This window comes from Leptothoe sp. LEGE 181152, assembly GCF_032906605.1.
Lineage (GTDB): Bacteria > Cyanobacteriota > Cyanobacteriia > Phormidesmidales > Phormidesmidaceae > Leptothoe > Leptothoe turfae.
Genome location: NZ_JASATU010000017.1, coordinates 403,700 through 461,370, shown reverse-complemented (window position 1 = coordinate 461,370; position 57,671 = coordinate 403,700). Strand labels below are relative to the sequence as shown.

Genomic DNA, 57,671 nt, shown 5'->3' with positions numbered 1-57,671 from the left:
TAACAGGCGGCTGGTCGGGGTCATTGTAGAGGCGACCGATAATGACTGGAGCGTTAAGGTTGCCGCCGATAAAGGTGACTAGGACCATATCGCCCACGTTGGGGATATTCACTAGACCTAGATGGGGTGTGGTAACCGGCACCTGGCGTAGTTCAAAGTCTTGGCCGTCGGGTTGTTTTTTATTTTTAAGCTTGATCGAACATTGATAGTTTTCTTTGTCGCTGTCAGATTTGTGAGGGAAGATGGCGGTGACAATGCCCAGCTCGGTGGTGTAAATCTTGCGGGCCTCGTGGGCGGCTACCTTTTTCATGACGCCGACAATGGAATCCATCAGGTTTGCTCCCAATCAATGGTGGTATAAAAGCCTTTGCGGCGGCTGAGGTGATGGGCGACGCCGGTAATTTTGAAGGTGCCATTGTGTTGGGTTTGGGGCATCTTTTCAATTTTGATGGCGTCGCCTAGCTTGATGTTGGGGTCGCCTAGGACGCGTACCTGGCCTCGTTGTTTTTGTTGTTTTTGGGCTAGCAGAGCCTGAGCCACTTTGTTAGCAACGGCCTGGGTGCGAGCGGTGGGGTCAGCGATGCGTAGTTTTGTGCTGGTGCCGCCTCCGGCGGTGCCTTTGACGTTTTTTTTGGTGAGCCAGCTATAGGCTTGGTCGCCCTGTCCTTGGCTGGCGGGGCTTTCGCCGTAGACTTCGACGGCGGTGATGTTGGGTGCGGGTTGGGCTTGGTGATAGTTTAGGATGTTGTTGCCGTAGGTAAGGGTGTGGGTGGTGGTGGGGTTGTATTTGGCGAAGACAAGTTTGTCGTCGGTGTTGGCGTAGAGGTCAACGTTGCATTGGTGGGCGAGGTGGGCAAGGTGATCGTAGGTGGATTGTTGGTCGCCGATGGTATAGGTGGGGAAGGTGAGGCCGTTTTCGATTTTGGCGGTTTTTAGGTTGAGGCGACTTTGGGCGATGTGTTTGACGATGTCACCGGCGGTGGGTTTCTCGTAGAGGAGGTTTAGGTGGGTGGTGGTGAGGGTATGGAAGGTGCTGAGGGCTTCGATGGTGATGTGATCGATGCCATAGTTGATGGTGTGGGCGGTGCCGGTGAAGATGGGGGTAGTAGTGGTGCCATAGCCGAGGGCGACGGTGATGGGAGCGTTGGGGGAGAGGGAGAGAGTAGAATGGGAGGCAAGAGTAATGTGGCAATAATGGGAAGGAGCAAAGAGAGAAGCGTGAGAGAACAAGGATATAAGAAGAGGACTATCTTTGGGAATATAGAGAGCAGAGGCGATAGCAATTCTATGTGCTATGGAGTGCATTACTTGTTTCCTCACAAGGAGTGAGCAATGAATTCTGCGATCATTACTTAATGGTTGGATTGCTTTTGAACTTGTCTGACGTCACTTCAAATAATGTAGACCCACATTTTGCAAAAGAACAATCAGATCTAAGCCTGACTTTTTGCCCATTTCTTCAAGAATTTGGACGGCAAATTTCATGTTTGGCATTTCTTTAAGCATAATTTTTTTTTCGTCATCCGAAGCAGATTCACGTTTTTGCTTTATGGAATCACAAAGAACATCTATGAAATTAACAAACAGGAGCTTTTGCCTAAAAGCATCTACCTCAATCAAGTTAAAGTTAATAACATCATTTAAACCCATGAAGCCTGGAGCATCATCCAATTTACTTTTTTGAGAATAGTTATTAAAGAAAATTTTTATTAATGCAAGCATTATGATGTTTGATATTTCTTTCTTTTCATCTAATGCTCCTTGAAGACCAGAAAACTCATCCTCTTTAAGTGGAATAAATTTTCTCGAATTTATTATTGATTTTTTGAAAAAATCTAGAAAAGAAGCTCTTTCATCAGAGGTTATAAAAGTCTTTTTAACACAATTAATTAGAGCGGCGTCAATTATTTGATATGAATCAAGATCTAATTGTAAGTTATGTTCTCCCTCTAATATTTTCTTCTGTATTAAGCTCAAAACTGCTGAATGTCCGTCAAATTTGAAGGTAGTCTTACTAGTAACTCTGATACTAGACATATATTGATATCTTACCCAAAAAGCTATCCAATCAAAGTTGATTGTCGTAACTTTAAATCGATTGATTAGATCTGCATGACATTCATAAAAATGATATAATAATCTCTTATCCTCCTGAATTTCTTTAATAACTTCGAGAAAACCTTCCAATATTTGATTCCGAATAATTGTCCAGTTCGGAAAATCTTTAAGATCGATTTTATTGCTTCTAGTGCTAATTACTTTAAATTGGGAGTATTTTTTTGCTATGCTAAGTTTAAATATAGAATCATAAATTTTTCCATCATCTTCGAATATTTCACGAACTAACGGAGGTATATCCTCTATAAAAATTGAACAAATAAACTTTTTAAAAAACCATCCATGATCAAAATTGCCTAATATTTCACTAAGATCAGGAAAATATATTGGGTCGGCAGAGTTTGTAAGTTCTTTTCCAGTACGAGTAGTAAAGTCTATATATTTTTCAATTGGATTATCCCCTTTACCTTTAGACGTAATAACAGAAATAGCTTTATTTAGACTCTCAGGATTGAAAACAGGTAGAAATGAATCATTGTCTATTACACTGATAGGATAGTTAACTTTGTTATCTTTGCTATAGGTTTTATCTGTGTAAATAGCATTTCCCAGATTGAGTGTTTCTCCAAAGCGATCTCCATTTCCTAGTAAACAATCAGCTGCCATAACGCGGCCTATATTTATCATGAAGTCGCGATTCGCGAGAATTTCTTTATTAGAATAAAACTTATTGACAATAGATCTAAGCTTTTTGTCTGACTTAAGCTTTTCTTTTATTGTATCGTTATTAATGGTTATACTATCTCGTCGTGTTAACCCGTTGTCTTTGGCCCAGCCAATCAAATCAAAAATTACGTTTTCAAAACCTCTTGATTGACCCCACGAGTTTCCGGATGAATGATATTTTAGATTTTTCATGACTATCAGATATTTTGAAGAGTCAAGAGATGTGAGGAACTCATTATATTTTTTGCTCTTTTTATCATTTTTTTGCTTTGAAATATCTGTTCCTCGTGTTTTAATATGTTCAATCAGCTTGTGGGAATTAAGTATATCGGGACTAGATGTCTTGAGATTAGGGAAGTAACTTCCCTTCTTTTTGCTTAAGTTTAATGGTATAATCAAGCTTTTAGGAGTTCTCGCTTTTCCTAAGTCCTTCAATACTCCTTCAGCAAATAGTATCTGTTGTGGAGCATCCGTAACCTTGACAACATATTGTCTTTTACGTTTGAGATTAGTATTTATATAAATCACGCCACCTTTTTGTCCCTCTTTAGAGATATCTATGTCGGTCAGATATTTCCACCATTCTGCTGCCTCGAAGAACTCTCGGTGATGTATCTTTTTTAGGGTTGTAGGAGATAATCTAGGCCTAGATTCAAATTGGATTCCTCCTTGACCTGATCGAGACCTTCCTTGGCCCAGTAGTCGAATTGCTCCTTGGCCCAGTCGAATTGCCCTTCGTCTATTTCTATTCCCTTGTACATTTGCTGTTGTATCGCTATTTCCTTTAGTTGATTTGTTGGCTTTATCTGTACTTTTCATGGTGTCACCTGATGATATTTAATTTGAAATTATTCACTAACAACCCGAAAAAATTATTTCCCATGGTTTATCTTCATTCTCAAATTGTAATGAGCAACCTTCTGATTCTAGGGAAACCTGATGAACTAGAATTCCATCCGAATCGACAATACCCTTACTCGGTTGTAAAACACCGTCATCTAAGATATATCTCTTTTCGGCTTTCTCCTTAACCAATAATTGCAGCGTTGGTGGATCATCATCATAAAAATTGCTTTCTTCATCTAATTCAGCATCTTCTAGCAAAATCTCAAGTGCTTCCGATTCATCCTCAAACTTCAACACAACAGAAAAAGCCTGCTGACAAACCGGATGCACTAAAATCCCATCCTCATCCACCGTTCCCTCACTTGGCATCATCATCCCATCATCCAACCGATACCCCACCCCCGCTTTCTCTTCAACAAGTAAACTCAACATGCCAAAGTCATCGTCATCATCAAAGTCCGGTAGTTCTGTATAAAAATACGTCCAAGCCACCAATGGATAGCCCATCTTATCCGTCCCCGGCTTGCCATCATTCATCGTCAACCGCAGCTGATACGGCCCCTTCTCCGGTGGCAAATACCCATTCGGAAAATCTGGCTGATAATTATCCACCACCAGATCATTCCAGGCAATACTCCCCACCCAAGGAATCTCCACCTCTTCTCCATCTTTAATCTTGCTGCCAGCTACCAAACCACCCCGTCGCAGATAAGTACTGAGCATTCCCTGATCCCATACCGTTTCCCAAATCGCTTCAGGATAACCCGGTGCAAATAGCTCAAACTTAGCTTTATAAAACCGATCCATATTGCGTACTTTCCACGCAATCAATGGATTCTGTACCCGCGAGATAAAGCTAAAGGTTTCTGATACCTCGGCAAAGTATTTCCCCTTTTTTGTATTGTTCCCTTTGCCGTTGTTAAATGTTTCCGATACCTGATCTCCCAAGATCAACGACAACCGAGTCACGCCATGGAAGGGACTGCTGCTCACCGTCGGTGGGGCAATGCCATATCGCTGGGGCAACGGCTTTAGGCTGAGCCGACGTGGGGGTTGCTTGGTCGGTTTGCGCGGCTTGTCTAACCCCATCAACGGCGGAAACGGATAATCTGCCCCTGGTTTATCCAATGGCTGTTGTTTGATTAATTTGGTCGCTTCAACAGGCATTTGATATATTTCTCCCTGACACCCCTGCCGTGTACATACAAGTATTGGAATTTAGTGTTGGCGGTTGCATTACCCCCTCTAACTCCCCCTAAAGCCCTCCGGGCATGGGCTAAAGCCTAAGGTAAGGGGGAGAACTGGAGTTTCCCCCTTGGTAAGGCTACGGTGTACACACAACTGGAAGATGATTGGCATCGAGTATGATAAACAACGGTTCCCCTTCGTAAGGGGAACCAACGGAGGGGTCTTCGGTCGTTAGCGCTAGTTATCCAGCCCCCTCCCTGACGGTTCCCCTTACGAAGGGGAACCCCTAGTAGGCCATATTGAAACCTAGGATTTTTAAGGGTTTTAGCCATTCTCTCTGACTTATGTATACACCGTAGCTTGGTAAGGGGGAATTAAGGGAGGTAAGGCAGGATTCTGAACTCCCTGCCGAGATGTTTGTACACCGTAGCCCTGACAACTCCATATAAATCATGACTAAATTTGAACCTTTGAATGTAGAGATTTTCCATGGAGCGTCTCTACGATATTTTAGAAATTCCTCCTAATATTTTGGGAATTTATTAATGGCTTCTACGCCATCTCCTCAGGATCGCCTGCTCCAAGGGGAAACTCCCAACTAACGGGTTTTGTAGCATCGTCCTCACTAGGCCATAGGGTCAAATTGGCCTGTGTAGCCGTTGGCGATACGGCCTGACTCATATAGCCATTAACATCTGTAGTACCCGTGTAGGTTTCACCACTGACCTCTAGCTCATAGCGCTTATTGGCATAGAGTTCATCATTCTCATCAGTAAATGAATAAGAGAAATAGGCCTTGAGTGTCTTTACTTGAAATACATACTGACGATTACGGGGATCATCTGGCCCAAAGGCTTCAATTTGTACCTGTTTGACCCGTTTTTCAGGAATAAAAATCTTGTCATCTACAAACAATTCACCATCCGGTCGCTGCCGCCGTAGATTGTTATTCTCAGGATGATAAAAAATAGTATCTGTCGAACGAAACCCCGCTGTATGGGCAATGCCCGTTAGCGTATCGCCTAACTTAACAACATAAACCTCACCTGAACTCTCCATAGATAGCCACCTTTTAGGCCGTAAACTTAATTAATTTCTCAGAAAGAGAGATATAACACCAAATCCGAATTCATTAAGCCCAATTAAAAATGAACAATCCTGTAGGGGCACTCCCTTGTGGATGCCCTTCGATACCGGACTTAAAAGTCATCTTTGCTTACAATATATTCTACGTGAAAAAACACTTTTAAAATGTTTCAATTTGTGCAGTCTTTTCGGGTGGCAATTGGTATCTTCTTTTACATTTTTATAATTCTTTTTTACAAAGGCATGGCGGCTAACAAACCATTAAAGCTAACCCCCAGCTTGTCTACACCGGTCTCAATCTCTTCACTCAGGGCATATAGTTTTTCAAACAATGCGTCAAACAAGGTTTCAATGCCTAACTCATCCTTGAGCTGAATAATCTTTTGATATTGCTCATTTAAGGGTTTAGCAATTAGCTCAACTGGATGAAATAGAGTTAGCTTTCCTAGCAAAACTTCGCGAACTAGAGTTGTCAGGCTCAAAATAGGGGCAGTTTGTTTTAGATCTGCCATTGTTAGCTCTTTGGGTAGATTTTCTGCTTGATTCACCTGCCAGCTCACGTCTTCGGGGATAATCACGTCACCCGCTCGGCCCAAGACCAAAGACTGTACTGGCATCTCCAAAGCGGCGACACCAGGTTCAAAGACTTTGTCCTCTAAGGTTTCAAACCAGATATCCCCCATGGGCGTGGTTGCTACAAGAGGGGTACCGCTGGGGATCGCAATGGCATTTGCTGCTGGCGCAGCTAATGTGACAGTGATACTACCTCGGGCTGTTGCTAATAGTTGGGCGGGGGCCAACCGTTCTAAACTGCGACGGACTTTGTTGTATAACTTTTGTAAGGGGGCAATTAAAGCGGTTTCTGGATTCAGCGCCGCCAGGGGCTTGACCACTTCTTCTTTTACTCGCTGTAACGGTTCTGCTAAAAAGTCGAGATTAAACGCTTGCACTTTATCCTTAATGCCAACCATGGCCTGGCCAATGCGGGCTAATCCGTCAGGTATTTGGTTAAAGACCGCCAGGTGCTCCTGTAGCCCCAAAATAGACTGAATCGCGCTGCTGATATGGGCAAGGGGCTGCTCAAGCTGCTGGGTGATGGCGTCAATGGGGCCAGCCACCAGACCGTCTATTGCCTGATTTAGATAGGTTTTGAGGCCAGCTACCCCATTGCTCACCAGGTTGTCGATGGCTGACAGCCCCTGATCGAGACGCTGGGTGAGACGCTGCCAGAGACGTTCTAGGGTATCTAAAATGCTGATGAGTTTTTGGTTAAACTGGTCAATCAAACTGGTGGGAATGGCCAACAGGGTGACGGGGTTGAGGGTTTGTAGCTGGGTTTGTAGCTGGCTATAGCGTGCTTGTAGCTCTGCCGGGATCTGGTTTGCCCCGTTTAGTCGCCGGGTTTGTTGTTGCCAGCCCTGGGCTAGCTGGGTGATCTCAGCCAGATAAGTTTTTTCATAATCAGCCACGGTCTGAATCACTGTTTTAACCTGATCTAACAAGACCGGTTCGCGGATTTGCGCCATGATTGTGGTGGCTGCAGTGCGCAGGGGGCTGAGCATCGGGTCTAGAGCGGAGAGATCCAGGCCATCGACAAGTCCGTGCAAGCTGTTTACAACAGTCTCTAAGAAGGGTGTAATCCCGCCGTCTAAAATTGTTTGTACGGGTTGCCAGAAGGGCTGATCTTGCAGACGGAAGCCACTGATCGTATCGGTGACCTGGCGCACTGAGCCCACCACCTGATCCACCAATGTCTCCAGCCCCAGTTTGTCTAGTTGTTGGGTGACGGTGTGCAATAGGTCATTGATGGGGATGAGTAGCTGACGCGGTGAGAGCGATCGCACAAATCCCATCAGCTGCTGATAGATGTCCACCAGCGGTGCCAGCAAGGTTTTGGGGCTGGCAACAGCATCTACTTTGGCCAGTAAGTCGGCTTGAAACTGACTGATCGGCTGCATCAGCTCCACCAGTTTATCGGGGTCAACCAGGGCCTCTACCTGGGCAACCATGGCTTCAAAGGGCGGGGTTAGCAGCTCACCCACTAGGGTGCCGGGTTCAAATCGATTGATAATATCCACCACCTGATCGAGCTGGGCCTTAACCGGTTCGATCACTCCACCTAAAACCGGCTCTGCTATCTGGGTCCGATAACCTTCTTTGAGAATGTCGGTGGCCTGGGAGGGTGGGTCAATGGCATTGCGCACCAGGTCTAAGGCTGCGGATAGGGCCGTGCGCAACATCTGGTTAAGCTCGGCCACATTGATCGAGGCCAGGGTGGTTTTAACGGTGTCCACCTGGTTAAGGACATCGTCAAAAATCGGCTGCAGGCTAACCTCGTCCAGCTGTTGCACCACCTGGTCAATGCCCTGCTTAGCCTGCTCTAAACCGCTCCGAACCTGGGGGTGTTCTAGCACGGCGGTCATTCGGGCAATCAGGGCCTGGAACTGACTAATGAGGGTCTTAACATCAAAGGCTGCGACTTTATCGATTAGCCCTTTGACTAATCCATACACTTGCCCAATGGCCACATTGACTTGGTTGATCACACCGCTCACTTGGTCGGTGATGTCGTTAAACATGGCCTTGGCTTGATTGATCAAACCGGTGAGGTCAAACCCTTGGATAAAGTCAACAATCTGCTGGATCAGGTTGGTCACCAGGGCACTGGCTTTGACCAAGGCCTGCTCGGCGGTTGCGATCGCACTTTCAATGGTGCCCACCACGGTTTCAATCCCCGCTGTGATTTGGCCAACGCCCTGGCTAACCAGGTTTTCTAGGGTTGCGATCGCCGGTTGCAACTGGTCCAATATGCGGCTGAGATCAAATTGTTGCAGAATGTCCAGGGCACTGGGGGGGAGCAAATTAAGTTGGGTTCCCAGCGCATGGGGATCGAGCTTGGTCAGTACCGTATCCAGCGTCTCCATGGCCTGGTTTGAGAGATTGGCAAGTGTCCCTTCAAACTGATCCACATGATCAAATGCGGTCTGGGTTTTGGCCTCTAAACGAGTGATTTGACGCGTCAGTTGGTTCGCCTGTTGCTCTAAGTGAGTCAGATGCTCGTCGGTTAGTTGATGGTCCAAAGGCAGGGCCACCAGGTCATTCATCCAGGTTTGAAAACCTTCAGTGGCGCTTTCTTCAGTCAATCCAGTTAGTAACTGACTAAGCGTCTCAACCTGCCCCCCATAGGGACCGATCACATCGCTTAGCTGGGTGAGGGCAGTCTCGCTCAGCGATTGAACTGACAACAATTCGCTTAGATAGTTGGCATCAACCGTTTGTTCACTCAGCTGACTCAATGCCGGAAAAACAGTCTCCGTCAGCGCTTCCAGCATGGTTTGAAATTCACCCAACACTGGCGCTGCCCCCATAAATGAGGTGGTCAGAGGAGCCATTAATGTCTCAATTTCCAGCGAGCCATCGGCTAACCCCTGGAGCTCACCTAGCAGCCCACTGAGCAAGTCATCTGGGTTAGACGGCAGAGTTTGGGCTAAATCTGTAAAGCGATCAACAGCCCCCGTCAGGGCGTCTAGTTTCGGAATTGTCACCGTATCCCCGATGGAAAACTGAGGTAAAGAAATGCCCTGGGTCAGTCCGGTAAACTGCTCAACCAAACCGCCACTGTCCGGTTTCTGAAACGTTTGTAGGATGGCCAAAAACCCCTTCTGTTCCGAAGTACTTTGTTCCATAATGGTTCTCTCCTTACTCCTCTAACCATTGCCAATCATCCTGATCTAACTCTGGGAATGAGAGGGTATAAACAGTTCCCGCCAGTCCTTCAACCCTGAGTCTTCCTTGGTCATCTAAAACACCTGTCTGCACCCGTTCATCGTCCTGATATAGCTCATAGCGCAGCCCAGTCAAAGGCCTGTTATCGTCATCAAGCACCGTCAGGGCAAGCCATTTGGTCGCAGAGGGATCTGTGGCCCGATCGTCGTCTACAGGAGATTCCCTGGGCAAGTCTCTTGTCAGCTCCTGGGGCTCAGTCTCATCTAGGGTGGGAGCCAGCTGCCAGTCTCCTTGATCTAACTCTGGGAAGGTAATCTCATAGGCCCCTGGCAATAGTTGGTCAAGACGAATGTTGCCTTGGTCATCTAAGGTACCTGTACGCACGGTCTCGCCCGCCTGGCTAAGTACATAGGACTCATTGGCCATGGGCTGACCTGCATCATCCACCAGGGTAATAATTACCTGGGCAGTGGCCTGTACAGGAGGAGCTACCGAGGACTCAGGGACAGATGAGGGGGCTCCTGATGTTTCATCTGGGCGACTCTCTGCGGGGGGCTGAGTTGGAGTTTGGGGTAGAGGAGGACGATCCTCCGGTGTTGCAGGTTGTTGTGTCTCTGTTTCGCTGGCTTGCAATTCCCAATCTGCGGCATCCAGGTTCGGGAAACTTAGTCCATAGGTGCCGACGGGTAATTGCTCAAGGGTCGCGTCTCCTTGGGGGCTTAAGTGCCCTGTTTGCACAGTGCCATCCGGCCAGGTGAGTTCATAGGTCTCATTAACCATGGGCTGACCCGCATCATCCACCAAACTCAGGGTAATGCTGCCGATGTTAGGTGGTGCTGATGTATCTGGAGAGTCTGTGGGAATGTCCCGGGATATGTCGGTGGGGTCAGTCGCTGGAGGGACTGGCGTTTCTGTAGGGGTCTCTATGGAGGAGGGAGTCCCTGACGTTAGCTGCCAATCGTCTGCATCTAACTCAGGGAAACTAATCTCGTAAGCTCCGACCAACAGATCGTCAAGACGGATATGCCCTTGGGCATCTAAGGTACCTTCTCGCACGGTCTCACCTGACTGACTGAGCACATATCGTGCATTGGCCATGGGCTGACCCGCATCATCCACCAGGACAATGTTCACCAGAGCATGAGAGCCAACGGCATCAGGGCTTTCAGATGAATCTCTATCCACCGGACGTTCGGCAGGCGATTCTGGGGAGCCATCATCAATGGGAGCATCATCAACGGGCAGCCCAGGGTGTGGATCAATCGCTTCACTGGGCAGCAATTCCCAATCAGCCGCATCCAGATTCGGGAAACTTAGCCCATAGGTGCCGATGGATAATTGTTCAAGGGTTGCTTCTCCTTGAGGGCTTAACTGGCCCGTTTGCACAGTGCCATCCGGACTGGTGAGTTCATATGTCTCATCAGCCAGTGGCTGACCCGCATCATCCACCAGGGTGATACTTATGCGAGCATTGGGTTCAGGTGGCTCTATAGGTGGTCTATCGGAGGGACGCTCAGCAGGTTGATCGGTCGATGGCCTATCAGAGGGACTCTCCGATTGTTCACTGGCTTCGCTGGTTAACAGTTCCCAATCTGCTGCATCTAACTCGGGGAAACTCAGGCTATAGGTTTCTGTTAACCGTGCTTCAATCTGGGCGCGTCCCTGGTTGTCTAATTGACCCGATTGGCGGGTGCCATCGGGCAAGAGAAGGTCATAGGCTGTATTTGCGATCGCATTACCAGCTTCATCCACCAATAACAAAACTATCTGAGCAGTCTCTACGGGTGGCAAATCACCCGGTTGGGTCAGGGCCTTAAGCTGTTCTGGGTCAACCCCAGCCGCTGTCAGATCCTCCATTGAGACTCCGGCAGCCAGCAACACATCTGCCCCCACCCCAGCGGTGAGTAGCTCGTCTAGGGCAACACCCGCTTGTAACAGATCGCTAACTGGCACGCCTGCGGTCAGCAGGTCTTCCACCGTAGCGCCCGCATTCAGCAGTGCCTCAACCGATAGCCCAGCAGCCAATAAATCTTCCACCGAGCCGCCCGCTTTGAGCACCTGCTCAGCCGATAGCCCAGCCCCCAACAGGGCGTCAACGGTTACACCTGCCTGTAATAGGGTCTCAGCGGTCACCCCGGCTTGTAACAGCGCCTTGGCTGACACCCCAGCGGCCAGTAAATCGCTAATCGCTACCCCGGCTTCTAATAGCTCGTTGACCGAAATACCGGACTGCAATAGACGTTCAATGGGCACCCCTGACTCAAGCAACGTCTGGAGTGACGGTTTAGGCTGCCAACTTAAAGTGAGCTCAGGCGGTTCAGGTATTTCTTGTGCTGGGGGCTGAACGGGTTCGATTTTGAGGTCCAACAGGCCCCTTAAGCCATCAGCAACAGCTGGCAGCTCTTCTGTGGCGACGGTGATTTGATTGAGGGCTCCTTGCAGCGGCTCAGCGGGGTTGGTCAGGGCAGGCAAGCTGCCCATACTCAGCGCCTCCGGTAGGGTGGCGACATCCAACAAGAGCTGCGCCTGGGACTGGATTGCCTGATCGACCGCAGCTGCGTCAGCAATGGTGGATGGCTTTGGGGGCACATACTCGGCAATGGTGAGCCGATAGCTGAATTGCTCAGGAGCCTGGGCGGCTTGCAACACATCAAATTGCTCCAGGACCACCTGGCTAAAATAGGCCCTACCAACAATGTCAGCCAGAAAGTCAACGGGCTCCCGTTGTTTATACGCTTTTCGAAGGGTCTCCAAATCCTCTTCGGCAGACGTGCCATAAAAGATCCCTTCAATCTGCAATCGAACGGAATTACGCCCCAGATTTTGGGTGATATTCCCTTCTAGGCCCGGCACCTGATGATGAACTAGGGCAGCCCGCTCCAGAGTATCCACTTTGTGGACCCGATCTAACTGGATTTTGGCCAGTTCAATCGGCATAGCTAGTCTCCATAAAATCGATGGTATTCACGGGAGATTTCTGCAGAAATGGCCGCCATGACCTCCTCTAAATCCAGGGGCTCAAGAGGCAAGATATCTGTCGATGGTACTGACGATGCAGAGGACATGGTTGAGAAATCGGTTGGCCAATCTACCGGAGACTCTATCGATTGGGTAGCGTGTATGTCCGTTGGGGAAATGTCTGTCGAGTGTTGTGGTTGAAGAGGACTGGCTGGTGTGCTTGGTCTTGGCTCGGAAGAGTTTATCGCTGGCATCGTGTCCCTTGGCAACTGTGTTGATTGCTGATGCCCTAATGGTTCTGGCCACTGCGAGGACAGAGTCTCACGTTCACGTTCAGAAGTTGAGTCAACAGACGCTGTAGACGTTTGCTGATTAACTTTTGAACCGTTAGACGGAATTTTAAGATGTGGCCTCAAATAAGAATCGTCAGACTGATCAACCTGTGGAGACTCAATAGACGAATGATCTAGCCAATTGGCAAACGCCGATAGATCCTTGATGGGTGCTTGGGTGAACACTGTAGGGACAGGCTGCTCTGAGTTCAGCAGTTGGGCATCAACAGTATTGGCAGTATTGGCCTGAGTCTGAATACTTGGGGGCATGGAATGAGACTCATTAACCGTTGGTAAGGTGTAAATCTGATCTTTTATAACTTGATTATTTACAGTTGAAGAGAGAGTGGCCAAAGGTTGGGACTGAGTCGATTCAAAAGGCTTCTTTGTTGACGGGGAAGTTGATTGGTTTGGCAAATTTTCCAGAATGCTGATTTGAGCATCCTGTTGCTGGTTTGGCACTCGTTGTTCAGCTGCGCCAACGGCACCAACATTCAACGTTTCTGTCGGCCTAAGTTGAGTTGAGTGAGTTGAGTGAGTTGAGGTAATCCGTTTGGAAAACGTTTTATCCAAGCTTGCTTGAGATATATTTTTGTGATCAAACTTCGTGACTGGCAGACTACCAGTTTGCTCACCTTCTTCATTTTTGAGTGGTATGAAGACTTGATTAGCCCGTTCTCTAGCGATTGGGTGGCTGAATTCTGGTTGTGTTTTTGATAGCCCCGAACAAGACGCTAGATTGACGCCATCACTGGACTGAGGCAAAACAGGATATGAATATTGTCGTGACTTATAGTCAGTTGATTTTGAGGGAACAGATATATCACTCATCATAGGCGGACTTCTATCGACAGTCGCCCGACTTTGGATATCGCTATTTGGTTTCAATTCATGTGGCCAAGTAACGGCACTAGAGACATCGGAGTACCGAAAACCAACATCTTGCTGTCCATTAATGGGGTTACTCTGGACGGGAAAAAATGGAGCCGTTAACCACGCTTCAAGCTGAGTCAGCTCTTCACAGATTTGTAATACCTCCTGAATATCTTGTTCCAGATGATGAAAACTACTCAAATCCTCATCCCCTAACCCGTGGGAACACCAGGTATCTAATGACCAGGGCCAAAGCGATTGATACTTCTGTCGTAACGCATTACCCAGCGTCGTTAAATGGTCAGAGGGATCTTTCATGCTCAGCCTCTTCGTCTAAAAGTTGAAGATAAAGGGAAATTTGTCCCATGGTCATCACCTGCAACTGTTGGGGAGTCCAGCCAAAGGCACGGGCTAATCGATAGCTTGATCGCACTAGCGATGATTGTGTTAAGGCAGAGGCATTTTTTTTTCTCCGAGTCCGCTAATGTGACGAATTTGGGCAATCAAAAAATTAACCAATCCCAAATGCATTCCCTTAACCTGTTCTAAAGAGAGTGTTGGTTGAGCCAAAGACTCTTTAATCATCAACAATGGAATCAGCCCCGCATCATTACGAGCGGCTTTCATAATCAGCTGAAACGTACCAACTGTCAGCGGTCGTAACTGAACCGTGAGTGATGAATCATTGACCTCAACCTTTTGGGATTGTCCCTGGGGATGCAAGATACTCTTGGGAATAACGACATCAAAAGTCAGTGCCGCCCCTGCCAGTAATTCATCAGGTGTTATTTCAACCAAGGCCACCCTAACCTCCTACCTCTTCAGCACTAATGCGCAACGCCTTAAACGTTGCGGACTCCATCACAAAATCATCCTCAGGTAAGCTAAAACTCCAACTCTCAAACTTGACTCCAAATACCGTTAAGGTATTGGTATTATCTGGAATCGCCGGATTACTGAGATTAATCACAATATTGAAAGAAGGTTGCGCAATGGTGCCCGTTGGCGGTGGACTGGTTGCCCCATCACCCAGCAACAGACGAATCAAAGCACCATTAATATGAGCCCGTTCGACCACACCAGACACATTAATATTCCCTGGACGCAATTCTGTTGCAAATCGCTTACCTAGCTCATGGTATGGACGTAACTCATTTTCAACCCGCACCTGTACATTTTGTAGACGACCAACCACATTAGAAAACTCATAATTCTCAATCAGGCTTTCCGCGAGTTGACCTTCTACAGACTCAACATCATCGACGGCTAAAACCAGCGATGCATCAGAGCCTCGAAAAACATTTGCATTTGGCATAATGAAACATCTCCTTTAATTAGCTGAGATACATCGTTACTTTGACAAAATCGATACTAAACGTAGGCATTAATGTCATCGTCACCATGGTTTCTCCGGCAATTTCCTGAGCACGGGTCGCAGAGACGTCTAGCTGATAACTAACTAAGGCCTCGTTATCCACCATACGTGTCAAAAACCCATCCAGCGTTGCCTTCATTGCACTGCGCACACGGATATTGTTCAGCTTACCAATGTAGGGATCACAGCTAGAACGCACACCATAGATGGCATAGTCCACAATGCGTCGAGTAGTAATTTGTTTCCAAGCTCCTTTATTGGTAGTCACCCCCTTAACAATCCGAAATCCATTGCGCTTTTCTACAGCAAGGATTTGATTCTGCACCAATTTTTCAAGCTGACTGCTGTTGAAATTTGCCGTTAAACCTTTAAGCACTAAGAGTTTGTTAGTAGGGCTAGTTTGTACCGGCAAAGAAGAAATCAAGCCTGCAACAGCAGCGGCTAGATAACTACCAGATACTTGATCAGATGATTTATCAGACGATTTAAGAAAAACACCAGGTGCCACCACAATTAATCGATCATCTTCAGGGACATTTTCTGGCATTCCCTTTACCCGATCAATTTTGCCAGCATCGATTACTCCAATCCTCTCACGCTTGATTCCAGCAGTTGTTTTGAGATGTCCCGTTAGCTCATTCAACATATCTTTCTGAGTAACATCCTGTCCTGCAAGCACTACAATATTAACTATTTCTTGTTCTAAAGCCTGTAAGCCATCCTTATAATTTATGTTTTGGCCACCTTCAAATTTACCCTCTGTTCCATCAACTGTGGGGGGTAGATCCTTTTTCGAGCCCTCATCTAAATCAACTGCATTGATTCGACTGTCATCCTTGGCATTCACTTGTTTTACAAGATCTTGAAAACTGGTGACAGTGTGAGTTTCTATTATCTTGTTTCCTTCAAAAAGCTTGACTGTAACTTTTTTAGAGGCTTTATCTATGGGTTGCGATTTGCTGGCGTCACCGTTTTCTGAGTCCTTCGGCGCATCACTAACCTTGATCTTTAAATTGTTTGCGTCTTCTGACTTTCGTGCTTGTAATGTTAATACGGGTTTTGTTTTTCCATCGTCCTGAGCTACCTTAAAGGTGTATTGACTCTTCTGCCCTGTCTGAACTGCATAGACAGTTCGACCACCATTTTTATAGATGAGTTCCAGCGCCGTCATCAGCGTAGCATTACTGGGATCGCCCTCACCAAATTCTTCCTTGGCTTCAGCCAGGCTACTAATCAAAACTGGCTGATTGACAGGCCCTTTTGAGGCTGTTCCCACAATACCAATATTGCCTGTAGAGATTCTCCCAGCACTAATCAGCCCCTCAGCACGTACTTCAATGTAAGTCCCTGGCAAAATCATTTCTGACATAGTTTCCTCTCCTGGAGGCGCGATCTTCAAAATCTGAATCTACGCAGTTCAAAAATTCAGCAATCTTGACCATTCTGAATTACTCAAACAGTAACTTAATAGAACAAGAAGAGTGATCTAAATATCACCAATCTATCTAGCGTTGTTAAGCGATAGAATCTTTTGGAGCTACTAATTTGAGCTATTACCGTGATATACAACCTTTTTGTAACTCTTGATTTCTTCAAGAGCCACCGGAAATCTAGATTCACATAAAATGATTGAAAGCCTAATGCCTTCGTCGAAAGTTGTACATACTGCTCCTATTAGTGATGATTAGTAATGAATTAACTAGGCAGCTAAAAAAAATAATCTCTCATGTAAGCTAATCTTGTGATTTTCATGCGCATAATCACTTACATCTAACTATAAATTTATACTTTAAGTGATGGATTCAAGGACGAAACCGCATCCAAAAATTCAAAGTAGTATATATTTCTTTATTCTGTGTATTACTTCGTATTCTCCTGGCCTACCAACAGCGAGATCTCTCCTATCGGTACCGCCATTATGTTAATCTCTGGAAATTCAGGTTGGGTAAGTTCACCTGGAGGAATTACAACCCATTGCCAATGAGGATGAAGGGTGCCCAGTGATAGGGATGTTGGAATCTATTAGTAGCCAGGGGGTTACCATCACGAGATTCAACTGAGATCGTGGCGCGGGTGGCTGCAAGGCGAGTTTCGGTATCTTCGTCGTAGAGGAGACTTAGTTGGGCCTGGCGCAGTGCCTCAGCTTTAGTAAGTTCGCCAGAGGCAAGAAACTCGTAGAAGCGTTGCATCAACAGGCTAGTGCTGGTATCGTTAACGGCCCAAAGTGAGGCAATTACGGTTTCTGCACGGTTAGCTGCCAGAAAGTAGGAACTGATCCCGGCGATTTCGGTACCGTCACCGGCGGTCCCTCCCAGGGCGGTTTTACAGGCAGAGAGCACAACTAAATGCAAATCCCTTAGGCTTTCTTGCATCACTTCGATGTCTTGGATCTTCATGCGATCGCCATTCCCCAAAACAATAAACGAATCTTCGGGTCGACTGGGGGCAAACTCTGCGTGGGTGGCAATGTGTAGAATTTGCCGGAATTCAACATTGGCTTGCAGGGCCTTTAGGGTAAAGTCATCATCAAGAAAGACCTGGCCTGGATAAATACCCCTCGGGTCAGCATCATCACTGCGAATGATGGCGTCCAGTTCCTGCGCAACCGCCGGGAGCGGATTAAATCCTGAGACAGCTTGAGTTAGCCCCAACCCCAAAGCGACTGATTCATCAATCCCTGCCAGGGTAGCTTCAGTATCTGTAATCGCAGGGGCAATGACCGTGGAGATCGTGTAGCGTTCGAGCAAATACTGTTCTCCATCGTACAAGGCGGCCATGGGAATGTAGCGAGTCACGCGGTCATTGACAAAGATGAGTTGACGAATGTTGTTGGCCTGTAGTTCGGTTTCGAGCGGTTCAATCAGCCAACGGTAAAGTTGCTGACTGCTTGCTTGCACCTCTGCAGGGAAGCTCAAATCGGTAAGCTGAGCCCCAAATTGCTGGACGACTGTGGATAATTCCCCTCGGGAAACTGTTACGGGGACGCTACCGACTGAACCGCCTGCGGCAGCCCAAAGGAGCCACAGTTTATCGTCAGTCACAAAGGGGTAAATCAAGACCGCATCAGGATTGGCCTGTAGCAGCTTGTAGGCATCGTCACTGAGGCTGTTGGGGGATTGAAAGAGGTCGTCTTCTTGGTCATTACTTGCGATCGCAGCTTCAAATTGAGACACTTGTTTTTCATAGCTGTCCGTCAGCACTCGTTGCTGCTCACGCAAGTTTTCTAGATCACCACAACGGATTTGCCGACAGGCATAGATTTCTTGCCCCAGGGCAATCAGGCTACCGTGGGCATCCACAACAGGCTGTTCAATTTTGGTGTATTGCAGATCGGTACCTGTCCAGGTGGCACGAGTGGTTCGGGTGAATTCACGTATTTCTTCCAGCTTCAAGAGATCGAGCACTTGTTGTGCTTCAGGAATACGACCTTGTTCTAACAGTAAATTGGCAAGGACTCGATAGTCATCTGCTACTGTTGAAAGAAATGATTGTTGAATTTCAAAGTCCAGTCCACCAATATCCTCTCGGATACTTTCCGTAATATTAGCAGCTTTCTTATAGAAGATAATAGCTAGTTCAGGCTTATTTTGTAACGCTAAAACAACACCAAACCCTCGAAGTATTCTCCACTTTGCATAGCGAAAGTCAGTGGATTGGATAATTGATAATCCCTGCTGTAATAGCTCAATACTTTGCTCATATTGTCCTATGTGTCCATAGGAATAGCCCAAGTTGGCAATTGCAAAAGCCTCAGAAACTAAATCACCAGTTGATTGGATAGTTAATATTGCCTGTTGAAAGAAAACAACTGCCTGCTCATATTCTCCACGAGCCTGTTTGTTCCAACCCAGGTTTACTAAAGCCGTGAACTCTCCAAATGGATCATTAGATTGTCTAGCAGTCTCTAATGATTCTTGAAAGAAGATAAAAGCCTCTTCAAAATTCTCCAGTCCGTTATAGGAAAGTCCAATACAATTTAGGCTAGAAGCTTGAATATAGTAACTCCACAGAGCATTTTGATATTCTTTAGCAATATCTAACGCCCGTGTACAAATATTGATTCCTTTTTCATACTGTCCAAGACCATGTGCATACACCGAGCCTATTTTCACTAAAATAGAGGAATTGATATGAGGATCATTAATACTTTGATTTAAATTTAAAGATAGCTCCCACATATTTAGTGCTTCCTCATATTTTGACATCTGAGATAAAGCACTACCGGCTACAATTAATGAACTAGCTGAAAAAAAATCAGATTGTAATGCATTAGGTAACGTTTGAGCTAAAGAAAAAGCTTGTTGCGATATCTCCAAAGATTCATTATATCGATTTTGATTGAGATGAATTTCACTGATATACAGTAATGTTTCTACCCTGTAAAGAGCTGAATCTTCTTCTTTGTAAAGTGTTAAGGCCCGTTCAAACTCCAAAAGTGCATTTGTTAGATCACCTGCTGAATAAATCAGCTTAGCCCTTTGAAATATATCAACAGCAATCGATCTGACCTGATAGCTAGTTGAGGCAGAGTCATCTGTTAGCTGACCTTCGAGTTCCAACTCATCTTTCATATCAGTTTGTGCGATAATAACCTCCTTGTTTTGCTCTGCAAGCTTTAGCTTTGAAGGAGTAAATTCTTGTGATTCTTGAGAGATTCCCCGTAGTTGGAGAGCGGGTAACATCAACACAGTAGTCACAACAAAATTAAGCAGATGTAGTGAATGAGGCATAGAGGGTCAGCTCCAGTCCTAGAGTTGATATCAGTATATAAGCCTAAACAGAAAAGCTTATTCACCTTTATAGAATCTTTCGGCAAGAGGGAGAAGAGAGTGGAAAGACATAGGCAAAAACGCTGGAGCTATGATATGTCTCGTCATAGCTCTGTTGAGATCGGACATTGCTAGCTCCATTGCCATAAATCAGTGAGTTATTTACTTCGTTCTATAGACCTGCACAAGCTAAATCAGTACGGATAATATATTTTGTGCCCCGTAATACTTTAGCGCCTTCATGGCGCAGTGCCTGCTTAAAAATAACTGCCTTACCAAGTTTAGGAACAATAGGCATTTTAGACTCACTAAAATATGTCTCACCCCCCTGTATGTCATCATTCAGGTAGGCAATCAAGGTTAAGTTCGATAGAAACCCAAACTTAAGCTTCTTGTGGGCATCAGAATGGGGGGCAATATATTCTCCTTCATCGTATCGGTAACATTCCAGCAGATCACCCAAATCAGCCAGCTGCAACTGGCATGCCCCATCATCAGATAAATAATTAATTAGCCTCATGGCTAAAGCACCTAAAATTGTAGTTTCTTCTAAACGCACCTCTTGATTATATCGCCCTGAACTTCTCTTCTGTGCAGGCTTAAAGCCCAGCATTTCTGCTTTTAGAATTATCACCATACATTCTTCTGGAGATAAGAAATTAGGAATTTCCCAAACACCATCTATGATGGGCTTCATGCTAATCTGTTTCACTATTATTCTAAGCAATGGACAGAACAAGAAAGTTTCAAGCAATTAATATTGACACAATCAGAATTTAGCCACGAATAGTCTCATAACTTTAGAGCATCTTAGATTACTATCTTTCTAGGCAAAAGACTGTTAGGTAGCTTTAGATGTCCACGGATCGTTAAAATAACATCGGCAAACTTTTTGCCTAATGTACAGCCATCATGAATGATACTTTCTGTAGGTGCAATATATGCTTCACCAGGAGCAACTCTCACTTTAACAATTGGGTACCTAGGATATTGCTTGAAGAATTGCTGTCTAACCCATTCAGATTTACTAGCTGCACTCATTTTTTTAGAGACAGGACATTGACTGTCAATTCTCTGCACTATCTCCAGTAACGTCAGATCCACAAAGAGGAAATATCTATCCTCAAGCCCTAGGTTAATACAAATGCGATTGGTGCCAGTATGCCTTTTTCCCAGCGGCAGCTTATCCCAGCTATCCAAATGTAAACCGATATATTTTCCGATTTCTCGATTGTAGGTCACCGTCCTCAGGCCAGGAGCATTCACTGTCAACGGGTGCACTTTATAGTTTCGAACAGACAAGATAAAAGGACTCAATTGGGAGTTTAAATTCTCAATCGCTTGCCTATATCCTTCCTGAGACCATAAAAAGTGACAGTCTTGCTTGGTTACAGCAAAAGATACCCCCATATCTTCAAAGGGACTCAACATAGAATCTGTTACCTTAAAGATGCCAACATATTGGCCGTAAGCAGGTAATTCCTCACTGTCCTTTAAAGACATCACATCTTCTTCTAAACTTGTAGGTTCTCGCCAAGTGTTAGATGGAATAAATGCATTCTCGACATAACTTTGATGGTAGGAAGTCTCATGGGTCGGCATCATACCATCACTGAGAAGAAATCGTGGTTTATGGCAGCAAGGTTCTGGATTACAGTCAATAATTTTGACAGTTTTGCTAAGATGTCCCATGTTCTTTTTAACATTGCTGAGATACTAAAATCCTTGGTACGTTAGGCAGCCCCGCGTATCCCCATCTGTTTCTCAATGTCCGTGAGTAAAATATCAGTCAATATTTTCTGCGTGTAGCGACAATACATTGTCTCTGTGGAATTAAAGGAGCCATTCTCAAAATATTTATTCGCAGGTGCTCCCCCTCCACATAACGAAAAATACTCACACTGCTGCCGACAACGATGGATTCCCGCTTGAATGTCATGGTTAATTTGTTGAAATTTTGGGTTGTCAGCAATTGTGTTCAAAGACTCTGACCTAATATTTCCCAAAATAAATTTTCCGTAGTCAACACTATCAAGCGATAAAAGCTCTGGGGAGAACGTCATAAAATTCCCAGCATAATCAAAGCTAAGTATTGACAGGGGGGTTGCTTGGGTTGCTTGTTTAGTAGGATTACATATCGCTCTCCTAAGGCGATCAAACTCTCTAACCTTCAGCCTGTTGCCTGGCTGAGATGTCAGCGAGTAAAATCTTTTCATAAAGCTGAAATATTTATCATCAGCGTCTTGTGTATTCAAAGAAGAAGCTTGGTGATTACCCTCAATCTCTTCGACATTAAAACCGACACGGTAGATACCGTTGCTTAGAAAGAAATGGTAGAGTTCATCCGGGTAGCTTAAAGATTGTTCAGTCAAGACTGATATCACCGAAAAATCAATATGATTCTTTTTCAGCTGCTCGATACCTCTCATCGTGGCAGCGTGAGTTCCTAATCCTTTCCGAGTGACGCGATGAACATCATGGATAAAAGCAGGGCCATCTAAGCTGACGCCAACTTTTATTTTGTGTTTTTTAATGAAGCTACACCATGCATGATTAATCAAGGTCGCATTCGTTTGTAAAGAATGAGAGTATCTACAGGCTCTATGGTTGTACTGATCTGATAGCTCCTGGATCTTACCAATTGCTGCTTCATAAAAGCTGATTGGCATAGTGAGGGGTTCACCCGCATGCCAAACAATTGTGAATTGATCGGATAAAAAAGAACTGGAAAAGACCTCTCGGAAAATGGGCTCCAGCAAGTCAAGCGAAAATTTGTGCTTTTGTTGCCTGTTAGGCAAATAACAATAACTACAGTCTAAGTTGCAAAAAGTAGTTGGTTGAATGACTACTAGCTTAATGGGGCCAAACTGCTGCCTGCCTTTTGCAGGATTTTGAGGATTTTGAGGGAAACAAGCATGCATGGTGGATAAAACCTTGTTGATATCAAAAGTTGGGAGCCTAAATATTGCATCGCCAATGGCTCCTCAGTTAATTTTCTAAGTTGTTTTAAATGATTACTCCAGTTACCAGTTATCCCAGTTGCTCCAGTTTCCCCAGTTATCCCAGTTGCTCCAGTTTCCCCAATTATCCCAGTTGCTCCAGTTTCCCCAATTATCCCAGTTATACCAGTTCTGAGCGACCTCTTCTTGTTCAGGAGTGGAATCCACGTTCGTCTGCTCAGTTTGCTCCAATATGCCACTTGATTCTGAAGATCGACTTTGAGGGTCCTCTAGCAAAGATATTCTCACTCTGTGAAGACGTTCTTCTACATTGCCAAGTGTTTCCGATGACCCTGCAAAGGCCTCTGTCGAGAGAACTGTCAATGTTCCCACAATAATGCTGGCACCTAGCAGAATAGCTGAGAGTTTGAGTTTTGGATGCATCGTTTTTTCCTTATTTTTGATGATTGTTTGACTATTTTTAGAGACTTTGTTCGTATTATTTGTGGCTTAACGAGTTGTCTCAGCTATCGCTAGTAATGTTGCCCCAAGTAATATTGGCCCAGTTATCCCAGTTATCGCCAGCCATATTGGCCCAGTTATCCCAGTTATCGCCAGCCATATTGACCCAGTTGTCCCAGTTACCCCAGTTGTCCCAGTTATTCCAATCTGACTCATTTCCCTGCTTGATAATTAAATCTGTATTACTTGACTCGTTGGCTTCTGACTTTACAGTGAATTCAGGAGCCAACGGGATCCTCTTTTTTGTCAAGATATTCCTAACTCTTTGAAGCCGCATTTCTACGTTTACAGAAACTTGTGAAGACTCTGCAAATGCAGCCATTGACAGCATAGATAATGCTCCCAAGATCAGCCCAGAAATGGCTAAAGTACTTAATAGTTTAAGTCTAGGATTTATTAGATCCATGGATATTTATAGACCTTTTCAATGGCTTTTGTTGGGTACTTTATCTGATTTCAAGTATTTACAATAAAGGTAATTTTGACTTGGCAAATATTTTTTTATTTTTTCTTGATTTTTAAAAATATGGGATGAGAAATTCCATAACTAATGCCAAGACTCAACAGGTAGAGAGTCCATATCTGATTTTTCAAAAGAATAATTTTTGTCGAACTTGTGTAAGATTTGTGCTACTGCAATTCAGCTGGTTTTTACTTTAAGGAATCCTAGAAACCAAGTGGCGAATATCACTACAGCAGTGATATTCGCCAAGCTAAATAGTTTCGTAAAAGAATGCATGGATAAAATTGCTTCAGTTCAAAGGGGGCATTACCCCTTAGATCTAGAAGGCTGGAACTTATTCAGTTTTGTGGAGTTATGTAAAGAGGGTCTAGAGGTAAAAAACTATAGGGAGCGAAGGCTATTACCCAGTGCCGTACTACCCACCACTGTTTTACAGGCACTCAACTACTGCTGACCGTCATGAAGGGCTGCCAGGGGAATGTAGCGCAAGACACCATCCGGAGCGTAGTAATCGACTCATTACCGGTTTGATTGAGCTGCTGAGCCATCAGGCCCATGAGCCTGACGTAGAACTTTTAAGCCAGGGACTCAATTAGCTGGCCGAAGAACTTAATGTTAATTTCTAAGTGAAGGTAGCCGTCCTTGATATGCCGTTGGCTGAGCGAAGTCAAGCCAACACTCCCAGCCAGCATCTCCTAAGCAAAGTCGAAGGGAATGCTTACAAGTGAAGCAGGTCGTACTAATACAAGAAATAATTTATTTGTGCATGCACAAATAACAGGCAATGAACTATGCAAACAACTACAAAGTTCTGAAAGGATAAAGATTATTCCTGTTATTTTTACCAGTGCTTTGGATCGAGTCACATATCGATAACATTAGTTGTGAGAATTACCCATTATGGGGCAAGCCTTCCTAATCTATTGAGATTCAATCCATGGAGTGCAAAATTTTCATTGGGGTTTTGCCATGGCAAAGTTATTCTAAATACCTTGATTTTTAGGTATGTGAACTTATTATTATTTTTCATAGCTGTCGACAGCGAAGCTGTCGCAGTTATCGAAGACATCATCACTATGCAAGTGAATGGTGATGATGTCTCCGACCTATGATTGTTAGGCGGGCAACTATAGAATAGAATCCTAGTCCAAGATTGACCGAGATAAAGCCGTAGGATAGTTGAATAGGGTGAGAATCTGTTCCAAGAGATGGATAAACCTTTTTTTCTGGTTAGGATCCTCAGGAACATGTCTACCTTCGAATTGCCAATTTGTTACCGTTGAACATGTCCAGCATTTTCCCTGGTAGTCATGTCCTGATGCTTCAATGCCAATAAAACGACATGTAGGCTCTAACACAGCATCCGAAAAAAGAATCTGCAGAAAAACACATCGACAATTAAGCAAGTTTGATGTTTGTGGTGATACAAAATTCAAATCAATAGAGGAAGGTTGTATCTGTTGTTGTGTGATGTCATCCGTAAGCCATGGGCTTAGATCAGGAACTGCTACTGGAAACTCAGCTCTAAACATCACAGTAACATTAGCAATTTTACGTGTCAGACTAATGGACAGATCTTGAGCGCTAGCATTCATAAAACAGAAAAATCAAATTCAACTCAAAGTTGACAACTATCTACTTATTGCGATTATATATCAATAAGTAGATAATTATTTCCCAGTAATTAGCCTGTAAATGTTTTCCTGCGAGGTTGAGCCAAACGAATTATAGGAGATATAAAAGATATATTAAAATGCCTGTATTTATTGATCTTATGGCATTTCATCTTATGAAAGATAGTATTTAAAGTTCGGGCCTAGGCGTATTTAATATTCTACCTTAAAAATATTTTTCAACACTAATGAGAATCTTTTGAAAACACCTATGGATATTTAATTAGATGCTTATTATCTAGTATTTTCTCAAACATATTCATCTTTTTATCTACCCATCCACAATCCTAGCCTGGGACTTTATGTGTGGGCAATTCCCTAATGGTCTTTACTGTATCTGAGCAATCTTTAAATGGCTGTGTTGAGATTTTCTTATGAGTTTGTTTATAACCTGTTGATCTAATGTTGTTATAGGACTAGCCTAGTGTTGTATCAGGTAGCCTTTATATCTGGTCAGACAACCTGGAGATAACCTCCAGGTTGTTTCCTGCGTGATTAAAACTTTCTTGCCGCAAACGCCTTGCTAATGTGTTTACTGGAATGCGTATAGCCAGCAAAGCTTTGGATGTAATTGACTAAGCAACGAGTCATTAAATAGTTATCAAACACACAACTATTACTTTAGGAGACTGACTAATGACTATCCCTGTATTGGCCTACAATCCTACTTCTCAAAACATTAGAGTTGCTGCCTTAGGGGTTGGCAATGAAGAAAGCCCTAAGATTTTCTCAACTAATACTCTACCTAACGCTCTAGAAATAGATGCGTTAATCTATGCGGCTTATCGACAGATTTTTAATGAGCAACAGACAATTGCCCACAATCGTCAGCGTTTTTTAGAATCCCAGCTTAGGAGTAGTCAAATTACCGTCCGTGATTTTATTCGGGGATTGGTGACTGCCGATAGTTTTCGTCGCTATGTATATGACTGTAATAACAACTATCGGTTCGTTCAGCTTTGTGTGCAACGAATGTTAGGCCGAGATATTTATAGTCAAGCTGAGTCCAGAGCTTGGTCAATTGTCCTAGCTACTAAAGGTTTGACAGGATTTATCGATGCGCTTTTAGATAGTGATGAATATTTAAATACGTTTGGGGACGATACCGTCCCCTACCAGCGTCGAAGAATTTTGCCTCAGCGTGCAGTTGGAGAACTGCCGTTTGCACGAATGTCTCGCTATGGTTTAGGGCATTTAGAGCAGCTGATGGAGTTGGGATATGACTATGTGGCACGACCTTTAGTGCCTAGTTGGTGGGAATTCCCCAAGGCTCCAGCGTCTCCCTTGCCCTATGTTGTTGTTAGTTTAATGACGTTTGCAGCACTTTATCTAATTGCGTTTGTGCCCATGGCTTCGTCTTGAGTCGCCATGGAATGACATAAAACTTAAAAAAGGAAATATTCTCAATAATCTGAGAATGAACTAGAGTTTACTTGAACCTTATTGACTTTAAATGTCAATAAGGTTCACTTTTTGACTACAGGACTCATAACTATGACAACGTCTGTTGCAACCAGCGCAGCGGGTTCACCGCCTTGGTGGGCGGGAAATGCTCGACTGGTGAACTTATCGGGGCGACTGCTTGGTGCCCATGTCGCCCATGCCGGGTTGATTGTGCTCTGGGCTGGATTGATTACTCTATTTGAGGTTAGTCGTCTAGACACCGCCCGTCCTCTATATGAGCAAGGCTTTATTTTGCTGCCTAATCTTGCTCGTCTAGGTTACGGCTTGGGAGATGGCGGCACGATTGTGGATGGTCACCCCTACTTTGTTGTGGGGGCTGTGCACCTAATTAGTTCTGCTTTTTTAGGATTTGGCGGGATTTTCCACACCCTCAAAGGTCCTGAAACTTTGGGGGGTAGCTATGCCTATGACTGGAGCGATGGCGATAAGATGACCCAAATTTTGGGGTCACATTTGGTGCTGCTTGGCGGTGGTGCATTGCTTTTGGTAGCCAAGGCCATGTTGTTGGGTGGCCTGTACGATCCTCTAACGCAGTCCGTGCATACGGTTACACCTAACACCAATCCGGCTGAAATTTTTGGTTATCTGTTCGCAGGTAAGTTTTGGCTAGCGGGTGTGGATAATCTTGAGGATGTCGTGGGTGGTCACCTGTATATCGGTATTGTGCTGATTTTAGGTGGTCTGTGGCATATTTCCAGTAAGCCTGCAGCGTGGGTAAAACAGCTGTTTGTGTTTTCAGGTGAAGCATACCTGGCCTATAGCTTGGGAGCACTCAGTCTGATGGCGTTTGTGGCCACATTGTTTGTCTCTGTTAACTCTTTAGTATTTCCTACAGATTTTTTTGGTCCTACGTTGACTATTGAATTTGACCGAGTTCCTTATTTTGTGAGTACTTCTCCTGTAGATGGCTACTCATCACGGGAGTGGTTGGCAAATGCTCATTTCTGGTTAGGGTTCTTTTTCCTACAAGGACATCTTTGGCACGCCCTCAGAGCCGCTGGTTTTAACTTCAATCAAGGTCAAGTGACTGAGAACGTCGGTGGACGTGTTGCTGCTCCGACTGAACAGATGGCTATTAGTCAGCTCAAGGGCTAAGCATCCTGTCAATAAACGAAATGCTGTTGCTGATTGAGAAGAATGAATCGATCTGAAAGGCATGCTGCTGATCAGGGGCGTTCAGGTTAACTCGTTCCGAGGATTAGCAACACTCAAAAACACTAAAAGGTAAATCATGACTGCAACTGCAATTAGTAGTCGACCAGTTTCCCAGCGTGTGGGCTGGTGGGCTGGTAACGCTCGATTCATTGACTTTTCTGGCAAACTTCTGGGAGCCCATGTGGCGCATGCTGGGCTTATTACCCTTTGGGCTGGGGCTATGACCCTGTTTGAGCTGTCTCGTTACAGCCCAGATTTGCCCATGTATGACCAGGGTCTCATTTTGCTTCCCCATCTGGCCACCTATGGTTTAGGCATTGGTGAGGGTGGCGTAATTGTTGACTCATATCCGTTTTTGGCTGTTGGTATGTTCCACTTGGTGGCCTCAGCTGTGTTGGGCGCAGGTGGTCTCTATCACTCATTTCTAGGTCCAGATCAGCTTAAGCAAGACCGCTCTTTTGCGGGCTTTTTTGGATATGACTGGAAAGACGATCGCAAGATGACCACCATCATTGGAATTCATCTAGTCTTGTTGGGGTTAGGTGCCTGGTTGTTAGTGGCCAAGGCGATGTTCTGGGGTGGTTTATATGACCCTGAGCTAGGTGCTATGCGGGTGGTGAATAACCCTACCCTAGGTGCCGGAGAAATTTTTGGTTACCTGGTAGGTTCCCATGGCGAAGCCGGTATGGCAGCGGTGGATAATCTTGAGGATATTGTCGGTGGCCACCTATGGGTTGGCTTAATGTGTGTATTAGGAGGCATTTGGCACATTGCCACTCGCCCCTTTGGCTGGGCTAAACAAGTTTTGGTTTATAACGGCGAAGCCTATTTGTCGTATAGCCTAGGGGCACTGGCCTACATGGGCATTTTTGCCGGCTATTTTGTCACCGTGAATGACACGGCGTATCCAGAAGTGTTCTATGGTCCACTGGGTTTCTTAGGGAATGCGGACATCATTCCCGTACGCACCTGGCTGGCAGCGTTTCATTTTGCCTTTGGCGGTCTATTGCTGGCCGGGCATCTATGGCACGCTATTCGAGCCAGGGCTCAGGCTCAAGGCTATAGCTTTGGAAGAGGGGATTTTGTGCTCAGCTATAACCCAGAGGTGGGCACCATGAATACGCCTCTCAACAGCTCTGATTTAAGCCTGCTGTGGATTAATAATTTGCCAATTTATCGCCAGGGGCTGTCTCCCTTTTCCCGCGGGCTAGAAATTGGCATGGCCCATGGATATTTCCTATTTGGGCCTTTTGCCATTTTGGGGCCACTGCGCAATACCGATCTAGCCGATCTTGCTGGCTTGCTTTCTGCCTGTGGTTTAGTGGTGATTCTGACCCTGGGACTATCGCTCTACGGTAGGGCCGCCTTTGTCCCGAATAAGCCGATCGCTGGTGAGCTTCCTGAAAACCTTAAGTCTGCTGATGGCTGGAGCCAGTTTGCTACTAGCTTTTTAGTGGGTGGTGCTGGAGGGGCTCTATTTGCCTATCTGCTTGTTAGTAACGGTGATCTGCTAATGACTTTGTAGATATATCCCAACGGCCTTTAACCCGTAAGCCTTTCCTACGGGTTAAAGGCCATGAGACAACGCAGGTATATGGGCTTCTCTTGGCAATTAGCGCTATGCTTCCACACTTTTTCCAACTTCTTTTAAAAAGAATTATTCTCAATAACTGAATTCCATGTATACTCATCTAGAGACAAGTCTAATTGACTTTGATTATCAATTGGACGGGAATTCGCCAAGGAGACTATAGTTCCGTCGCATTATAGTCTCCACTTTCTTTTGACTTGATTAAGGGAGTCGTTATGGCCAAAGTAGGTTTGTTTTATGGGTCTACTACAGGTAAGACCGCTGATGCTGCTGAGCAGGTTCAAGCAGCATTGGGTGGTGATTCAGTAGTGGATCTTATTGAAATTGAGGACGCAAGTGCTCTAGCTGAATATGAGTGTTTGATCATTGCGTGCCCGACCTGGAATATTGGTGAATTGCAAGATGATTGGGCTGCTGTATTCGACGATCTAGATGACGTTGATTTCAGTGGCAAAACTGTTGCCTACATGGGGACAGGTGATCAAATTGGCTATGCAGACAATTTTATGGATGCCATGGGGCAGCTAGAGGAGAAAATCGCTAGTCTAGGTGGTAAAACTGTCGGCTATTGGTCTGCAGACGGTTATGACCATGAGGCTTCCATGGCAATTCGTGATGGCAACAAGTTTTGTGGCTTAGCTCTTGATGATGACAATGAGTCTGACAAGACTGAGAGTCGTATCAAGACTTGGACTGCTCAAATTAAACAAGAAATGTCGCTCTAAGCTATCTTATTACTCCTCTCTGTAGATAGCTTTTCCTAATTCAGTCAATAGTCTGATGCATCGGTTTTTATTAGCATAAATGCTTGACTATTGACTGACTCTCTCTCTCTCTGACTCTGCGTTTTCTCTCTTTTTTAGTTTCATGAATGTTATCGCCCTGGTTCTACATGCAGTAGGCCGTGTGGGAGTGATTATTGGAATCGGCGCTGGTTTAATGTTTTGCGTATGGCGGATGCTTCATACCCTGAAACAGGGTGCTAACTATGTTAGACGATTACATCAGATTCCTTGCAGTCGGTGTGCTTATTTTACGGGAGATTACCGACTGAAATGTACTGTCCATCCCGTGTCTGCTTTGACTGAAGAAGCTATCGATTGTGTTGATTATGTTTCTAGCTCTCCCAGGTGTGGAAAACTCTGTTCTCAATCTGCGCCGACCTATCAGCATATTAAAGAGTTAGTTAAGCGATAGTTTTAAGGTTAGGCGTGGAGGTTAAGGTGCAAAGAGTCTAGCAAGCGGCAAAACTTTTTAATCGTTCCCCCCATATCTCCCAACGTCATTAATGTGCAAGTTTTTTAGATAGGGGCTTAAATAATGCAATCTCAACCAACATTAGATGTAGCTGTTAATCGAGTCGATGGCTCTAGTAGTTTATCTCAGCTTAGAGATTTCTCGTGGCTACAGGGTAATGCCCGTTTAATTAATCGAACTGAGCTATTGCTGGGTGCACATTTAGCCCATGCTGGTTTGATTATGTTCTGGGCAGGTTCATTTACCCTGTTGGAAATTTCTCGCTACGTTGCTGATGTGCCCCTGGCAGATCAAGGGCTATTGTTATTGCCCCGTCTGGTTAATTTGGGTTGGGGCACGGATAATGTAGAGGCTTGGTTTGCGATCGCAATCCTCCACTTAGCATCATCAGCTGTTTTAGCTGCGGGTGGTTTGTTCCATGTGTTTAACAAGCAATCTACTAACTATGCAGTGGGCGATGACAGGATTATGGCCAAGGAAGAAGGATTGTGGAGTAATCCGGAAACCCTAAGCTTTATCCTAGGGCAACATTTAATTATCTTAGGATTTGCCGCATCATTATTTGTTCTTAAAGCTACTCGTTTTGGTGGTATTTACGATCCTCTAGCAGGCTCTGTTCATCTTGTTGAGAATGCCACCACCAATCCAGCTGTTATATTGGGTTATCTTTTCGGCTTCACTCGCCATGGTTGGGACCCCATGGGAATGGCAGCGGTGGATAACCTTCCAGATTTAGTCGGGGGTCACATTTGGATCTCTGTCATTTGTATCTTAGGAGGCATTTGGCATACGGTTCGTGCTCCATTTGGTTGGTTCCGAGAAAAGTTTATTTATGATGGCCATGTCATTTTGTCCTACAGTCTTGCTGGTGTTGGCCTGATGGCATTGATTTCTATCTTCTTTGTCTTCAATGAGCTGGTTTATCCCATTGAGATTTTTGGAGATAATCGATTAGAAACAGTGGTCTTGCAAGCCGTTTTGGCCGTGGTCTTTCTGGGTGGCCATGTGTGGCATAATCTGCTTGGTCAGAAGAGAAGTGGCCGCTTCAGTGAGTCTTCTTACTATGAAGCAGCCATGGCTGGTTTTGCTACCATATTGGTCGTCGCCTTGGCCATAGGATTGAACAGCGTTGCCTAGCGGTTTCTCAACTATGGATTCCTCTAGATCCATGCCGACTCATCTCTACCTGGTGGAGATGAGTTTTTTTTGACATTTAGATATAGTTTTAAGTTAATGCATTGGTATAACGTTACTCTACAAAATGACCGCTTGGGCCAAAAGACCACATTGAAGGCTTCGGAAGATCACTCCATATTAGATGCGGCAAAGGAAATGGGTTTGAACCTTCCTTTGCCCTGTCGGACAGGCATGTGTGATGCTTGTGTTGGTAAACTTTTGATCGGTGATCTTGATCAGACAGAGCAATCGCTTTTAGATGACGCTCAAATTGCTGAGGGGGGTGTATTGTTGTGTCGTGCTTATGCGCTCTCCGACTGTACAATTGCTATTGATTGGGAGGGCGGTGTTTTAGAGCAGAACTATCCATTTATAGCTATAGGTAGTTAAGGCCTTCCCACTATATGTCGATTTCTCTTCCTTACGCCAATACATAAAATGCTATTGACGCAGATACAGGTCTAGAACCAGGTGGGGTGGTAGCTTAACAGTTGTTGGAGTACTGTTCTACTTTCAAATATTTCTGAGGGACTGGTATTGTGGAAACCCATGAGTTTGATGTTGTTATTATTGGTGGCGGTCCAGCAGGATGCGCTTGCGCACTCTACACAGCTCGCGCTGACTTAAAGACTATTATTTTGGATAAAAATCCAGCTGTAGGAGCCTTGGCCATTACCCATAAAATCGCCAATTATCCTGGTGTAGCTGGTGATATCAGTGGTGGTGCTTTACTGGATATGATGCGCGATCAGGCTGTTGCCTATGGCGCTGGTTATCAGCGATCTCAGGTCTTTAGTATTGATGTTGAGGGACCACTAAAAAAAGCTTATACTCCCGAAGGAACTTTTGTAGGGCGAGCTTTAGTATTGGCAGCAGGGGCTATGGGGCGAAAAGCTTCATTTCCTGGTGAGGCTGAATTTTTAGGCCGAGGTGTCAGCTATTGTGCCACGTGTGATGGGGCCTTTTATCGGGATCGTGAAGTCGCTGTTGTGGGCTCTAACTTGGAGGCACTAGAAGAAGCTCAAGTACTGACTAAATTTGCGTCTACTGTTCATTGGATTACGCCTAAAGTGCCTAAGCCGGATGATGTGTATAGTCAGCAACTGTTGCAGATGGGCAATGTCAAACCTTGGAATCGTGCTCGTTTACTGAATGTGCAGGGTGACATCATGGGGGTTAACGGTATAAACATTAAACCGCTGGATCAATCTCCTATTGAACTACCTGTAGAGGGTGTTTTTATCTATCAGAGTGGCTCCAAACCGATCACAGATTTTATTCATGGTCAGATTGCCCTTAATCCGGACGGCGGGGTAAAAGTAGATGAGATGATGAACACTTCCGTAGACGGTGTGTGGGCCATTGGTGACATTCGCAATACGCCTTTTAAGCAAGCTGTTGTAGCAGCAGGAGATGGCTGTGTGGCGGCAATGTCTATTGATCGCTTTCTCAACCGTCGTAAGTCTATTAAGCCCGACTGGGATCACACATAGTCAAGCTAAAATAAATCCCTCAGGTTGGTGCAGGTAAATACTCTGGCAACACGGTTAAACAGGCTAAGGCCGTATAGGTGAGGGCAAAGTAGGTTTCGAACCGGGCGATATATTCAAACCGACAGTTGCAATACCAGTCTCGTAGTAAAACAACAACGGCGAGTTTGAGTAACGCGACTGCCAGGGTAAGAGCTGTAAATAAAGATAACCAGCCTAATAAGTAAAGTGTTGCAGCTATTGCGATCGCAATGCTGTGATACACCAAACTACCGGTCAGAGAACTGGTTTTTACTTTGCGTAGCTTTATAGTAAAAACCGCACTGGCAAAAAAGAGAGTATTGAGTACCCATAGTCCTATGGCCTGAAGGGTAATGGTGCCTGTATTGGTGCCATAGATAAACAGCGTGGCCATACATATGGCTCCAAACATCAGCATCTCAGTATCGATACTCTTTTGTCGTCGCCGTAGCACAGCGACCATGTCGAACCCCATGGCGATGACACCCCCACTACAGATCCATAACAACACTGGATGACGATAAGTAAGGTAGGCGGCAATTGCGATCGCAATCCCGCCATAGATACCGGCCCACAATAAATATCGCGGTTTCCAACTTCGTCGTTGCTTAATTTGTACAACTAAGGGATGTTCGGCCTGTAATCCTAAAAAAGCACCCAGACAAGCCAGGCTAGTTTCCCATGTCCATGTTTGAGCAAGAGAAGCACCGGTTAGTAAAGCTCCAGCCAATACCAACAACACTCCATGCTCAGGAGAAAATGTGGGCCAATAAATAGGTTTAGTACTTCCTGCGCGAGATGTGGAGATCGAAAAAGTTGCTACTTGAGAACTGGTCATCATTGAAGGAAGTAATAAAATTGGCGTTGCTAATTTTTGGAAGGCTTAACCTGAGAAATCCTCTGATGTCAAGCAATTGTGCCAGGGCCATTCATCCCTTAAATCACCTGCCACATAAACTTGTTCCATGCTTAGCAGCAGTATTTTGCTGTAGAAAAAACTCAATCAAACATTAATATCCAGGCTTTGCACTTTGAGATATGCCAGATCTACTTACATGAGAATTATTCCTATTAAGGATATACTATGGAATGGCAAAAAGCTAACTATATTTCTCACGACTTGAAACAATAATCACAATTATTTAGGTTCAGAAATAGAGAGCTTTGAGATTTATGGATAATTCAAGATACCTTGGCCAGCAGGTTTAAATTTGAGAACTAGTGTCAATAGTTGCTATGCTTACTAGGGTAGCTAGCGGACTATCCATTTATGCTCCTACGTAAATGCCTTCTACTGTTTTTATTCTCTCTACTCTTAAATCCGCTGCCAGCCTTGGCCCAATCCCTTGAAGAGGTGGCACAGCAAGGTTTAGAAGCTTATCGCTCCGGAGAATATGAAGCGGCGGCAGCGGCCTGGCAGCAGATGATTGAGATTGACCCTCAAAATGCTGATGCCTATAACAATTTGGGGGCTACACTGTATCAATTAGGGCGGCCAGCAGAAGCTGTAGATGCCTATCGGCAAGCGTTAGAAATCAATGGAGATAGTGCAGATACCTATAATAATCTTGGCACTGTATTGGCATTTCAGGAGAACTATGAAGAAGCCATTGAGGCCTACGAGCAAGCCATTGAGATCGATCCAGACTTGCCTGAGGTCTATGTAAACCTGGGTAATCTACTGCCTGCAGAACAGGCAGTAGCAGCCTATGCAAAAGCGATAGAGCTTAACCCTAACTACGTTCAGGCTCACAACAACTTAGGCACAGTACTTTTTGAATTAGAGCGATATGAAGACGCCATTGTTGCCTATGGTCGTGCCTTGGAAATTGAGCCTGATTTCCAAGCCGCTCAAGAAAATTTAGCCCTAGCAGAAGCTGCCCTAGAAGCCCGTGAGGGCGAAGATGAGGACTCAAATGATGAGAATACTTCTTCAGAGTAGCTGAAGTTGGCGTTGCTGATTCTCAGGAAAAGGTATTTAAAAAATTCTGATTTAGGGAAATCTTACTACATCGATTTATCTCCTGAATCAGCAACGGCATAAATCAATTAGAGCGATACCTGTATGTGAGTATAGAAACAATTGTTTTATCGGCATATTAATCCTATTGCCTCTATACTTAGGCGTTGAAATCACTAGTACAATTCATCTTCCGAATTCGTTTCAATTTTGCAATCAGACATTGGATAGGTGACACAAAGTAAAGCATAGCCAGCAGATAGCTGATCGTCATCTAAAAATGACTGATCTGATTGGTCAACGTCTCCTTCTAAAATTTTGCCAGCACAGGATGAACAGGCTCCAGCACGACACGAAAAAGGTAAATCAACTCCTTCCTCTTCAGCAACATCAAGAATGTACTCATCTTCAGGCACCTCAATGATTGCATTGATGCCGTACTTTTCATTGACAAGATTCACTTTGTAAGTCTGCATGTACGTTATTTAAAGAACAAAATATTCCTCTCGTATTATTGCAATATTTTCTCAATAATCAACTCATAAATTAAAAATTACTAATGATTTCGCTGTAGCTATTCAGGATGCTGATTTGTAGATTACACCTACATCTATTGGCGAGTAATTCTCAACTCTCTAAGGGTAAGTCACTTTCATGAATATACGCTATTATTGAGAATAAATCCTATTAATAAAGGTGAAACATATGGTTGCCTGTCCTTGCTGTTCTGGGAATTTGCTGCGCCATGTTCGTGCAGCAGGTCTCTACTGGATGTGTTTACGGTGTCGTCAGGAAATGCCACTAATGACCAGTGTAGAGCTTGTTAAACAAAACCATAAAGTAGACCAGCATTTCGTTGTTGAATATTCCCGCAGCTAGGGCTTTCCTGTTGGTTAACCCATAACTGAATATGATACCGGTAGCCTAAGTATATAGGACTGATTCTCAATATTAACTGTATAATTATTTTCACCTGGAATAGTTGAATTCTAGTTGCTATTGGCAGCCAAAGGGCTTTCTGTGGGTTCTGCTCAATGAGACTTTTGGATTTTTTCAGAATTTGGCTATTGCGGTGTTCACTCGGTTATTTTGTGGTTAAAATATTTTTTATTTCAACCACAATTTTTTTTGTCGAAAGGTAGTGAGCCCCTGACTCCTTCGTCCTAACTCCCTGTCGAGCCGAGCTTTCCTGGATTAAGTGGATGCTCCGTGTATGAGCTACCTCATAGAATAAGATGGAGTTCTTTGGCATATTCAGGGTATTGTCTTGCGCTAATGAATATGGCTCAGATAGATCTGAAAACTGCCCCAGCCCATCAAGTGTTAGCAACTGCCGGTAAACAGGCTCTTCGCCCAGGAGGATATAGAGCGACTGAACAGCTTTTTGCCTGGGCTGACTTTCAGCCTGGTGAAACTGTTCTAGAATTGGCGGCAAGCTTTGGTTACAGTGCAATTTCCTTGGCGCAGTGCTACGGAGTACGTGTGGTGGGCATCGAGAAAAATTCTGACAGTGTGGCTCGTGCCCAAGCCAATATTGCTGCTGCTGGCTTAACTGACCAGGTCAGTGTTATTAAGGGAGATATTTTCCATTTAGAGGAAATTACAGAACAGTTTGACTATGTGCTAGCAGAAGCAATTTTGACCATGCAGTCTGCCGCAGGTAAGGTTAAAATTTTGTCTGGCATTTGCGATCGCCTCAAACCTAATGGTCAATTTCTTAGTCACGAATCGCGGGCGAGTGATTCTAATATTGAGGCTATTCATCGAGACCTGTCCACCACTATTCGGGTGAATGCCGCCCCGTTGTCCATGCAGGGATGGATGGATGTTTGTCAAACCGCAGGACTCACTGTAGAGCAGTCCAACAGTGGTCCTATGGCACTGCTTAACCCTCTCTGTATTGCTAAAGAGGAAGGCGTACCGACTCTACTAACCATGGGTTGGAATATGCTCACCCGTCCGGTTCTCCGTCAGCGCATTCTCTCTATGCGAGAAACGTTTATCCGTCATGGCAGCAACTTAGGTTATGTTGTGCTTTGTGCCAGAAAGGAGAGATAAACCATGTCTAGTCTCACGTTTATGCCCACGTTGTCTGCTGTTGGTTAGTGCCGTAGATTATATTTCAACTAAGACTCTAAAACGATGCCGAGGAACCTGACTGTTTTGTTTTTACTAGGGCAACTCTTCCATACCGGGGATCAATATCTAGTCCCATGATTTCTACCTCATGTTTATCAGTCTGAGAAGAGTCCTCAATTGTATAAGTTACGACTTCTCCAGGTGTCAACGTTAAACAGTGATTGAAGATGGCTTTCCTGGACTTTATGGGTAAAAACACGGTGTCTCCATAGGCCAAAGCCGCATGATTTTGAAAGGTAACTTGTCCATCATGGGTTAAGATCCCCGCTGGTGTTGGAAATTGATCACACCAATGAACAGCTAAAAACCAACGAGCATCAGCTAGCCGATTAAAAATATGCCCCTTCTTGGGATGTTGTAATACACGGTAGCCACCTTTGACCGAGATAATAGTGCCACCTAAAAAAGCAACGGCAACATCAATAAAGTGATTCATTGTTCAGAGTCATGGATTGTGTGACTTCAAGAATTGTTTTCGAGGATGTTAATAACTGTGAAGAAAATTATAGATTGAGAATTTTAGAAATTAGTATGCTCCAAGCGATCGCAACAGTAATTGGGGACAGAATTAACAACAGATTTATGTCAATTATGGCAGGAGGATCCCACATAAACTAATGCTCTCCAGAAATATGTAATCTTTACGGCTTTTCACCGATTTGCTCTAGTCGGCTCAATACAATCTGACGATTTCGTCGTGCGTTCTGATAGCCAGGATTATGCATCAAGGCTTGTTCAAATGAATGTAGAGCATCTTGATACCTTTCCAGGTTGAAAAGGGCATCCCCTCGGTTATCCCAACCGAGAGCGGAGCCTTGTGCGCCCCATTGACTATTGATTTCAAGGGCTAAATCACAGGATACTAAGGCTTGATGAAATTCTTGCAGTTGACTGAGAACACCACAGCGATTTGCCAAAACAAGAGAATACTCTGGTTCAATTAATAAAGCATGATTGTACGCTAACAAAGCATCTGGATAACGCTTTTGGCTAAAAAGCTGTTGCCCTAAATTATTCCATACTGTGGCATCAGTGACACTGGCAACAGCAGGGGATACGTTAACTATTAAACAGAGAAAAAGAGTGATAACTATCGTGACTAACGATTCAATCTCTCGACCCACCATTACTTGCATGCCTCCCGCATTCATACATGCTCAGACAGATGACCTTAGCATCACCTAAATAAGAAAAATTGTCAATAAGGATCTACGGCAATTTGTAGGTGATTTTATGAATTTAGGAGCGTGACTGATAATGCCTGCGCCACGGGAAGCAACTGTATTTAGTTTGCTCAGCAGACGATTAAGCAAACCTGAGGGACTTGTCGGTTCACATATCCGTTCGGGTGTTAGGTGATAGGGTTGGGTACTTTGGCTTAATACTTACACTTATCATCTCTAGGGCCTCATACCGTTTGGCCAGCCTGTGATCGTGAAATATGCGTGTAATCCCAGGTTTAGCGTAGGCAAGATCGGCTGAGATCGCAATCGCCCTACCATCGATCCCCGCTAAAAATCAGCTTTCTAAGCATAGGCCTTTCTTGAGATTTATACCCAATAAGCCTGATTTATGTACAACTTAACGTCTTCTAAAATTTGGTAAGCGGCTAGAATGCTGCGACCCACTACCCAAATTTTCCCATCCTTTTGGAGTAGATGAAGCTTATCCTGCCAAGGCTCAGGCACCTTGCCTGCTTTGATCTCGTTATCATCGTCTCAACGATTCCGTTGTTTGGGCACCGGTACTAATGTGGCATCGACGATTTGACCACATAGGGCTTGGTAGCCCATCGCGTTAAGATAGGCCCCCAAACTACCTAAGCAACGGTTCCACGAGCTCAACTATAATCACGCAACATTTTTTTGATCTCGAGTGTATGCATTTCTTCCTGTCCAATTTTGGTACGGGTATATTCTTCCAAATAAACGCTGGCGTTTTGGACCACATCTAGGAGCTTTTTGTACATATTTAATGCCGTTTGCTCATGGTTTAGACTTTCTGACAGGAGGTCTTTAACCGAGTGGCGGTTGTTTTCCTCAATAGCTGAGATTTGCTGACTGGGATGGCCTTCTAGCCCAGTAATAATCTCACCGGCTTCTTGGGCATGGAGTAAAGATTCATTTGCCTGAGTCTTGAAAAAATCTACAATCGGAATGCGATTGGGCCCAGTAACCATTAAAGAACAATGGGTATAACGCACCACACCAGCTAGCTCAAATTCCATAATTTGATTGAGCAGTTCAATGGTTTGTGAGGTGTCAAGGTTTTTCATTTAGTCATGTTGAGAATCAACGAGTTCTGATTATAAGCATGGAATAGGTTTTATGGGTGGCTATGATTTAATGGTTGGAGTTGAAAGATGATTGGGGCATGGGTTTAGCTAAGTAGACATAAATCATCTGGTAGATCATCTGGAAGCCTGCAATTTCAATTGCAACTAATAAGAGAAAGCTCATATTTCAACTGTTTCCAATCCCTTGTGCTATCGTCAAAGTAGAGTCTCATAAAGCAGAGGCGCTCTATTATGATTGGGCGTTTAGTGATTAGTTTAGGGTTGTTGGGGAGTATCTGTATAACGAGTGCAGCCACTGCCGCTGGGCTAGATGTTGTCGACTCGGCCACATTAGGAACCCACCGTAATTTACCTTGGTCAGAGCCAGTTCAAATCAATGATCCGTTTGAAGGCAGCTTTGTTGGGGTATTTGACCGTCATTCCTTTAGCGATCGCTTTTTGAATACAACCGCCCGAATTGAGGTGCAGAGCCTCTGGAGTCGTGATTTTATTCGGGTGCTGTCGATTATTCGCGATCGCGACTGTCTCAGCGGGTCGTTTCGGGTTTCTCCAGATTTGAGTTGCTCAGAATTTAGTAACGCCAGAAATATCATTCAACTTTTCATTAAAGTTGATGGCGATGTGTTTCAAATTGATGGACAAAATAATGTGTTCTCAGTGAGCAATGAGTTAGCCCAAGCGTTGCAAAATGCACCAGAGACAACGCTTGATATTCGACTGGTGACTGATAGCGGCGAAGCAATCGATAGCAAAATTGGCGAGGACACCGTTAAAGCTTGGAAAACGGTCTATGCCACCGATCTGGCTCAGCCATTTTAAGACAGCACTCGTGCATCAATTTGATGGATGAGTTAGCTTGATTTGCACATACAACGGCACCTCGCCCCCGGCTAGAAAGCCGCTCCAGGCATTATATCCGAGGGGGAAGATTAGTGGCGACAAGCACCTGCTGCCAGTTTGCCTAGGCTGAAGGGATCATGTTTCTGAGTTTCCCTGCTGTGGAGTGGCACTGGACGGATACCAGTTTAATGCAAGAAGGGCCTGGCTAGCCACGACCATCTTTTGTCCGTTATCTGAAAGGGGCCGTTCACCCAAGTCTAGCGAGTCAGCCCGCACGGCACGGAACACGCCGAAGCGACACAGGCCACCCCCAAAGGCTAAACGCATTAATAGAAATGTGGGTACTTCTCGCAATGATTTGAGCAGTCCGACAACCCCAAACCGCATCAGTGATGATGACCCATGGGTGCGGGGAGTCAGCAGATAAACAACGATGTCAACCACCAGCAAAATCGCTAGGAGGGCAACAAGCAATGACAAAATATTCATGTTAGTAACTATTCTCATTTTTAGGATGGAGGCGGTTGCCCACTGGGGCAATGGACATACGATGAGAGAACTGCCGTTGTCAACATCGACGCATGCGGCGAGTCACTGATTGAGAGAGAGATGCGATCGTACATCCAATCAACATCAACCAACCCCGCCATGGAAATCGCCTGGCTGGTTTTCCAAAGGTCTTTTGGCTCCGCATCTTATGGGTAAGTGCCGTTTGTGAAACAAACGTAAGTGCCGCTTGTTTCACAAACGGATGAACTGATGCAGGAATACATCCAGGGCGATGCAGATACTGTTGCAACATGAGTGCTTCAGGCGGCAGTATAATGGATGGCACGATGCTTTTAACTTTTTTCAAAATGATCTGTTGAGAACGGGTTAGACAGTGCTAAGAGCAATAGATTGTTCATACCTTTTGCAGGCATAACAATCCGTGACACACTGGCCAACAGTTTCTCAAAAAATTAATTAGATAACTAACAGATGCCCAAAATTAACAGGCACACTTCATAGTTATGGAGCTAGATATGCCTAGGGTAGAGCATTGTAGAGATTTCCCCTGGCAACATAGTTACAATTACGCACTAAAATCATCATCCGTACCTCGCAGATGTTGTAGAACATGAGTTGAACTATCGGCGGGCATTCTGACTGAGAGGTGCGACACCTCCTTCACAGCTGCGGGACAGCGGCAGATTCTCACTGCTCTTTCCCCGTTTCCTCTAAGGACTGTTTCCCCTTAGAACCGATACGCCCAGTAATCTAGCACATTCTGACTACGCACAACACGGAATGTTAATTCAATTTGCGGTGCTGTCTGTGCGGCTCATTCTCGATTCCCTGACTCTAACGATGGCAAATGCATTCGCATTAGCAATAGTGTGGCGATCACCGCAGCAACAGAACTGACATAAAAAGGAGCCGCTGTAGAGACTGTTGCATAGAGCCAGCCAGCGATGAGACTGGCAGGTAATGCAGACAAACCAACTACCATATGAAAGGTGCCGGTTTCAGCGCCTCGTCGGTTGGGGTGTACTAGATCGGCAACAAATGCTTTTTGGACACCCCGCGTTAGAGTGCCATAGAGGCCGTATAACATAAACAGTAACCAAATAATAGCAGGCGTCTCTGCTTGAGCAAATCCCAAATAGGTGATAGCAAAGACAAGATATCCACTGACGAGTAGCGGTCGTCGCCCTATTTGGTCAGATAGACGACCAGCGATCAGTCCTAATCCAACGGCTACCAGGTTAAAAGCTGCGTATAGTAACAGAAGTGTAGAGCCGGTAAAGCTCAGCTCTTGGGCCCGTAATAACAGAAAAACATCCGATGAATTTCCTAAACTAAAGAGGGTAACGGCTAGTAAATACTGTCGATAGGTGGGGCTTAATCCTCGTAATGTAAATTGGGGACGTGCTTTTCTAGTTTGGGGACGTTGTTCTTTGACCTGAGTTAGTAAGATCAAAACACCCAGGAGCGCTGGGAAAAATGCGATCGCAAACACGCCTCGATAATTTCCTACAGAGTGTTGCAAAAAGACAAAACCCACCAGCGGACCCAGCACTTCACCCACCGTTTCCAAACTATGGTGTAAGCCAAATGCCTGTCCCCGTTGGGCAGCAGTACAATTCTCAACAATTAGAACATCCCGTGGTGCAGCTCGTAATCCTTTGCCAATCCGATCAAACAAACGTGCCCCTAACACATGGCCCCAGGTTCCCGACAGAGCTAACCCTAGTTTAGACAATGCCCCTAAGCTATAACCGGCCAACGCAAAAGGTTTGCGCCGACCGGCCCAGTCCGACAGCCAGCCAGAGTACAGTTTCAAAATACTGGCCGTGCTCTCAGCAATCCCCTCGATCAGCCCCACTGTCCAAACTGGAGCACCCAGCATGCTCGTCAAGAAAAAAGGTGTTAGTGGATACACCATCTTGCTGGCAAAATCAGTCAGCAAGCTTACCCAGCCTAGAGCTTGAACGGTTCGTGTCAGCCTACGTGATTGATTAGTCATAGAATCCTACTGGGGGTTCTCAGGATGAAGTAGCAGGGGGATAAGATGATCTGTCCTATCCCCCCTGCCCTCAAAAATTAAGCTTGAGGCATGAACAGAGCCAAGCTGCCAAACAGTAAAAACAGTCCTCCACCTAATGCAGTCAGTGTACGTTCTGAAACCCTGCCACAGAGCCAGCGACCACAGTTAGTGGCAATGGCTGCACAAATAGCATGGCCCAGGACGGCACCCATCACGACTCCGCCAGGTGGATTGGCTGCGGCCAGAGCAATGGTAGCAATTTGGGTGCGATCGCCCCACTCCGCCACGAAGACTAACCCAAAGGTCTCGGCCATAATTGCCAAGGGAGTCTCTTTCGGTTTTCTCTTGCTTTTTTCTGCCCTATCTACTGCTTCAGCCGCATCTTTCTCTTCGTCTCCTGTTGTTGCCATCTGGCTAGCCTGATATAGCAGCCGAATACCAAAAACAATAAATAAACAAACCTCAGCCCATTTAACCACTGAGTCGGGTAACAGTGATGCCGCCTGCCCAACTAAAACGGAGAGTATTGTCATGAGGGCTAATGCCCCAACCGCCCCTGCAAATACCCAGCGGCGACGATGGCGCATGGCCAAAATGGCGGCAATAAAAAAGGTCTTATCACCCAACTCAGAGATAGTAATCAATAACAGACTGGCCGTAAATGCAGCTAGCATCCTTTCAAATTCCTCAGATCACAACGGTCTCTGGCACGAATTTGACGAGGCACAAGACTCCACCAAATCCGCGTCAGCAGATTTAGTGAAGGTCTCGCTAATGACTAGTGGAAATTCCCTATCATTCTCTGAACCAGGCTCATCACCAGTATGTTGATTCAGAGATGTCGGCTAAACCGATAGCTACTCCCCTTCGAGAAGGATTATACGACAAATAGGACCTTTATGATTTTTAATTGCATGATTTCCTATAAAATACATATACAAATGAAAACCATTAGCATTACGTCAGCAGGACATGGCCGACCTTGCCCTTACATTTTCCACCAGCAACCTTAGTGAAATGTTTGCCGAGGCGCAGCAGCAAACCGGTGCGGCCTGCCAGTCTAATGTGCTTGAGTCTGTCTACACTTTAGAGAAACCCTTTGGTCGATTAACCTATCGCTGTATTCGCTTAAGGCAGGGGTTAGAACTATCCATTAACCAGTTGCAGCTAGAAGAGAATCTTCGAGTGATTCAAACAACTCAAAATTACTCAGCCTTGGGGCTGAGTTTTTGCATTATGGGAGAGTTTCGAGGACAGTATCAAGGTTCATCGGCGGTGCAGTGTGCAGGACCGAGTAAAAACTTTCTAGGTCTTTCCCAAGGCGATTTTAGGTTTATTACTGACTATTCTGCCAAGCATCCCATTTATATGCTGACCATCAATGTTTCGCCAGAGTGGTTGGGGGAGCTTTGTCCTGAAACAATTGAACGTGAGAGTCTGGGTAAAACCGTTAATGTCCAAACATCCCAAGCAAAAATTCTCGGCACCATTGGCTGGACGACGCCCACTATGCTAGCAGCGGTACAGCAAATTTTAGCCTGTCCCTACCAGGGCAAGGTGAAACAGCTTTATCTAGAAAGCAAGACTCTGGAGCTGCTCGCACTCAAACTAGAACAAATGGGACAGCCAGAGTTATCGGAGGACAACAAAATTACTCTAAAAACCGATGATGTCCACCGTCTTTACCAGGCCAGGGAAATTTTGCTGACAGACCTTGAGCATCCTCCATCAATCATAGAATTGGCTAGACGGGTGGGGATCAATGACTTTAAGCTGAAGCGAGGTTTTCGTCAGATTTTTGGGACCACCGTATTTGGCTGTCTGTACGACTATCGTATGGAACGGGCCAAACAACTTTTAGATACCCATAATTTAAAGGTGGCTCAGATTGCCCAAACGGTAGGTTATGCAAATCCGAGTCAGTTTTCGGCAGCCTTTAAGCGTAAGTTTGGCTTTTCGCCTAAAAACTATAGAAGCCAGCGGCAGGCTCTTTAATCTGTTGCCTGGTGGGCCGTTCCCACCCTAAAGATAAAAACACTCCCGCTTGGGGTCGAATAAACTCCGTTTCGGAGTTGAAGCATGTCAACACTATTGCGTATGTTTCTCAATTATGCCTTGGAGTGTGGGGAAATTGAGAACGATAGACGGTTTGGCTTGGGGCGGCGTCATCGCGGTCATGGCAGCTACACCTGTGAGCGCGTCGGTGGTGCCGGTCAGCGAGGTCAGGGTGAATCCGATTGAGGAGGGGGTGGAAATTGTCCTGGTATTAGCAAACGGTGGTGAGCTAGAAGTATTGCCATCTCAAGAGGGGGCGAGCTGGATTGCTGATATTCCTAATGCTCAGCTGAGTGAGGAGTTTGAGCAGATATATACAGCGGCAGGGATTGCACAGATTTTGGTGCAGACGTTAAATGACAATACAATTCGGGTCACTGTGGTGGGTGAAGCTGGAGCGCCTGTCGGTGTGGTAGAGCGTGAACAGAACACTCTTATCCTCACCATTACCCCAGTCGCAGCAAACCCGCTGCGTCTCGTGGTTACTGGCGAAACCGCAGGCAGCGACTATTTTGCTCCCCGTGCCAACACCGCCACGCGCACCGATACGCCTTTGCTGGATATCCCCCAGGCGGTGCAGGTGATCCCTGGGCAGGTGTTGGACGACCGGCAGGTGAGCGATCTAGATGAAGCCCTAGAAAATGTTAGCGGTGTGGTAGCCGACAACAGTGAAGGCGCGGGCGTCGAGTTTAGTCTGCGTGGGTTTCAGGGCGCACGGGTACTGCGCAATGGCTTTAATCTGGCGGGGGGTGATTCCCTGTCGAGCATTTTGACCCTGCCGGAGGTGGCGAATCTAGAGCAGATTGAGGTGCTCAAGGGGCCGTCGTCAATTCTCTATGGTGAAATTCAGCCCGGTGGGGTGATTAACCTGGTGACCAAGCGCCCCACGGCGGAGCCCCTATATAATCTTGAGCTTCAGGCTGGCAGCCGCAGCCTCTTTCGGCCTCAGCTAGATATTTCTGACCAGGTAACACCAGATGTCCGCTATCGGCTGAATTTCTTGGTGGAACGGGACGATAGTTTTCGTGATTTTGGCCAGGACATTGATCGGGAGTTTGTCGCACCAGTGGTGACCTGGGACATTAGTGACAACACCAACCTCACGGTTGATCTGGAATACCTCACCGACGAACGCCCTTTCGATACAGGCCTGTTAGCGTTGGGGGATGGCGTGATCGATGTGCCCCAGGACCGCGTGGTGGGCGAACTCGATGATGTGGTAGAGCGCAGTTTCTTTAGTACAGGCTATGAGCTGAATCATCGGTTTAGCGAGAACTGGTCTGTGCGCAATGCCTTTCGCTATAGCAGTCAGCACTACGACTCTAATGCTTTTTTCCCCCTGGTCTTTGATGAAACGACCGGTCTGGTGGCCCGCCTTAATAGCGCTACTGACTGGTATCAGGACTACGCTGGGGTACAAACCGACTTAGTCGGCAAGTTTGAGACGGGGGGTATTGCTCACACCTTACTATTTGGGGTGGACTACAGCCGCAGTCGTGCCGACATTGTTGCCCTGATCGATCCGCCAATTCCTACGAATCTGGCACCGATTAATATTTTTGACCCGGTCTATGGCCTGGCCCAGCGCCGCTCATTCGATGAATTCTCAGCGGCAGCCAGGATACAGGACGTCAATACGACCCGGTTTGGGGTGTTTCTGCAGGATCAGATTGATTTCTCTGATGCTCTTAAGTTAGTCGCCGGGATTCGTTATGAGACTGTGGATCAAGAGCTTACGAACGGCCAGGCACTGTTTGATCCGACCGGACGTTCTGTTAGCCAGAATGTGGATGATTTTACGCCACGACTGGGGGTGGTGTATCAGCCTATTCCTGAGCTGGCGATCTATGGCAGCTATTCTCGTTCGTTTGTCCCCAGCGGTTCCACAGATATTGCCGGAGATTTTCTTGAACCGGAGGCGGGCGAAGGCTACGAAATCGGCTTAAAAACAGAACTGTGGGACCAGCAGCTGATTGCGACGCTGGCCTATTTTGATATTACTAAACGCAATGTGGCAACGCCTGATCCCAATGCCCCTGCCTTTTTGAATGCTGCGATCGCAACCGGAGAACAACGCAGCCAGGGCATTGAACTCGATATAGCCGGGGAGATTTTACCCGGCTGGAATCTAATCGCTAATTATGCTTACATCGACGCCAGAATTACCGAAGACAACCAGTTTCCCGGGGGTAATGGACTTGTCGGCATCCCGGAACATAGTGCTGGTTTATGGACCACCTATAGGTTTCAAACCGGTGACCTGGAGGGTTTAGGATTGGGCCTCGGATTTAACTACATGGGAAAACGCCCTGGCGACCTGGCTGATAGTTTCCGGTTAGATGACTATTTCACCACCGATGCGGCGATCTCCTATGCCCAAGCAGACTGGAAACTAGCATTGAATTTCAAAAATCTCTTTGATATTGACTACATTCAAGGCACACCGATCTCTAGAACGCGCGGCATTGAACCTGGAGAACCCTTTACCGTGGTCGGGTCTATTTCGTTTCAGTTTTGATACAGACGCTGTTACCTGGAGTTGAAAGATGTGCTTTCCCAACAAACTCTCTCAAAATTCACGCTCCTGGGCAGTCTCTACCTGTCTCAGTTTATGCCTTTCTGGTTTCTATTCCAGGCCCTTCCCGTACTTCTGCGCCAACAGGGTATGTCCCTAGGGGGCATTGGTCTCTTGCCCCTGATCACCATTGCCATCACACTGAAGTTTCTTTGGTCACCGCTGATCGATCGCTATAGCTATGCTCGCTGGGGTCACTACCGCTTTTGGATTATCTTTTGCCAGCTGTGGGTTGTGGTTTTCACCATCGTCTGTAGCCTGCTTAATTTAGAAACCCAGCTGCCATTTATCCTGTTGGGTTTAGCCCTGATTGGCACAGGCTGCGCTAGTCAAGACATCGCCACCGATGCCCTAGCTGTAAGACTGTTAGCGCCCCAGGAGCGGGGTGTTGGCAATGTGGTACAAGGCGTTGGCGGTGCCATGGGGCGAATGATCGGTGGCGGCGGCATGCTGATTTTGCTGAGCCGCTGGGGATGGAGAACCAGCCTATTGAGTTTGGCAGCGATGATGGTTGTTGCTTTAATTCCAGTTTTAATCTATCGTGAACCCCATCGCGAGACTGTAGCCCATGCATTTGGCCCACGGGGCTACTTCAAGATTTTCCTAAATTTTTTACAACAACCTGGAATGGGCCTATGGCTATGGGTACTGGGGCTATATGCAGCAGCCCATAATCTGTCGGCGACGATGTTTACACCACTGCTGGTGGATTCTGGGCTATCGACCGCAGAGATTGGGTCGTTACTTGGCGTTTTTGGTACAGGCATGAGTATCCTAGGGACGCTATCTGCAGGTGTGTTTATTTCTATGTTGGGACGTAAGGGAACGCTGTTGATGGCAAGTGCGATCGCATTAGTTGGAATCTTGTTTTACTTTCTACCCACCTTTGGCTTTACTCAGTTACCTGTCTTGTATTGCATTGTCAGCTTTGCCTTTTTCTCATTGGGTATGGTCGGCACAACAGCGTTCACCATCATGATGGATAAAAGCCGACCAGAAATAGCAGGCACAGACTATACACTACAGACATCGTTGATTAGTATCGGCAGCGTGCTATCGGCGGCGGTAAGCGGTGTTCTAGCAGCAGCAGTTGGCTATCGCGGCGTATTTATCCTAAGTGGTATTTTAGGCTTGGTGTGTTTTCTCCTCATTGCTAAAGGATTAAATTTATCGGTCCAGAAACAGCCCTAGGCTGACGTCTCTAACAACCATAAATCATCGTCTCAGCAGCCTTAATCATCAGGTTTCAGCGAGTAAAGCCTGCTTTACTAGGCTTTGCCAGCACTGCCAAACAACCTAATTTTTTGAGCAATAATCTCTTGCATGGCACCTGTAGATGCCTTCTGACAATCCAAGAGATCACGTTTAGAATCAGTTTTTCCATATTCTCGCCAAAACTGAAGATATTTTTGTCGAACCTCAGTATTAACGTTGAATTTGCAGACTCCCAATTCAATTGAGCGTTGAATCATCAGAGCCGGTAGGCCAGACGCACCGTGTAGCACTAGCGGAATATCGAGCTGCTGACGCACCTTGGCCAGACGCTTAAAATCCAACCGGGGTTCACTGTGATACCGCCCATGAACATTGCCAATGGTGACCGCAAGGAAATCTACCCTCGATTCTGCTACAAACTGCTTCGCCTGGTAAGGGTCGGTCATCTTGGCTTCTTTTGCAGCCACCGTCATGCCATCTTCAGTACCGCTGATTCTACCAATTTCTGCCTCGACAGTGGCTCCCTGGGCATGGGCTAAGGCTGTCATTTCACGGGTAAACGCAAGGTTCTCTTGAAACGGAAATTTAGAACCATCCGCTAAAACCGATTGAACCCCAGCGTCTAAAGCCGTTTCGATATGGGTACGACTGTCACAGTGGTCCAAATGAACTGACATCGGTACCTTGGCCGAGTCCGCTGCTTCGATAAAGAGTTTGACCAGAGGCGTCCCTCCATACTCTAGGATATTCGGCAAAATCTGGATAATTGCCGGACTATTATCGGCCTCAGCGGCATTAACAACGGCTTTGACACCTTCGAGATTGTATAAGTTAAAAGCACCAACGGCGTAGGCCTGTTTTTGAGCTTTCTCTAGCAGTTCCTTGGTAGACGTGAGCATAAAAGAGGGCTGAGGTAGATGTCACTGAGTAAAACGGCATGGGTTCAACCTATATTATTTACTAATGAGCGTGTATAGGCGAATGTCACTGACGTAGCTTGAATCAAGCCACCAGTTTAGCTTTAAGAACTGAGCGAGGTTGCTGCATTCTGGGGTAGGGCTTGGGCCTACGCTTAACGACTCTCGGTTCACAACGATGAGGCCGTAGAGGAACAATGAGTGTTCCAGCACTAGTCAACAACGCGTGATAGAGTGGTTGCCGCTCCGACGCTTTAGCGCTAACCAGTTCAGACCTGAACTGGTTAAACTGTTGCCGAGTACCCTGTAATGAAAGCCTTGGAGTCTTGACGGTTGTGTACTTGTTGGTCTGCAACATTAAGCTACGCAACAGGTTGTAAGCCAGTAGATGGACCCAGAGATCTTTACGAACCATCTCGGGTGTTTTGGCCGCCAGCAGTTCCATGCCTAAGGTTGTCTTGAGATGTCTGAGATTCACCTCAGCAGCCTCCCAATGTAGCTGATAGAGATCGGCTAACTTGGCTTTCGGATACCGTTTGGGATCCTGCAAGGTCGTCACCATGATGATTTCGTCCAACCGAAATCATCATGGTGTTGTATCAGCAGATGGACTTCTCTCACCTCAAGGGTCATCGGTAAGGCCTCGAATGCGTCTTGAGACATCGACTGAGGACACCTCGTGGGACGGTGCCAAACAACACGATGGTCGCCAATCCCCAACTTTTCCCACGAGGATCTCCGCACGATTCGGCATAGTAAAGGCAGTATGTTGGGCTTCCAGGTTTTGATTTTCTCAGATCATCATGCCTGGGGCCTTTTCTTTGCCTTTTACATCAGTGCCATTCGGTTATAGGGCGTTTATCCAGAACGTTTCTGGATAACGCGTAGTTATCCTGCTGATTTTTTGGCTGAGGAAGGGCTTGACATTTAAGTGAATGCTTAAGTATATTTCAATTAAGCATTCACTTAAATATTTTTGATGAGTCGAACCACTGCCAGCTCCGACATTTTTCAAGCGATCGCAGATCCCACTCGTCGTGCCATTCTCGATCAGTTACAGCAGGGCGAACAACCTGTGAAGCAACTTGCGGAACCCTTTGCGATATCTCTACCCGCCGTTTCACAGCATCTACATGTGTTATGCGACGTAGGATTAGTGACTCAGCAACGCAATGGACGACAGCGCATCTACCGATTAAATCCAACACCACTTAAACAAGTCTCGGATTGGGTGAGCCAGTACGAACAATTTTGGAAAATAAAACTGGATGCTCTGGGTGAATATTTGGAGGAACAATCATGAGCCAGGATGTTGTACTGGAAGTGTTTTACCCTCACCCACCAGAGCAAGTTTGGAAGGCACTGACCGATCGTCGCGCTTTAAACGCTTGGATGATGGACAACGATTTTGAAGCTTGCTTAGGGCATCAGTTTCAATTTCAACGTTGTTCCCCGCTAGGACAAAAACTCACGATCTACTGTGAAGTACTTGAGATAGAAGCACCAAAGCGCCTTGTTTATAGCTGGAAAGAGCACCCAACGAGTGAACCCTCACGAGTGACTTGGATTTTAGCCCCCGTTGAAGACGGGACTCAGGTACAACTTTATCATCGTTCCGAGGCGGCTACGTCGGTTCCTGGATTTGGAATTTCTATCATTGATCGAGCCGCTCGTGCCACAATGAATGACCATTTCACAGCTCCAATCCCAGCAATGCCTCCGTTACAGCCAGCATCATGCATGGTGAAAAATGATTCACATCAAGTCTTAGAGTCCCTAAATCGTCGAACAAATTGGCATTACTGGTTAGAACAACGATTAGCAGAATTGCTAATACAATCGCATCTGTAAGGATTCTCTAATTTGCGCCACTACAGAAACTACCAGAGGAGAAAACCTATGAAAATATTAGTCATTGGAGGCACTTGGTTTATTGGTCGCTGCGTCACTCAGCAATTACTGCAAGAAGGGCATGAAGTTAGCGTATTCAATCGAGGCGTAACACCCGCGAATTTGCCCCAACAAGTGAATCATATTCGGGGCGATCGTCAGAATTTAACAGATTATCGGCAGACCTTCCAACAACTCGCTCCCGATGTCGTCATTGATATGATTGCCCTCACTGAAGCGCATGCACGAAGCACGATGGAAACATTTAAGGGAGTTGCTAGGCGAATCGTCACCATTAGCAGTCAAGATGTTTACCGCGCCCGTGACATCCTTTGGGGACGTGAAACAGGCATGATTGATCCAGTTCCATTGGCTGAAGATGCACCATTGCGATCACAACTTTATCCATATCAAGCTGTTGGAATCCAGTCAAGCCTGCCTCCCGACTACGATAAAATTCTCGTTGAACGAGTCGTTGCCAGTGACTCAAGCTTGCCAGGAACAGTTCTGCGATTACCGATGGTGTATGGCGTGGGAGATTATCAACATCGCTTCTACCCCTACATTAAGCGTATGGACGATAAGCGTCCTGTCATTGTGTTAGAGGAGGGCTATGCTCACTGGCACGGATGCTATGGCTATGTTGAGAATGTCGCAGCCGCGATCGTTCTTGCCGCAACGGATGAACGTGCAACAAATCGTACTTATAATGTTGCAGAATCATCTGTATTGTCCCAAGCAGAATTAATTGGCGCAATCGGACAAATTGTGGGTTGGCGCGGTGACATTGTAATTGCATCAAAAATCCATCTGCCTCCAAATAGTGTTTCTTTAAATACTGAACAGGACTGGCTGACCGACTCCACTCGTATTCGTGAAGAGTTGGGCTATACTGAGACAATTGCTCGGGATGAAGCATTAAGGCGAACAATTGCTTGGGAGCGAGCAAATCCCCCAGAAGTATTTTCAGCCACGGGACTTTTAGACTATGCGATAGAAGATGCTATTTTAGCTTCAAGGTAAAGCAGGATAACCATTCGGTTGGAGCAGACAGTGGATAGTCTTTTCATCTTTCGTTATGGTTGTTCTGCTGCCGCTCAACCGCATAGTTAGTTCAAATCACTTTAACGCCTGCTGACGATGCTACTCCTTAACAGCATCGCCCATCGTTTTTTCACATTCTCTTTCATCCAACCCATATTAGATACTGATTGTGAGTACATGTGGTTTTAGGAATTGGGTCCAAATGCCAGTCAAATTTGTTCATAGCAGTTAAGGTGAGAAGTGCACACCGATACTTTTCCAAGTTTCCAAACTTTATAGATTTGCTACCATCATGTCAGCGACAGACAGTTCCTACAGGTATCCATATGGAGCTAGGCCACCAATTCAAACTGCAAGTCATACACTCAGACATCTTTAGTGAGAGTCAGTTTACCCCTCAGCAATCCTATGAGTGGCTCAACGACGAACTCAAAGCCTACCAGAAGCCCTGTGTCATAGTTGTCCCAGGGACTGAGCTGAAATCGATAGCAGAGATGATTAGCCTAGTCAACAGATTTCCAATAGAGCCCATAGAACTCGTAGTTATCAGTCCCCAAGGCATTACGTTTCGAGCCGATCCACCAGTAACGGTTGAAGGAGATATATGGCAGGCATTACAAACCCGTTACAAGCTTACTGACAACGATACGTTAGACGTCCTTAACTGGACAGGCATTCGTGGTGGGTCGATTCGTAAACTAAGTTGGTTTAAAGCCAATGGCTGGAATAAACCCACTCAGTTTTTGACTCGGCTAAGCAAAGAGTTTAAAGATATCGACTCTCAATCTCATCACTGAGACAAACAAACGTTACAGGAACACCATTAGAAGTAGCCAGACAGTTAGTGTAATACCCTTGCTGTAAGGTGTTTCGAAGTTCTCTAGCTTGTTCGATGGTGTTGTAATAAAACGCAAATCCAACACCACCCATAACAATATCGTCAGGATTTAACCAACTAAATTCTAGGGGTGGGTTGCCTTCGCTTAAATCGATATCGGTATATCGCCTAAAGCCGGTAATGGAGCGGGCAATTTGAAGTAGCTCAGCTTGTGATAAAGGGTTCACGGATCGAGATTAACAAGTGACTTTTCAGTGTATCAGCACACCTCAAACGTCAATCCTGCATCTTTCACCAAACGTTCGATCAAAACATCGCCAAACATCGACGCCGGTGTCCAAAATCCCCCTGCTTTAACAGACGGTGGAAAATCCTCCGCCAAACATAGCCCTGCCTGGCCCAAAATCTTAGCTGTGGACCCATAGCCCGGATCGCGATCGCCCGTCACCTTAACCTGAATAGTCTGTCCCTCAGCAGTTGTCCCCCAGAATCGCAAATCATAAAACCCTTGCTCCTGGGCTGCCTGACTTGGTCCTTCCCCTGGTTTAGGAATCAGCATAGTCTCCAATAACCAGCGCGTCGGTGAGAATGCCATGGCCGCCGCCACACCGACTAAACTAACACTAAGCCCCTGAGCCACCAGCCAGCCTGTGGCATTAGGCCCGGTCAATACCGCTTCGTCATACTGAAACTGTTTACCGTAGGCATAATCCAGCAGGGCATTTGACCGCAGCACAATGCGGGTATTAATGGCTGCCATCACAAATGGGGACACCCACCCTTGAAAATCCGGATCGTACTGTACCGGAACCAGGATCGGGGGAGGCTCCGGCAGCTGGCTACTATCTGGGCAAAGCGAATAGGGGTTATCCAACTCCTGGCGTAGGGTAGCATTGGTACTGGCCTCTTTCGCCAAATTAATGCCGCTGGCAGCAGTCCCCCCCGAGATGCCGCCTCGGGCTGCTTTAACCCGCATTTTGATGCGATCGCAAACTCTCCCAAACCGTTGTTTTGCCTGCTGCTGCAGATAATACACACCCAAATCAGACGGAATCGAGTCAAACCCACAGCAGTGAACAATCCGCGCCCCGGATTGCTCAGCAGTGGCACTGTACCGCTGACTCATCTGTCGAATCCACTGGGGCTCTCCGGTCAGATCACAATAGTCAGTGCCAGTCTCCGCACACACCTTAACCAGCGGTTCCCCGTACAGAGCGTAGGGACCAACGGTGGAGATAACAACCTGGGTTTGGTCGCACATATGCCGCAGGCTGGCCTCATCGGAGACATCTGCAATGATTTGGGGTAAGCCGTTGGCTTCTAGATCAGACACCAGGGCATTTAATTTAGCCTGGGAACGACCTGCGATCGCCCACTTAACAGAACCATGTACCCCAACCTGCTTTAACAAATACTGGCAGAGGATACGGCCAACAAATCCGGTTGCACCAAAAACAACTAAATTGTATTGGGGAGTTTGATAAGCCATGAAAATTTCCCTATTGCTCTAGTTGATGGAGGCTAACAACCTTTTAGAGATTGGCTAATTGTATACGCTATAATCGTTTATAGGTGGCTCTGGTGCTTGCTTTAGGTGGAGAATCCTGCGAGCTATTTCTGCATCTTTGTACCGCATGGTTGGAAAATCATGACTTAATTTGTGTTGGACTTTTGCCCTAATCAGCGCCTCTATAATCCTGCAATTGTTCTACCAGGTGCAAAAAACCTTGGGATATGCTTTCTGAATGGATAGTTTGTTCTGATGATATGTCCAGGTCTTGGGCCGTAATCAGGGTACTGTTGGCGAGCACCTGGGTCATCTCTTGTGCAGCATTGTAGGGCACCATGGCATCATGCTCCGCATGCCATAGCGTCACCGGTTGTTGAATGGCTGAGATATCAAATCCCCAAGGGCGAATCTGCAGCTGACTTTCTCGGGCCATGCCGATATGGTGGTTGGCGCGAGCATCTTTCAATATGTTGAGCATATAGGGATGATCAGATTGCTGCTCAGAAAAAGCCTCTAGCCACGTTGCATAGTCATCCTGAATCTCGGCAATGGGGCTGACTAAGAAACGGTTATAGGTGGCTTGATCGTCATGGGAATAGTGACGAATAACAGTTTCTAAAAAGACAGCAGGCACACCATCTAATACCCAAACATGGGTAATGATGTCAGGAAACGCAAAGGCCGTTGCATAGGCATAAACCGCCCCAGCGGAACAGCCGATGGCAATGGCAGATTGAATATTCAAAGCATGGATGAGTTGAGCAAAGATAATATTCCAGTCGGCAACACATTCTATGGAAAAAATAGACGAGTCTCCATAGCCCGGTCGTTCTAGTACGATGCAGCGTACACCTGCTTGTTCGATGGCCTGTATCCATTCATCGCCGAGCCACGAGCTGCCGAGCAGACCATGGAATAGGAGTAGAGTGTGTTGTCCTTGTCCGTATACTTGATAGGCAATTTTGCCGTCCTTAAGGACAATAAATTGTTTTGACATTGCGCAATATTTGCATAGCTTGACTCTCCGTCTATTCTAGTTAAGAATAATTCCCAATTGCTAGCTAAATACTTCTCCTGGAAGGACAGCCAGTGCACCCATGACTAACCTGAGATCAGTCCTATGCCCCTCGATCACGCTCGGACCATTACTCAAGTCGAATATGATGCCATTTGGCAAGAAGCCAGTGAGTGTGGTGAGGTGGCCTGGAAATGGAACGGGATTGAATGCTGGCAGTCTATTCCCCAGCGATTGGGAAAAGGTGAGAAACGAGTTATTAGGCTACAGCCAGGGCTGACGCTCTATATTTACACTAGCTGGTATTTGCGATCGCTACAGCTAAACTATCACTCCACTACCAAAGACAAGCTCCTGTCCAATTTTTATTTGTTGGGGGGGCACCGTACAATTAACCCTGGGATTCAGCTCGAAGACGACAGAGAGGAAACGGCGGGAGAAACCTGTCTCTGCCATATTGCTGAGGCACAATCAATTGAATACTACCCGGCTGAGCAATCCCACAAAAATCTCGGCATCGCCATTGATTTTGAACGACTGCGCTCATTTGGGTTTGCCCAGGAAGATGCGCCGCCCCCATTGCGACAGCTGGCGCAGGGGAAAGCGGTGGACAGTTTTCATCAATCTTTGAATCACACCACCCCGATGATGCAACAGATTCTCCAGCAGATGATGGACTGTCCCTATCGCGGTGCCATAAAACGTATGTATTTAGAAAGCAAGGTGTTGGAACTTTTGGCCCTGCAGTTTCATCACCTGAGCAAGGTGCAGCGGTCAAATTTGGTGTCTCCTAAATTACGATCAGGCGATATTGAACGGCTGCAGCTAGCGCGAGACATTCTGAGACAAAAATTTAACGACCCGCCCTCTCTGCTAGAGCTGGCCAGGCAGGTGGGACTAAACGACTACAAGCTTAAGCGCGGCTTTCGTCAGGTGTTTGACACCACGGTGTTTAGCTATGTCCACACCTGTCGTATGGAGCAGGCTCAGCATCTACTGTGCGATCGCGGCTTGAGAATTGCGGATGTCGCCGAACGGTTGGGCTATGCCAGTCCTAGCCGATTTTGCCATGCGTTTAAGCGCCATGCCGGTCTGCCTCCCAGTCACTATCGCCGTCAGTTTAAGGCGTAATGACAAAAAAATCCTGATCGGACAGAAA

General features: G+C 45.9%; 53 protein-coding genes, 1 pseudogene and 1 riboswitch (1 of these 55 cut by a window edge). Of the genes and pseudogenes, 21 read left to right on the top strand and 33 right to left on the bottom strand.

From position 1 onward, the window contains the following. The 18 genes from QGP82_RS10230 to QGP82_RS10145 all read right to left on the bottom strand — a co-directional run. Positions 1-331, bottom strand: partial view of a phage baseplate assembly protein V gene (locus QGP82_RS10230; RefSeq protein WP_499058837.1) — the start only. The gene continues 521 nt to the left of window position 1, outside the view; only the first 331 of its 852 coding nucleotides appear in the window; the start codon lies at positions 329-331; its stop codon lies off the left edge, out of view. Then, complete coding sequence (locus QGP82_RS10225) at positions 331-1,305, bottom strand: hypothetical protein (RefSeq protein ID WP_499058835.1); 975 nt, start codon at positions 1,303-1,305, stop codon at positions 331-333. Before QGP82_RS10225 ends, QGP82_RS10230 begins: the two co-directional genes overlap by 1 nt. A gap of 81 nt (positions 1,306-1,386) precedes the next feature. Continuing rightward, positions 1,387-3,603, bottom strand: a complete 2,217-nt coding sequence (locus QGP82_RS10220; protein WP_499058833.1) for a hypothetical protein — start codon at positions 3,601-3,603, stop codon at positions 1,387-1,389. Between the two features lie 36 nt (positions 3,604-3,639). After that, the gene (locus tag QGP82_RS10215) at positions 3,640-4,797 is read right to left on the bottom strand and encodes a hypothetical protein (protein WP_499058830.1); all 1,158 of its coding nucleotides are present in this window, start codon (positions 4,795-4,797) and stop codon (positions 3,640-3,642) included. Between the two features lie 573 nt (positions 4,798-5,370). Continuing rightward, positions 5,371-5,877 (bottom strand): hypothetical protein, encoded by a 507-nt coding sequence (locus QGP82_RS10210; protein WP_499058827.1) that lies wholly within the window; start codon positions 5,875-5,877, stop codon positions 5,371-5,373. Positions 5,878-6,137: 260 nt separating this feature from the next. Beyond that, positions 6,138-9,590: a hypothetical protein gene (locus QGP82_RS10205; protein ID WP_499058824.1), complete on the bottom strand. Its 3,453-nt coding sequence runs from the start codon at positions 9,588-9,590 to the stop codon at positions 6,138-6,140. Positions 9,591-9,603: 13 nt separating this feature from the next. After that, a complete protein-coding gene (locus tag QGP82_RS10200) occupies positions 9,604-12,567 on the bottom strand; it encodes an MSCRAMM family protein (protein WP_499058822.1) in 2,964 nt (987 codons plus the stop codon). Positions 12,568-12,569: 2 nt separating this feature from the next. Further along, on the bottom strand, positions 12,570-14,111 hold the full coding sequence (locus QGP82_RS10195) for a hypothetical protein (RefSeq protein ID WP_499058819.1): 1,542 nt from the start codon (positions 14,109-14,111) through the stop codon (positions 12,570-12,572). After that, positions 14,095-14,226 (bottom strand): hypothetical protein, encoded by a 132-nt coding sequence (locus QGP82_RS10190; RefSeq protein ID WP_264315260.1) that lies wholly within the window; start codon positions 14,224-14,226, stop codon positions 14,095-14,097. Before QGP82_RS10190 ends, QGP82_RS10195 begins: the two co-directional genes overlap by 17 nt. Positions 14,227-14,240: 14 nt before the next feature. Continuing rightward, complete coding sequence (locus QGP82_RS10185; protein WP_163700299.1) at positions 14,241-14,597, bottom strand: hypothetical protein; 357 nt, start codon at positions 14,595-14,597, stop codon at positions 14,241-14,243. 1 nt (position 14,598) lies between these two features. Further along, positions 14,599-15,108: a hypothetical protein gene (locus QGP82_RS10180; RefSeq protein WP_490794254.1), complete on the bottom strand. Its 510-nt coding sequence runs from the start codon at positions 15,106-15,108 to the stop codon at positions 14,599-14,601. 19 nt (positions 15,109-15,127) lie between these two features. After that, positions 15,128-16,537, bottom strand: coding sequence for a phage tail sheath C-terminal domain-containing protein (locus QGP82_RS10175; protein ID WP_499058817.1), 1,410 nt, complete (start codon positions 16,535-16,537; stop codon positions 15,128-15,130). Positions 16,538-17,132: 595 nt separating this feature from the next. Then, on the bottom strand, positions 17,133-19,898 hold the full coding sequence (locus QGP82_RS10170) for a CHAT domain-containing protein (RefSeq protein WP_499058815.1): 2,766 nt from the start codon (positions 19,896-19,898) through the stop codon (positions 17,133-17,135). Between the two features lie 211 nt (positions 19,899-20,109). Further along, positions 20,110-20,634, bottom strand: a complete 525-nt coding sequence (locus QGP82_RS10165; RefSeq protein WP_499058814.1) for a 2OG-Fe(II) oxygenase — start codon at positions 20,632-20,634, stop codon at positions 20,110-20,112. A 113-nt stretch (positions 20,635-20,747) separates the two neighbouring features. Next, on the bottom strand, positions 20,748-21,542 hold the full coding sequence (locus QGP82_RS10160) for a hypothetical protein (protein ID WP_499058811.1): 795 nt from the start codon (positions 21,540-21,542) through the stop codon (positions 20,748-20,750). 128 nt (positions 21,543-21,670) lie between these two features. Beyond that, on the bottom strand, positions 21,671-22,858 hold the full coding sequence (gene grrM / locus QGP82_RS10155; RefSeq protein WP_163660216.1) for a cyclophane-forming radical SAM/SPASM peptide maturase GrrM/OscB: 1,188 nt from the start codon (positions 22,856-22,858) through the stop codon (positions 21,671-21,673). A gap of 102 nt (positions 22,859-22,960) precedes the next feature. Continuing rightward, the gene (locus QGP82_RS10150; protein ID WP_163659050.1) at positions 22,961-23,320 is read right to left on the bottom strand and encodes a hypothetical protein; all 360 of its coding nucleotides are present in this window, start codon (positions 23,318-23,320) and stop codon (positions 22,961-22,963) included. 79 nt (positions 23,321-23,399) lie between these two features. Beyond that, entirely contained in the window at positions 23,400-23,627 is a 228-nt protein-coding gene (locus tag QGP82_RS10145; protein WP_499058806.1) for a hypothetical protein, read from the bottom strand. 641 nt (positions 23,628-24,268) lie between these two features. On the opposite strand from QGP82_RS10145, the gene QGP82_RS10140 reads away from it, so the two are divergent. Then, a complete protein-coding gene (locus QGP82_RS10140) occupies positions 24,269-24,457 on the top strand; it encodes a hypothetical protein (RefSeq protein ID WP_163660212.1) in 189 nt (62 codons plus the stop codon). 546 nt (positions 24,458-25,003) lie between these two features. On the opposite strand, the gene QGP82_RS10135 is transcribed toward QGP82_RS10140, so the two are convergent. Continuing rightward, positions 25,004-25,456, bottom strand: coding sequence for a Tery_1686 family protein (locus tag QGP82_RS10135; protein WP_489670947.1), 453 nt, complete (start codon positions 25,454-25,456; stop codon positions 25,004-25,006). Positions 25,457-26,170: 714 nt separating this feature from the next. Here QGP82_RS10135 and QGP82_RS10130 point away from each other — a divergent pair. The 8 genes from QGP82_RS10130 to QGP82_RS10095 all read left to right on the top strand — a co-directional run bounded on the left by QGP82_RS10130 (position 26,171) and on the right by QGP82_RS10095 (position 33,670). After that, complete coding sequence (locus QGP82_RS10130; protein ID WP_163660210.1) at positions 26,171-26,896, top strand: phycobilisome rod-core linker polypeptide; 726 nt, start codon at positions 26,171-26,173, stop codon at positions 26,894-26,896. Between the two features lie 132 nt (positions 26,897-27,028). After that, positions 27,029-28,093: a chlorophyll a/b binding light-harvesting protein gene (locus QGP82_RS10125; RefSeq protein WP_163660208.1), complete on the top strand. Its 1,065-nt coding sequence runs from the start codon at positions 27,029-27,031 to the stop codon at positions 28,091-28,093. A gap of 136 nt (positions 28,094-28,229) precedes the next feature. After that, positions 28,230-29,678, top strand: a complete 1,449-nt coding sequence (locus QGP82_RS10120; RefSeq protein WP_499058801.1) for a chlorophyll a/b binding light-harvesting protein — start codon at positions 28,230-28,232, stop codon at positions 29,676-29,678. Positions 29,679-29,959: 281 nt separating this feature from the next. After that, positions 29,960-30,469: a flavodoxin FldA gene (gene fldA / locus QGP82_RS10115; protein ID WP_163660204.1), complete on the top strand. Its 510-nt coding sequence runs from the start codon at positions 29,960-29,962 to the stop codon at positions 30,467-30,469. A gap of 214 nt (positions 30,470-30,683) precedes the next feature. After that, positions 30,684-30,941: a hypothetical protein gene (locus QGP82_RS10110; RefSeq protein ID WP_499059257.1), complete on the top strand. Its 258-nt coding sequence runs from the start codon at positions 30,684-30,686 to the stop codon at positions 30,939-30,941. Positions 30,942-31,064: 123 nt separating this feature from the next. After that, positions 31,065-32,138 (top strand): chlorophyll a/b binding light-harvesting protein, encoded by a 1,074-nt coding sequence (locus QGP82_RS10105; protein WP_499058798.1) that lies wholly within the window; start codon positions 31,065-31,067, stop codon positions 32,136-32,138. A 69-nt stretch (positions 32,139-32,207) separates the two neighbouring features. Then, complete coding sequence (locus QGP82_RS10100; protein ID WP_499058796.1) at positions 32,208-32,567, top strand: 2Fe-2S iron-sulfur cluster-binding protein; 360 nt, start codon at positions 32,208-32,210, stop codon at positions 32,565-32,567. Between the two features lie 149 nt (positions 32,568-32,716). Continuing rightward, the gene (locus tag QGP82_RS10095) at positions 32,717-33,670 is read left to right on the top strand and encodes an NAD(P)/FAD-dependent oxidoreductase (protein ID WP_499058794.1); all 954 of its coding nucleotides are present in this window, start codon (positions 32,717-32,719) and stop codon (positions 33,668-33,670) included. Positions 33,671-33,689: 19 nt separating this feature from the next. Here QGP82_RS10095 and QGP82_RS10090 read toward each other — a convergent pair whose 3' ends face one another. Beyond that, complete coding sequence (locus tag QGP82_RS10090) at positions 33,690-34,529, bottom strand: YwiC-like family protein (RefSeq protein ID WP_499058792.1); 840 nt, start codon at positions 34,527-34,529, stop codon at positions 33,690-33,692. A gap of 429 nt (positions 34,530-34,958) precedes the next feature. On the opposite strand from QGP82_RS10090, the gene QGP82_RS10085 reads away from it, so the two are divergent. Then, the gene (locus QGP82_RS10085) at positions 34,959-35,630 is read left to right on the top strand and encodes a tetratricopeptide repeat protein (protein ID WP_499058788.1); all 672 of its coding nucleotides are present in this window, start codon (positions 34,959-34,961) and stop codon (positions 35,628-35,630) included. A gap of 194 nt (positions 35,631-35,824) precedes the next feature. Here the strand turns inward: QGP82_RS10085 and QGP82_RS10080 are convergent, their stop codons facing one another. After that, complete coding sequence (locus tag QGP82_RS10080; RefSeq protein WP_163700337.1) at positions 35,825-36,124, bottom strand: 2Fe-2S iron-sulfur cluster-binding protein; 300 nt, start codon at positions 36,122-36,124, stop codon at positions 35,825-35,827. A 799-nt stretch (positions 36,125-36,923) separates the two neighbouring features. Between QGP82_RS10080 and QGP82_RS10075 the strand changes: the two genes are divergently transcribed. Next, positions 36,924-37,706: an SAM-dependent methyltransferase gene (locus tag QGP82_RS10075; RefSeq protein WP_250566008.1), complete on the top strand. Its 783-nt coding sequence runs from the start codon at positions 36,924-36,926 to the stop codon at positions 37,704-37,706. Positions 37,707-37,782: 76 nt separating this feature from the next. Here QGP82_RS10075 and QGP82_RS10070 read toward each other — a convergent pair whose 3' ends face one another. The 3 genes from QGP82_RS10070 to QGP82_RS10060 all read right to left on the bottom strand — a co-directional run bounded on the left by QGP82_RS10070 (position 37,783) and on the right by QGP82_RS10060 (position 40,062). Beyond that, on the bottom strand, positions 37,783-38,223 hold the full coding sequence (locus QGP82_RS10070) for a hypothetical protein (protein ID WP_163702933.1): 441 nt from the start codon (positions 38,221-38,223) through the stop codon (positions 37,783-37,785). Positions 38,224-38,428: 205 nt separating this feature from the next. Then, positions 38,429-38,938, bottom strand: a complete 510-nt coding sequence (locus tag QGP82_RS10065; RefSeq protein ID WP_499058785.1) for a tetratricopeptide repeat protein — start codon at positions 38,936-38,938, stop codon at positions 38,429-38,431. A 689-nt stretch (positions 38,939-39,627) separates the two neighbouring features. Beyond that, positions 39,628-40,062 carry a ferritin-like domain-containing protein gene (locus tag QGP82_RS10060; RefSeq protein WP_163660186.1) on the bottom strand — a complete coding sequence of 145 codons (435 nt, stop codon included), beginning with the start codon at positions 40,060-40,062 and terminating at the stop codon, positions 39,628-39,630. A 252-nt stretch (positions 40,063-40,314) separates the two neighbouring features. Between QGP82_RS10060 and QGP82_RS10055 the strand changes: the two genes are divergently transcribed. Beyond that, on the top strand, positions 40,315-40,902 hold the full coding sequence (locus tag QGP82_RS10055) for a hypothetical protein (protein WP_499058782.1): 588 nt from the start codon (positions 40,315-40,317) through the stop codon (positions 40,900-40,902). Positions 40,903-41,184: 282 nt separating this feature from the next. Here the strand turns inward: QGP82_RS10055 and QGP82_RS10050 are convergent. From QGP82_RS10050 to QGP82_RS10035, 4 genes and pseudogenes are all read right to left on the bottom strand, one after another. Continuing rightward, positions 41,185-41,313: pseudogene (locus QGP82_RS10050) on the bottom strand (SAM-dependent methyltransferase); the annotation flags it as partial. 178 nt (positions 41,314-41,491) lie between these two features. Next, positions 41,492-41,758, bottom strand: a complete 267-nt coding sequence (locus QGP82_RS10045) for a hypothetical protein (RefSeq protein ID WP_163660179.1) — start codon at positions 41,756-41,758, stop codon at positions 41,492-41,494. A gap of 283 nt (positions 41,759-42,041) precedes the next feature. Then, positions 42,042-42,186, bottom strand: a riboswitch (cobalamin riboswitch). A 61-nt stretch (positions 42,187-42,247) separates the two neighbouring features. Next, a complete protein-coding gene (locus tag QGP82_RS10040) occupies positions 42,248-43,432 on the bottom strand; it encodes an MFS transporter (protein WP_163660177.1) in 1,185 nt (394 codons plus the stop codon). Between the two features lie 77 nt (positions 43,433-43,509). Continuing rightward, positions 43,510-44,127: a TMEM165/GDT1 family protein gene (locus QGP82_RS10035; RefSeq protein ID WP_163660175.1), complete on the bottom strand. Its 618-nt coding sequence runs from the start codon at positions 44,125-44,127 to the stop codon at positions 43,510-43,512. Positions 44,128-44,425: 298 nt separating this feature from the next. On the opposite strand from QGP82_RS10035, the gene QGP82_RS10030 reads away from it, so the two are divergent. The 4 genes from QGP82_RS10030 to QGP82_RS10015 all read left to right on the top strand — a co-directional run bounded on the left by QGP82_RS10030 (position 44,426) and on the right by QGP82_RS10015 (position 49,274). Continuing rightward, the gene (locus QGP82_RS10030; protein ID WP_163660173.1) at positions 44,426-45,448 is read left to right on the top strand and encodes a helix-turn-helix transcriptional regulator; all 1,023 of its coding nucleotides are present in this window, start codon (positions 44,426-44,428) and stop codon (positions 45,446-45,448) included. Between the two features lie 84 nt (positions 45,449-45,532). Beyond that, positions 45,533-45,694, top strand: coding sequence for a hypothetical protein (locus QGP82_RS10025; protein WP_250564691.1), 162 nt, complete (start codon positions 45,533-45,535; stop codon positions 45,692-45,694). Next, positions 45,630-48,026 carry a TonB-dependent siderophore receptor gene (locus QGP82_RS10020; protein ID WP_499058777.1) on the top strand — a complete coding sequence of 799 codons (2,397 nt, stop codon included), beginning with the start codon at positions 45,630-45,632 and terminating at the stop codon, positions 48,024-48,026. The genes QGP82_RS10025 and QGP82_RS10020 overlap by 65 nt, the downstream gene beginning before the upstream one ends. A 30-nt stretch (positions 48,027-48,056) precedes the next feature. Next, positions 48,057-49,274, top strand: a complete 1,218-nt coding sequence (locus QGP82_RS10015; RefSeq protein ID WP_163660168.1) for an MFS transporter — start codon at positions 48,057-48,059, stop codon at positions 49,272-49,274. A 77-nt stretch (positions 49,275-49,351) separates the two neighbouring features. Here the strand turns inward: QGP82_RS10015 and QGP82_RS10010 are convergent, their stop codons facing one another. Both QGP82_RS10010 and QGP82_RS10005 read right to left on the bottom strand, forming a co-directional pair. Beyond that, positions 49,352-50,197, bottom strand: coding sequence for a class II fructose-bisphosphate aldolase (locus QGP82_RS10010; protein ID WP_163698914.1), 846 nt, complete (start codon positions 50,195-50,197; stop codon positions 49,352-49,354). Between the two features lie 103 nt (positions 50,198-50,300). Continuing rightward, on the bottom strand, positions 50,301-50,777 hold the full coding sequence (locus QGP82_RS10005) for a hypothetical protein (protein ID WP_499058773.1): 477 nt from the start codon (positions 50,775-50,777) through the stop codon (positions 50,301-50,303). 417 nt (positions 50,778-51,194) lie between these two features. Between QGP82_RS10005 and QGP82_RS10000 the strand changes: the two genes are divergently transcribed. From QGP82_RS10000 to QGP82_RS09985, 4 genes are all read left to right on the top strand, one after another. Beyond that, positions 51,195-51,518, top strand: coding sequence for an ArsR/SmtB family transcription factor (locus tag QGP82_RS10000; protein ID WP_163660162.1), 324 nt, complete (start codon positions 51,195-51,197; stop codon positions 51,516-51,518). Then, complete coding sequence (locus QGP82_RS09995; protein ID WP_163660160.1) at positions 51,515-52,066, top strand: SRPBCC family protein; 552 nt, start codon at positions 51,515-51,517, stop codon at positions 52,064-52,066. Before QGP82_RS10000 ends, QGP82_RS09995 begins: the two co-directional genes overlap by 4 nt. Positions 52,067-52,114: 48 nt before the next feature. Then, entirely contained in the window at positions 52,115-53,128 is a 1,014-nt protein-coding gene (locus tag QGP82_RS09990; RefSeq protein ID WP_163698908.1) for an NAD-dependent epimerase/dehydratase family protein, read from the top strand. A 347-nt stretch (positions 53,129-53,475) separates the two neighbouring features. Next, the gene (locus QGP82_RS09985) at positions 53,476-53,946 is read left to right on the top strand and encodes a hypothetical protein (protein WP_163698906.1); all 471 of its coding nucleotides are present in this window, start codon (positions 53,476-53,478) and stop codon (positions 53,944-53,946) included. Here QGP82_RS09985 and QGP82_RS09980 read toward each other — a convergent pair. From QGP82_RS09980 to QGP82_RS09970, 3 genes are all read right to left on the bottom strand, one after another. Further along, entirely contained in the window at positions 53,915-54,214 is a 300-nt protein-coding gene (locus QGP82_RS09980) for a hypothetical protein (RefSeq protein ID WP_163660154.1), read from the bottom strand. The genes QGP82_RS09985 and QGP82_RS09980 overlap by 32 nt on opposite strands. Positions 54,215-54,246: 32 nt before the next feature. Beyond that, positions 54,247-55,476, bottom strand: coding sequence for a saccharopine dehydrogenase family protein (locus QGP82_RS09975; protein ID WP_499058767.1), 1,230 nt, complete (start codon positions 55,474-55,476; stop codon positions 54,247-54,249). Positions 55,477-55,663: 187 nt separating this feature from the next. After that, the gene (locus tag QGP82_RS09970; protein ID WP_163698902.1) at positions 55,664-56,494 is read right to left on the bottom strand and encodes an alpha/beta fold hydrolase; all 831 of its coding nucleotides are present in this window, start codon (positions 56,492-56,494) and stop codon (positions 55,664-55,666) included. Between the two features lie 123 nt (positions 56,495-56,617). Here QGP82_RS09970 and QGP82_RS09965 point away from each other — a divergent pair, with 123 nt between their 5' ends. Beyond that, positions 56,618-57,643 (top strand): helix-turn-helix transcriptional regulator, encoded by a 1,026-nt coding sequence (locus QGP82_RS09965; RefSeq protein ID WP_499058764.1) that lies wholly within the window; start codon positions 56,618-56,620, stop codon positions 57,641-57,643. Positions 57,644-57,671 lie beyond the last annotated feature (28 nt).

Coding starts and splice junctions, on each gene's coding strand:
- QGP82_RS10075 (WP_250566008.1), top strand. CDS start 36,924: ATGAATATGGCTCAGATAGATCTGAAAACTGCCCCAGCCCATCAAGTG.
- QGP82_RS09990 (WP_163698908.1), top strand. CDS start 52,115: ATGAAAATATTAGTCATTGGAGGCACTTGGTTTATTGGTCGCTGCGTC.
- QGP82_RS10080 (WP_163700337.1), bottom strand. CDS start 36,124: ATGCAGACTTACAAAGTGAATCTTGTCAATGAAAAGTACGGCATCAAT.
- QGP82_RS10120 (WP_499058801.1), top strand. CDS start 28,230: ATGACTGCAACTGCAATTAGTAGTCGACCAGTTTCCCAGCGTGTGGGC.
- QGP82_RS10065 (WP_499058785.1), bottom strand. CDS start 38,938: ATGAATGCGGGAGGCATGCAAGTAATGGTGGGTCGAGAGATTGAATCG.
- QGP82_RS09985 (WP_163698906.1), top strand. CDS start 53,476: ATGGAGCTAGGCCACCAATTCAAACTGCAAGTCATACACTCAGACATC.
- QGP82_RS10130 (WP_163660210.1), top strand. CDS start 26,171: ATGACTATCCCTGTATTGGCCTACAATCCTACTTCTCAAAACATTAGA.
- QGP82_RS10225 (WP_499058835.1), bottom strand. CDS start 1,305: ATGCACTCCATAGCACATAGAATTGCTATCGCCTCTGCTCTCTATATT.
- QGP82_RS10220 (WP_499058833.1), bottom strand. CDS start 3,603: ATGAAAAGTACAGATAAAGCCAACAAATCAACTAAAGGAAATAGCGAT.
- QGP82_RS10160 (WP_499058811.1), bottom strand. CDS start 21,542: ATGATGCCGACCCATGAGACTTCCTACCATCAAAGTTATGTCGAGAAT.
- QGP82_RS10125 (WP_163660208.1), top strand. CDS start 27,029: ATGACAACGTCTGTTGCAACCAGCGCAGCGGGTTCACCGCCTTGGTGG.
- QGP82_RS10020 (WP_499058777.1), top strand. CDS start 45,630: ATGGCAGCTACACCTGTGAGCGCGTCGGTGGTGCCGGTCAGCGAGGTC.
- grrM (WP_163660216.1), bottom strand. CDS start 22,858: ATGCATGCTTGTTTCCCTCAAAATCCTCAAAATCCTGCAAAAGGCAGG.
- QGP82_RS10175 (WP_499058817.1), bottom strand. CDS start 16,537: ATGTCAGAAATGATTTTGCCAGGGACTTACATTGAAGTACGTGCTGAG.
- QGP82_RS10135 (WP_489670947.1), bottom strand. CDS start 25,456: ATGAATGCTAGCGCTCAAGATCTGTCCATTAGTCTGACACGTAAAATT.
- QGP82_RS10035 (WP_163660175.1), bottom strand. CDS start 44,127: ATGCTAGCTGCATTTACGGCCAGTCTGTTATTGATTACTATCTCTGAG.
- QGP82_RS10070 (WP_163702933.1), bottom strand. CDS start 38,223: ATGAATCACTTTATTGATGTTGCCGTTGCTTTTTTAGGTGGCACTATT.
- QGP82_RS10210 (WP_499058827.1), bottom strand. CDS start 5,877: ATGGAGAGTTCAGGTGAGGTTTATGTTGTTAAGTTAGGCGATACGCTA.
- QGP82_RS10165 (WP_499058814.1), bottom strand. CDS start 20,634: ATGAAGCCCATCATAGATGGTGTTTGGGAAATTCCTAATTTCTTATCT.
- QGP82_RS10205 (WP_499058824.1), bottom strand. CDS start 9,590: ATGGAACAAAGTACTTCGGAACAGAAGGGGTTTTTGGCCATCCTACAA.
- QGP82_RS09970 (WP_163698902.1), bottom strand. CDS start 56,494: ATGTCAAAACAATTTATTGTCCTTAAGGACGGCAAAATTGCCTATCAA.
- QGP82_RS10150 (WP_163659050.1), bottom strand. CDS start 23,320: ATGCATCCAAAACTCAAACTCTCAGCTATTCTGCTAGGTGCCAGCATT.
- QGP82_RS10030 (WP_163660173.1), top strand. CDS start 44,426: ATGGCCGACCTTGCCCTTACATTTTCCACCAGCAACCTTAGTGAAATG.
- QGP82_RS10025 (WP_250564691.1), top strand. CDS start 45,533: ATGTCAACACTATTGCGTATGTTTCTCAATTATGCCTTGGAGTGTGGG.
- QGP82_RS10170 (WP_499058815.1), bottom strand. CDS start 19,898: ATGCCTCATTCACTACATCTGCTTAATTTTGTTGTGACTACTGTGTTG.
- QGP82_RS09995 (WP_163660160.1), top strand. CDS start 51,515: ATGAGCCAGGATGTTGTACTGGAAGTGTTTTACCCTCACCCACCAGAG.
- QGP82_RS10085 (WP_499058788.1), top strand. CDS start 34,959: ATGCTCCTACGTAAATGCCTTCTACTGTTTTTATTCTCTCTACTCTTA.
- QGP82_RS09975 (WP_499058767.1), bottom strand. CDS start 55,476: ATGGCTTATCAAACTCCCCAATACAATTTAGTTGTTTTTGGTGCAACC.
- QGP82_RS10040 (WP_163660177.1), bottom strand. CDS start 43,432: ATGACTAATCAATCACGTAGGCTGACACGAACCGTTCAAGCTCTAGGC.
- QGP82_RS10010 (WP_163698914.1), bottom strand. CDS start 50,197: ATGCTCACGTCTACCAAGGAACTGCTAGAGAAAGCTCAAAAACAGGCC.
- QGP82_RS10180 (WP_490794254.1), bottom strand. CDS start 15,108: ATGCCAAATGCAAATGTTTTTCGAGGCTCTGATGCATCGCTGGTTTTA.
- QGP82_RS10090 (WP_499058792.1), bottom strand. CDS start 34,529: ATGATGACCAGTTCTCAAGTAGCAACTTTTTCGATCTCCACATCTCGC.
- QGP82_RS10200 (WP_499058822.1), bottom strand. CDS start 12,567: ATGCCGATTGAACTGGCCAAAATCCAGTTAGATCGGGTCCACAAAGTG.
- QGP82_RS10000 (WP_163660162.1), top strand. CDS start 51,195: ATGAGTCGAACCACTGCCAGCTCCGACATTTTTCAAGCGATCGCAGAT.
- QGP82_RS10055 (WP_499058782.1), top strand. CDS start 40,315: ATGATTGGGCGTTTAGTGATTAGTTTAGGGTTGTTGGGGAGTATCTGT.
- QGP82_RS10215 (WP_499058830.1), bottom strand. CDS start 4,797: ATGCCTGTTGAAGCGACCAAATTAATCAAACAACAGCCATTGGATAAA.
- QGP82_RS10005 (WP_499058773.1), bottom strand. CDS start 50,777: ATGGTGACGACCTTGCAGGATCCCAAACGGTATCCGAAAGCCAAGTTA.
- QGP82_RS09965 (WP_499058764.1), top strand. CDS start 56,618: ATGCCCCTCGATCACGCTCGGACCATTACTCAAGTCGAATATGATGCC.
- fldA (WP_163660204.1), top strand. CDS start 29,960: ATGGCCAAAGTAGGTTTGTTTTATGGGTCTACTACAGGTAAGACCGCT.
- QGP82_RS10060 (WP_163660186.1), bottom strand. CDS start 40,062: ATGAAAAACCTTGACACCTCACAAACCATTGAACTGCTCAATCAAATT.
- QGP82_RS10110 (WP_499059257.1), top strand. CDS start 30,684: ATGTTTTGCGTATGGCGGATGCTTCATACCCTGAAACAGGGTGCTAAC.
- QGP82_RS10195 (WP_499058819.1), bottom strand. CDS start 14,111: ATGAAAGATCCCTCTGACCATTTAACGACGCTGGGTAATGCGTTACGA.
- QGP82_RS10105 (WP_499058798.1), top strand. CDS start 31,065: ATGCAATCTCAACCAACATTAGATGTAGCTGTTAATCGAGTCGATGGC.